Annotated in this window: 48 protein-coding genes and 3 pseudogenes (1 of these 51 cut by a window edge); 23 read left to right on the forward strand and 28 right to left on the reverse strand. The window is 73.5% G+C overall.

What is annotated here, in order from left to right:
• Positions 1–73: 73 nt before the first annotated feature.
• The 7 genes and pseudogenes from ABZ449_RS21260 to ABZ449_RS21290 all read right to left on the reverse strand — a co-directional run bounded on the left by ABZ449_RS21260 (position 74) and on the right by ABZ449_RS21290 (position 3,689).
• On the reverse strand, positions 74–448 hold the full coding sequence (locus tag ABZ449_RS21260; protein ID WP_360347904.1) for an ASCH domain-containing protein: 375 nt from the start codon (positions 446–448) through the stop codon (positions 74–76).
• A gap of 117 nt (positions 449–565) precedes the next feature.
• A pseudogene (locus tag ABZ449_RS21265) lies at positions 566–979 on the reverse strand (methyltransferase); the annotation flags it as partial.
• Positions 980–1,162: 183 nt separating this feature from the next.
• Positions 1,163–2,011 carry a helix-turn-helix transcriptional regulator gene (locus ABZ449_RS21270; protein ID WP_360347907.1) on the reverse strand — a complete coding sequence of 283 codons (849 nt, stop codon included), beginning with the start codon at positions 2,009–2,011 and terminating at the stop codon, positions 1,163–1,165.
• An 8-nt stretch (positions 2,012–2,019) separates the two neighbouring features.
• Entirely contained in the window at positions 2,020–2,541 is a 522-nt protein-coding gene (locus ABZ449_RS21275; RefSeq protein WP_360347910.1) for a DUF6879 family protein, read from the reverse strand.
• Position 2,542: 1 nt separating this feature from the next.
• The gene (locus ABZ449_RS21280) at positions 2,543–2,797 is read right to left on the reverse strand and encodes a hypothetical protein (protein WP_360347913.1); all 255 of its coding nucleotides are present in this window, start codon (positions 2,795–2,797) and stop codon (positions 2,543–2,545) included.
• A gap of 287 nt (positions 2,798–3,084) precedes the next feature.
• Entirely contained in the window at positions 3,085–3,327 is a 243-nt protein-coding gene (locus ABZ449_RS21285) for a hypothetical protein (protein ID WP_360347916.1), read from the reverse strand.
• Positions 3,327–3,689, reverse strand: a complete 363-nt coding sequence (locus ABZ449_RS21290; RefSeq protein WP_360347919.1) for an ATP-binding protein — start codon at positions 3,687–3,689, stop codon at positions 3,327–3,329. The genes ABZ449_RS21285 and ABZ449_RS21290 overlap by 1 nt, the downstream gene beginning before the upstream one ends.
• A gap of 261 nt (positions 3,690–3,950) precedes the next feature.
• Here ABZ449_RS21290 and ABZ449_RS21295 point away from each other — a divergent pair, with 261 nt between their 5' ends.
• On the forward strand, positions 3,951–4,817 hold the full coding sequence (locus tag ABZ449_RS21295; RefSeq protein ID WP_360347922.1) for a helix-turn-helix transcriptional regulator: 867 nt from the start codon (positions 3,951–3,953) through the stop codon (positions 4,815–4,817).
• Positions 4,810–5,001 carry a DUF397 domain-containing protein gene (locus ABZ449_RS21300; RefSeq protein ID WP_360347925.1) on the forward strand — a complete coding sequence of 64 codons (192 nt, stop codon included), beginning with the start codon at positions 4,810–4,812 and terminating at the stop codon, positions 4,999–5,001. Before ABZ449_RS21295 ends, ABZ449_RS21300 begins: the two co-directional genes overlap by 8 nt.
• Here the strand turns inward: ABZ449_RS21300 and ABZ449_RS21305 are convergent.
• From ABZ449_RS21305 to ABZ449_RS21315, 3 genes are all read right to left on the reverse strand, one after another.
• Complete coding sequence (locus ABZ449_RS21305; RefSeq protein ID WP_360348119.1) at positions 4,970–5,527, reverse strand: DUF6879 family protein; 558 nt, start codon at positions 5,525–5,527, stop codon at positions 4,970–4,972. The two genes, ABZ449_RS21300 and ABZ449_RS21305, sit on opposite strands and share 32 nt — an antisense overlap.
• Positions 5,508–6,014, reverse strand: a complete 507-nt coding sequence (locus tag ABZ449_RS21310) for a hypothetical protein (protein WP_360347928.1) — start codon at positions 6,012–6,014, stop codon at positions 5,508–5,510. Before ABZ449_RS21310 ends, ABZ449_RS21305 begins: the two co-directional genes overlap by 20 nt.
• 314 nt (positions 6,015–6,328) lie before the next feature.
• Positions 6,329–7,762, reverse strand: a complete 1,434-nt coding sequence (locus ABZ449_RS21315) for a hypothetical protein (RefSeq protein ID WP_360347931.1) — start codon at positions 7,760–7,762, stop codon at positions 6,329–6,331.
• 400 nt (positions 7,763–8,162) lie between these two features.
• Between ABZ449_RS21315 and ABZ449_RS21320 the strand changes: the two genes are divergently transcribed.
• Both ABZ449_RS21320 and ABZ449_RS21325 read left to right on the forward strand, forming a co-directional pair.
• The gene (locus ABZ449_RS21320; protein ID WP_360347934.1) at positions 8,163–9,539 is read left to right on the forward strand and encodes a histidine kinase; all 1,377 of its coding nucleotides are present in this window, start codon (positions 8,163–8,165) and stop codon (positions 9,537–9,539) included.
• A complete protein-coding gene (locus tag ABZ449_RS21325) occupies positions 9,536–10,207 on the forward strand; it encodes a response regulator transcription factor (RefSeq protein ID WP_360347937.1) in 672 nt (223 codons plus the stop codon). Before ABZ449_RS21320 ends, ABZ449_RS21325 begins: the two co-directional genes overlap by 4 nt.
• Before the next feature lie 69 nt (positions 10,208–10,276).
• On the opposite strand, the gene ABZ449_RS21330 is transcribed toward ABZ449_RS21325, so the two are convergent.
• The gene (locus ABZ449_RS21330; RefSeq protein WP_360347940.1) at positions 10,277–10,924 is read right to left on the reverse strand and encodes an NAD(P)-binding domain-containing protein; all 648 of its coding nucleotides are present in this window, start codon (positions 10,922–10,924) and stop codon (positions 10,277–10,279) included.
• 75 nt (positions 10,925–10,999) lie between these two features.
• Between ABZ449_RS21330 and ABZ449_RS21335 the strand changes: the two genes are divergently transcribed.
• A complete protein-coding gene (locus ABZ449_RS21335) occupies positions 11,000–11,392 on the forward strand; it encodes a helix-turn-helix domain-containing protein (protein ID WP_360347943.1) in 393 nt (130 codons plus the stop codon).
• 61 nt (positions 11,393–11,453) lie between these two features.
• On the opposite strand, the gene ABZ449_RS21340 is transcribed toward ABZ449_RS21335, so the two are convergent.
• Positions 11,454–12,458 carry a YhjD/YihY/BrkB family envelope integrity protein gene (locus ABZ449_RS21340; RefSeq protein WP_360347946.1) on the reverse strand — a complete coding sequence of 335 codons (1,005 nt, stop codon included), beginning with the start codon at positions 12,456–12,458 and terminating at the stop codon, positions 11,454–11,456.
• 98 nt (positions 12,459–12,556) lie between these two features.
• Positions 12,557–13,294, reverse strand: coding sequence for an SDR family oxidoreductase (locus ABZ449_RS21345; RefSeq protein ID WP_360347949.1), 738 nt, complete (start codon positions 13,292–13,294; stop codon positions 12,557–12,559).
• Between the two features lie 92 nt (positions 13,295–13,386).
• Between ABZ449_RS21345 and ABZ449_RS21350 the strand changes: the two genes are divergently transcribed.
• A complete protein-coding gene (locus ABZ449_RS21350) occupies positions 13,387–14,274 on the forward strand; it encodes a LysR family transcriptional regulator (RefSeq protein ID WP_360347952.1) in 888 nt (295 codons plus the stop codon).
• A 159-nt stretch (positions 14,275–14,433) separates the two neighbouring features.
• On the opposite strand, the gene menC is transcribed toward ABZ449_RS21350, so the two are convergent.
• The 5 genes and pseudogenes from menC to ABZ449_RS21375 all read right to left on the reverse strand — a co-directional run bounded on the left by menC (position 14,434) and on the right by ABZ449_RS21375 (position 19,870).
• Positions 14,434–15,543 carry an o-succinylbenzoate synthase gene (gene menC / locus ABZ449_RS21355; protein WP_360347955.1) on the reverse strand — a complete coding sequence of 370 codons (1,110 nt, stop codon included), beginning with the start codon at positions 15,541–15,543 and terminating at the stop codon, positions 14,434–14,436.
• Positions 15,540–16,349, reverse strand: coding sequence for a GNAT family N-acetyltransferase (locus tag ABZ449_RS21360; RefSeq protein ID WP_360347958.1), 810 nt, complete (start codon positions 16,347–16,349; stop codon positions 15,540–15,542). Before ABZ449_RS21360 ends, menC begins: the two co-directional genes overlap by 4 nt.
• A 146-nt stretch (positions 16,350–16,495) precedes the next feature.
• Positions 16,496–16,912: pseudogene (locus tag ABZ449_RS21365) on the reverse strand (helix-turn-helix domain-containing protein); the annotation flags it as partial.
• A 220-nt stretch (positions 16,913–17,132) separates the two neighbouring features.
• Entirely contained in the window at positions 17,133–18,713 is a 1,581-nt protein-coding gene (locus ABZ449_RS21370) for a serine hydrolase domain-containing protein (RefSeq protein WP_360347960.1), read from the reverse strand.
• Positions 18,714–18,880: 167 nt separating this feature from the next.
• Entirely contained in the window at positions 18,881–19,870 is a 990-nt protein-coding gene (locus ABZ449_RS21375; protein WP_360347963.1) for a helix-turn-helix domain-containing protein, read from the reverse strand.
• Between the two features lie 158 nt (positions 19,871–20,028).
• Between ABZ449_RS21375 and ABZ449_RS21380 the strand changes: the two genes are divergently transcribed.
• Positions 20,029–20,625 carry an RICIN domain-containing protein gene (locus tag ABZ449_RS21380; RefSeq protein ID WP_360347966.1) on the forward strand — a complete coding sequence of 199 codons (597 nt, stop codon included), beginning with the start codon at positions 20,029–20,031 and terminating at the stop codon, positions 20,623–20,625.
• A gap of 210 nt (positions 20,626–20,835) precedes the next feature.
• Here ABZ449_RS21380 and ABZ449_RS21385 read toward each other — a convergent pair whose 3' ends face one another.
• Complete coding sequence (locus tag ABZ449_RS21385) at positions 20,836–22,677, reverse strand: endonuclease/exonuclease/phosphatase family protein (protein WP_360347969.1); 1,842 nt, start codon at positions 22,675–22,677, stop codon at positions 20,836–20,838.
• 367 nt (positions 22,678–23,044) lie between these two features.
• Here ABZ449_RS21385 and ABZ449_RS21390 point away from each other — a divergent pair, with 367 nt between their 5' ends.
• The 6 genes from ABZ449_RS21390 (at position 23,045) to ABZ449_RS21415 (ending at position 32,380) form a co-directional block, all read left to right on the forward strand.
• Positions 23,045–24,361, forward strand: a complete 1,317-nt coding sequence (locus tag ABZ449_RS21390) for a helix-turn-helix domain-containing protein (RefSeq protein ID WP_360347972.1) — start codon at positions 23,045–23,047, stop codon at positions 24,359–24,361.
• Positions 24,362–24,613: 252 nt separating this feature from the next.
• Positions 24,614–25,354, forward strand: coding sequence for a hypothetical protein (locus ABZ449_RS21395; RefSeq protein ID WP_360347975.1), 741 nt, complete (start codon positions 24,614–24,616; stop codon positions 25,352–25,354).
• Positions 25,355–25,356: 2 nt separating this feature from the next.
• Positions 25,357–26,664, forward strand: a complete 1,308-nt coding sequence (locus ABZ449_RS21400; protein WP_360347978.1) for a UDP-N-acetylglucosamine 1-carboxyvinyltransferase — start codon at positions 25,357–25,359, stop codon at positions 26,662–26,664.
• Positions 26,661–27,704, forward strand: coding sequence for a serine hydrolase domain-containing protein (locus tag ABZ449_RS21405; protein ID WP_360347981.1), 1,044 nt, complete (start codon positions 26,661–26,663; stop codon positions 27,702–27,704). The genes ABZ449_RS21400 and ABZ449_RS21405 overlap by 4 nt, the downstream gene beginning before the upstream one ends.
• Positions 27,705–27,714: 10 nt before the next feature.
• Complete coding sequence (locus ABZ449_RS21410) at positions 27,715–29,295, forward strand: UDP-N-acetylmuramate dehydrogenase (RefSeq protein ID WP_360347984.1); 1,581 nt, start codon at positions 27,715–27,717, stop codon at positions 29,293–29,295.
• A gap of 241 nt (positions 29,296–29,536) precedes the next feature.
• A complete protein-coding gene (locus ABZ449_RS21415; protein WP_360347987.1) occupies positions 29,537–32,380 on the forward strand; it encodes an AAA family ATPase in 2,844 nt (947 codons plus the stop codon).
• A gap of 56 nt (positions 32,381–32,436) precedes the next feature.
• Here the strand turns inward: ABZ449_RS21415 and ABZ449_RS21420 are convergent, their stop codons facing one another.
• A complete protein-coding gene (locus ABZ449_RS21420) occupies positions 32,437–32,610 on the reverse strand; it encodes a hypothetical protein (RefSeq protein ID WP_360347990.1) in 174 nt (57 codons plus the stop codon).
• Positions 32,611–32,890: 280 nt separating this feature from the next.
• Between ABZ449_RS21420 and ABZ449_RS21425 the strand changes: the two genes are divergently transcribed.
• Positions 32,891–35,206, forward strand: a complete 2,316-nt coding sequence (locus tag ABZ449_RS21425; RefSeq protein WP_360347992.1) for an LPXTG cell wall anchor domain-containing protein — start codon at positions 32,891–32,893, stop codon at positions 35,204–35,206.
• A gap of 168 nt (positions 35,207–35,374) precedes the next feature.
• On the opposite strand, the gene ABZ449_RS21430 is transcribed toward ABZ449_RS21425, so the two are convergent.
• Both ABZ449_RS21430 and ABZ449_RS21435 read right to left on the reverse strand, forming a co-directional pair.
• Positions 35,375–36,472 (reverse strand): chemotaxis protein, encoded by a 1,098-nt coding sequence (locus tag ABZ449_RS21430; RefSeq protein WP_360347995.1) that lies wholly within the window; start codon positions 36,470–36,472, stop codon positions 35,375–35,377.
• Between the two features lie 242 nt (positions 36,473–36,714).
• Complete coding sequence (locus ABZ449_RS21435) at positions 36,715–37,305, reverse strand: lytic polysaccharide monooxygenase (RefSeq protein ID WP_360347998.1); 591 nt, start codon at positions 37,303–37,305, stop codon at positions 36,715–36,717.
• 332 nt (positions 37,306–37,637) lie between these two features.
• Between ABZ449_RS21435 and ABZ449_RS21440 the strand changes: the two genes are divergently transcribed.
• From ABZ449_RS21440 to ABZ449_RS21460, 5 genes are all read left to right on the forward strand, one after another.
• Complete coding sequence (locus ABZ449_RS21440) at positions 37,638–38,105, forward strand: MarR family transcriptional regulator (RefSeq protein WP_360348001.1); 468 nt, start codon at positions 37,638–37,640, stop codon at positions 38,103–38,105.
• 240 nt (positions 38,106–38,345) lie between these two features.
• Positions 38,346–39,548 carry an MFS transporter gene (locus ABZ449_RS21445; RefSeq protein ID WP_360348004.1) on the forward strand — a complete coding sequence of 401 codons (1,203 nt, stop codon included), beginning with the start codon at positions 38,346–38,348 and terminating at the stop codon, positions 39,546–39,548.
• A 47-nt stretch (positions 39,549–39,595) separates the two neighbouring features.
• Positions 39,596–40,021, forward strand: a complete 426-nt coding sequence (locus ABZ449_RS21450; protein WP_360348007.1) for a heme-binding protein — start codon at positions 39,596–39,598, stop codon at positions 40,019–40,021.
• A gap of 172 nt (positions 40,022–40,193) precedes the next feature.
• Positions 40,194–42,236 carry a hypothetical protein gene (locus tag ABZ449_RS21455; RefSeq protein ID WP_360348010.1) on the forward strand — a complete coding sequence of 681 codons (2,043 nt, stop codon included), beginning with the start codon at positions 40,194–40,196 and terminating at the stop codon, positions 42,234–42,236.
• 157 nt (positions 42,237–42,393) lie between these two features.
• Positions 42,394–44,622: an MMPL family transporter gene (locus ABZ449_RS21460; protein WP_360348012.1), complete on the forward strand. Its 2,229-nt coding sequence runs from the start codon at positions 42,394–42,396 to the stop codon at positions 44,620–44,622.
• Here the strand turns inward: ABZ449_RS21460 and ABZ449_RS21465 are convergent.
• A complete protein-coding gene (locus ABZ449_RS21465; protein ID WP_360348015.1) occupies positions 44,619–45,935 on the reverse strand; it encodes a M14 family zinc carboxypeptidase in 1,317 nt (438 codons plus the stop codon). The two genes, ABZ449_RS21460 and ABZ449_RS21465, sit on opposite strands and share 4 nt — an antisense overlap.
• A gap of 120 nt (positions 45,936–46,055) precedes the next feature.
• A complete protein-coding gene (locus tag ABZ449_RS21470; RefSeq protein ID WP_360348018.1) occupies positions 46,056–49,175 on the reverse strand; it encodes a phosphocholine-specific phospholipase C in 3,120 nt (1,039 codons plus the stop codon).
• A gap of 273 nt (positions 49,176–49,448) precedes the next feature.
• Here ABZ449_RS21470 and ABZ449_RS21475 point away from each other — a divergent pair, with 273 nt between their 5' ends.
• Positions 49,449–50,480 carry a YihY/virulence factor BrkB family protein gene (locus tag ABZ449_RS21475; RefSeq protein ID WP_360348021.1) on the forward strand — a complete coding sequence of 344 codons (1,032 nt, stop codon included), beginning with the start codon at positions 49,449–49,451 and terminating at the stop codon, positions 50,478–50,480.
• Positions 50,481–50,741: 261 nt separating this feature from the next.
• Positions 50,742–51,386 carry a CatB-related O-acetyltransferase gene (locus tag ABZ449_RS21480; RefSeq protein WP_360348122.1) on the forward strand — a complete coding sequence of 215 codons (645 nt, stop codon included), beginning with the start codon at positions 50,742–50,744 and terminating at the stop codon, positions 51,384–51,386.
• A gap of 122 nt (positions 51,387–51,508) precedes the next feature.
• On the opposite strand, the gene ABZ449_RS21485 is transcribed toward ABZ449_RS21480, so the two are convergent.
• The 3 genes from ABZ449_RS21485 to ABZ449_RS21495 form a co-directional block, all read right to left on the reverse strand.
• The gene (locus tag ABZ449_RS21485) at positions 51,509–51,811 is read right to left on the reverse strand and encodes a hypothetical protein (protein ID WP_360348024.1); all 303 of its coding nucleotides are present in this window, start codon (positions 51,809–51,811) and stop codon (positions 51,509–51,511) included.
• Positions 51,808–52,290, reverse strand: a complete 483-nt coding sequence (locus ABZ449_RS21490; RefSeq protein WP_360348027.1) for a hypothetical protein — start codon at positions 52,288–52,290, stop codon at positions 51,808–51,810. The genes ABZ449_RS21485 and ABZ449_RS21490 overlap by 4 nt, the downstream gene beginning before the upstream one ends.
• A 110-nt stretch (positions 52,291–52,400) precedes the next feature.
• On the reverse strand, positions 52,401–55,496 hold the full coding sequence (locus tag ABZ449_RS21495; protein WP_360348030.1) for a BTAD domain-containing putative transcriptional regulator: 3,096 nt from the start codon (positions 55,494–55,496) through the stop codon (positions 52,401–52,403).
• A 380-nt stretch (positions 55,497–55,876) separates the two neighbouring features.
• Here ABZ449_RS21495 and ABZ449_RS21500 point away from each other — a divergent pair.
• Positions 55,877–56,125 (forward strand): annotated as a pseudogene (locus ABZ449_RS21500) (transcriptional regulator); the annotation flags it as partial.
• A 76-nt stretch (positions 56,126–56,201) separates the two neighbouring features.
• On the opposite strand, the gene ABZ449_RS21505 reads toward ABZ449_RS21500, so the two are convergent.
• Entirely contained in the window at positions 56,202–56,726 is a 525-nt protein-coding gene (locus tag ABZ449_RS21505; RefSeq protein WP_360348033.1) for a peptidylprolyl isomerase, read from the reverse strand.
• Positions 56,727–57,021: 295 nt separating this feature from the next.
• Here ABZ449_RS21505 and ABZ449_RS21510 point away from each other — a divergent pair, with 295 nt between their 5' ends.
• Positions 57,022–57,274, forward strand: partial view of a solute carrier family 23 protein gene (locus ABZ449_RS21510; RefSeq protein ID WP_360348036.1) — the 5' end (the start) only. The gene runs 1,148 nt beyond the window's last position; 253 of the gene's 1,401 nt are visible here — the first part of the coding sequence; it begins with the start codon at positions 57,022–57,024; its stop codon lies beyond the right edge, outside the window.

Below are 57,274 nucleotides of genomic sequence, written 5' to 3' on the forward strand. Positions count from 1 at the left end.
AACCGCGCGGCCCCATCGAGACCGAAGCAGCCCGCCGCCTCGCCGACGACCTCAAGAACGAGTGATCACCCGATTACCCAACACTTTCTGAGCCGGCGCCGAACACGATCGCGGTGCCGGTCCGGGCGACCGGACCGGCACCACGGTCATACTGCCGACGGCCGGAGGCTGCACGGTGACCGACGGGCCGCGTAGGTGGCCGTGTGCCGAACATCTCCTCGAACGTGCGGTACGTCCCGATCCTCGTGACCCGGGTCAGGCAGCTCGACTCGCGGCAGGTGAAGTTGATCAGGTCCCCGACCTTGACCCGCTTCATCGACTCGTAGGCGACGCGGACTTCGACGGTCTTCTCACCGGAGGCGATCAGGTCGAAGTACTGCCGGTGGATCGGCATGTCGCGGGGGCGCTTCGCCGCGAAGTCATGGGTGGCGGGCTGGCGGTTGCTCATCGGGGCTTCCCTTGCGCTTGTGGTGGAGGACCGAAAGAAGTGCCTGGGGTCACTCAGGACGAGTTCGCCAAGGCCCGTCAGCGCTTCGACGTGCTCCTCCTGAGTGCCGGGCCCGGCTCAGACGGGCAGGTCCCAGCCCGGGCCATCCTGGGTGCCGAGCCAGACGCGCTGTCCGGTCGCCGACACGGTGATCCCGAAAGCGTCCTGGTGCGGCTCGCCGGCTGCCTGCCAGCACTGGACCGCGCGCTCGACCCGGTCCCACAGGCGGACGGGCCCCCGCTGCGTCACGGCCCACCCGCCGCCGGGCGCGGGTGCCGTCCGTGCCTGCGACCCGGTGGACAGGTCCCAGAGGATCTGCTGAGCCCCCACACCCATGCGGATGGCTGCGGGCGCGGCGAGTTGGGCCACCCAACCGCCCGTCCAGGTGTCGAGCGTCGCCGGGTCGACGAGGGTCGGGGACTCGTCGCCGGGCAGCAGGTCCAGCGTCGGGCGGGGCGGCCGGTCGTGCGGGCGGGCGATCATGAAGCTGGTCAAGTTCGGCCAGTTGGCCGAGTTGTGTGATCCCGCCCTCGCCAGCTCGACCTGTCCAGGTTTGGGGACGGCCGGGGCGGGGTTGTGCAACCCGATGGCGCGCAGGCACCAATGGGGTCGTGGTGAGACCGTAGGAGTTGCGCACAACCGCCCTCCAGCGAGTTGCACGCAGTTGCACACCGTTCACCCGAGCGTGTCCATGGCCCTTCTGATCAGATCCCGGGCGGCCGGCCCGTACACGGCAGAGGCGGACAGTTCCTGGTACCGGCCGACATACAAGGCGATTTCAGACGGCTGGGTGATCGTGAGGTACCCGGAGACGAGCTCGACGTTCACCTGGGCGCTGTCGAAGACCCAGAAGCCCTCCACCTGCATGGATACGCGGTCCCGGCGATGAGGAATGATTCCGAGACTCAGGTTCGGGAGGGTCGAGCGGGCCAGCAGGTGCCCGAGTTGTTCCGCAGCGACCGCCTTGCCCGCCAGACCCGACAGCACCGCTGATTCTTCGACCAGGAAGGCGAAGGTTCGCTGCGGGTCGTTGAGGATCTGCTGCCGTTCCATGCGGACCTCGACGGCGGCCTCCACATCGTCCACTGCGACCCGGCGCTTCTGGGTCGCCCGAAGCATCGCCGTTGTGTAGGCGCGAGTCTGCAACAGGCCCGGGATGGTGCCGGGTTGGTAGCAACGAAACCGGCTGGTCCGTTCGAACAGCGGAAGGACGGCCTCCTGGGCCCTCCTGAGCCCCGTGCGCTCCATCCGCTTCCACTCGACGAACATGCCCTCGACGGACTTGAGGCTCGCAGCCAGGTTGTCCGCCTGGTCGTCGGCGGCGCAGGCTCGGCACCAGTCCCGGATGTCCTGCTCGGAAGGCGCGGTGATCGCGTTCTCGATGCGGGACACCTTGGACTTGTGCCAACCGCAGAGCGCGGCCAGTGCAGGCCCGGTCAGCTCGGCTTGCCGGCGGAGTTCGCGCAGCCGGTCGGCCAACACTTTCCGGGCCTGCTGGACGCTCGATGAGCGGGAGGTTCGCATGGACTCGACTACTCGGGCGTGTACTCCTGGTGCGGGATGGCGAGTTCCCAGAGTGAGTCGAAGGCCGCACCGAAGAACCGCAGCAGTCCCGGTTCCGTGGCTTCGGAAACGACCTCGCGGTAGCTGATCTCACCGTCGCCGCTGAAGTGGTTGACGACAGCGCGCGCGTCATCGAACAGCCAGAAGTCGTTGGCGGGCAGTGCGGTGTCCCGGATGTCGGCCCGTCGCAGCCAGCGGACCTGCTCGCCGGCCGCGATGTTGAGGTAGGTCACGTGGTGCTCGTACTTGATGTAGTCGGTGACCGGCTCCGAGACGATCCGGAGCCGCCGAACGACCACGCCACGAGACACCGCTTCTTGGACCGTGTCGCCCCAGCCCTGGAACCACTCGGGGCGGTCGTCGGGCGCGTAGCGGTGGCCTCGCCTCCAACGCTGGAACTCGGGATCGCTCGCACCGTAGGCGTCACGGAGTTCCAGGTGAACGGCCGTGCGCGTTGCCTTGGCCAGCCCATCACGGGTAGGCGATGTCACGTCACTCCTTCGCGTCCGCGCCGAGGGCAAGGATGTACTTGATCATGACTTCGGGAAGCCTGATCACGGTCTCGTGCTCGGGGACCTCGGTGGAGTGGCCGGGGATCGATCCGACCTCCTCACAGCGCCGCAGATCCTCCTCGCTGGCCTTGTAGGACTGGATGATCAAGTCCCCGTTCTCAGGGTCTCGCCAGATGGTCGGCGAGTCGTCGGTCGGGGTGTTCGGGATGATCCCCAGAAACCTTAGAGGCTGCACGATGCTCCCTGGGAACTTGGTTCCGCGTAGTTGCACAACCGGATGAACCCATCCTGGCGCGTGCACGACGAGCTGTCAGGCACTTCACCGTCTACCGGGTCGCCGCCTGGCCTCTCGGGGAACCTGGAGCAGCGCCGCAGCCCCCGGCGCGTTGAGCGGCGGGGGCTGGCGGGTGGGTCAGGCGTCCTCGTCGGGCGGGGTCGCGCGCAGGGCGGTGACGACGCCCAGGGCGACGGTCGCGAAGGCGAGGACGAGGAGGACGGCGAAGGCCGTCCCGATCAGGAACCTCACGAGCAGTCCCGCTCCGCGTCGAGGAGCAGGACGAGGAGGTTCAGGAGAGTCGAGGCCGGCGCCGTGTTGAAGCGGACGAGGACGCGGCCGTCGATGGTCTGGTCGGTGGAGGCGGAGGGGAAGATCAGGCCGAACTTGCGCCCCCGCTCCTGGACTTCGCTGAGGAGGGTACGGATGTGGTCGTCGGTGTAGTGCCGGATCCGGGGGTCGGTCGGCAGCATCGGGTGACGCCGGGCCATCACGCGACCCCGTCCAGCTCGAACCAGACCGATTTGGCCCGCTCGTGGGGGTCGACGCCCCAGCGGTGGGTGAGGGCGGCGACGAGCTGGAGGCCCCGGCCGGACTCCGCGAGCAGGGAGAGCGGTGGGGTGGTAGGGAGGATCGGGCTCTGGTCCGTGACCGAGACGCGGAGGTTGCCGTTGGTGGAGATGACCTGGACGAGCGGGGCGGGGGTGTCCCCGTGCCGCCAGGCGTTGACGAGGAGCTCGCACAGGGCGAGCTGCGCGTCGAAGATCACGGACGAGGACCAGCCGACGCGGGTCATGGAGTCGTGGAGGGTCTGACGGGCGATGGCGATGGTGGGGGTGTTGATGTGACGCATGGGGAGTTCTCCCGAGGCGTGAGTGAGGGGGGAACCGGCGGAACATGTGTCGCCGTGAGCCAGGCCGGTGGAGATGGACGTGGCTGCTCTGCGGGGCCTGCTGACAGGCGTTACTGACGATCCGTCGGATCGATGTGAGATCGACCATAGCGCAGGCGGTCAGAAATTTATGACGCCTGCCGTGAAGTTCCCCCGTACGTGGCTCCAGCCACACGGGGTCCCTGCGGCACACTGATCTCATAGCCCCGCAGAGAGGACGCCATGGCCCTTCGATTGAACCCGACCCTTCGCCAGCGGCGGTTGGGCGCCGAGCTGCGAAGGATGCGGGAGCAGGCAGGTCTCGGAGGCAGTCAGCTCGCCCGCGAACTCGGCATCTATCCCGCCCAGGTGACGCAGATGGAGAACGCGAAGTCCGGGATCAGCGTCGAACGGCTGCACACAATCGCTGCAGTCTGCATGTGCGCCAACCAGCAGCTGATCGACGCCCTCGCCGACATCATCATGGACCGCGAGAAGGGCGGCTGGTGGGAGGAGTACCGAGGCGAAGTAACCATAGACTTCGCGGAGGTCGCTGAGCTTGAAGCCGGGGCACGACGGCTATCCACCTACACGACCGCATTCGCTCCTGGCCTGCTCCAGACCAACGCCTACGCTCGTGCCTTGTTCTCGCAGACGTTTCCGCCCCTGCCACCTCACGAGATCGACCTGAGAACAGCGTTTCGCATGCGGCGGCAGGACGTCGTTCGCTCCGGAAAAACGCCATACACTGCGTACATCCACGAGGCCGCCCTGCGAATGCAGTTCTGCGGGCCGGATGCCCACTCCGAACAGCTCGGCTCCCTGATCACGGACTCGCAGCGCCCTGACATCTCAGTCCGCATAGTGCCGTTCAGTGCCAGCTTCGCTCCAAGTCCCAGTGAGAACTTCACCTACGCGCAGGGCCCGATCGCTGAGCTCGACACGGCGCAGATGGACACGGGTCACGGCATCCGGATGTTCGACGCGCCTGCCCATCTGGCAAGGTTTCGCGCACTCCTCGACCAGATGGACCGCTCGGCCCTCTCCGAAGAGATGTCACGGAATCTGATTCGATCAATCATGGAAGAAGTAGGAAGTAAGGATGCATAGCTCCACCTGGCAGAAGTCCAGCTACTCCGGCGCAAGCGACAACTGCGTCGAACTGCGGGCCACAAATGAGATGGTCGAACTCCGCGAGTCCGACGAGGGCCACCTCATCCTCCGCACCTCCCCCACCACCCTCGCCAACCTCCTCCACGGCATCAAGGCCGGCGAGTTCGACCACCACGCCTGATCCCCGACGACCCCTCGTCTGCGCAGGAAGTCGGCCCGCCCGACTTCCTGCGCAGCCACCTCACCAAGCCGCTCCAACACCGTCGTTCCCGGCGCCGGCGACCATGGTTCGTCGCCCGGCGGGCCCTTGCGCTCCGCAAGGGCCCGCCGACAGGGAGACCCGCCTTCTCAGCGATCACCACGGGGCGCCCGACAGACCGGATGTCCTCGCCGGCCACCACGTTGGTCCGGGCGCACGCCAACAGGTACCGCTGCCCTTCGGTGGGCGGGTTGTCCACCAGCCGTACCCGCTCGAACCGCTTGCCCTTGTCGACCACGCGGCGCACGTTCTCGAACCAGGGGTGCCCGACCTCACCGGCGGTGTCTCCGGTGCGGAGGAACTCGGAGCACGAGGGCATCCGCTTGTCGGACGGATAGCCGGCCCTGGTCTCCCATGAGTGACTGTCAAGAGTGGTGGACGATGAGAGCCGCTGAGGCGGCGGCCGCAGTTGACGGGGACGTCTTCGGTCAGTCGGAAAACCCGAGATGCAGGATGGTGGCCCAGTTGTCGGTGACCAACAGCAGGTTGCGGCACCATATGTCGTCGACCAGGTACGGGCCGCTGACGTCGCCGGCGCTTCGGACGGGCCCCAGATGTGCTTCGATGAGGTCGGCGACGCTATCGGCGAGTTCGCCTGCCCCCCGGATTTCAGCGGGCGTGCGCACGTCGGGGTCCGAGGACCTCGGGGCGGAGTGCATGAACCCGTCGATCACCTGTCGGCGGAATATGTCCCGCCAGGCCCCTGGTGACTCGAACGGGACGACCGACGGTCCTACCTGGTGTCCACTGGCCCCCGGGTGGCACACAGCTTGAGCGAGATCCTTCATCCGGTCATGGCCGGGTGTCACCCCAGCCACGGGGACAACACGGAACAGGTCTATGGACGACACCCCCCAGTTGCAGTCGTCGAGCAGTTCCTCGAGTGGCTCAGCTGCGCCTGACACCGCGTCTGGAGCGTCGAGTGGGTTCAGCATGGGGTCTGGGTCCTCCGTGCGGTTCTGTGCTTCGGCCCCAGTGTGTCAGCTGAGCACGTTCATGCTGCGAGGTTTTTGGGGCGTTCGACGAGCTGACCGCGTTCGAAGCGGGCCCCGGCGCGGACCAGCGGGACGAGGTGGGCACCGCACTGATCGGAGTGGGAAGTCGGCCGAGCCGACTTCCCACTCCGCGAGGACCGCTCCACCGCGCTGTCCGCGACCTCTGCACTCGGCCGGACCGGGGCCGGGTCCTCGCAGTCGGCGAACCCGGCCACCGTGCCTGACAGTTGCGCACCGCGCCCCGGGACAGCCGGTCAGCGGCTGTCGCCCGGGTGGTGGACGGTGAGGTCGCCGTAGGCCGACAGGGCCCCGGCCGGGTCGCCGGATCCGTCCCGCAGGACGGCGTCCAGGAACGCGAGGGTGGCCGCGGCCACCACGCGCGGGCTCTCGGTGCGCCCCAGGGAGCCGACGATCGAGGGCACCGGCGGCAGGTACAGGGGCCCGTCCATGAACGTGAGGTGCGCGGCGCCGGGGATGGTGAGCCGGTAGTTCGTCGCGCTACTGGCCCTGAGCGCCTCGGTGAGGCGGGGCAGGTAGCGCGGGTCGGTCGCCGGGGTGATGGCCTGGGTGAGCGCGAGCGTCGGCTGCCCGAGGGCGGGCGAGGCGGGCCCGTGGGGGTAGCCGTCCAGATCGACGACCGCGCCGAACCGGCGGTCCTGCCGGGCCGCCTGCAGCGCTGCCGCACCGCCCATGGAGTGGCCGCTCGCCGCGACCCGGCCGGTGTCCAGGCGTCCGGTGAGCGGGCCGGGGTTCTCCCCCCGGTCCTCGCTGTCCAGTCGGGTGAGGACGAAGCCGAGGTCGGCGGCCCGCACCGCCGTCCAGCCGGCCGCCAGTTCCTCGTCCTTGTCCGGGTCCCCGCTGGAGGAGGTCTCGCTGGTGACCGTCCGGCCGTCGGCGAGGACGACGGCCGCGGAGTCGTACGGGTGGTCGAGGGCGGCCACCACGTAGCCGTGACTGGCCAGTTCCTCCGCCCAGGCGGTGTTCTGGGTGCGCACGCCGCCCGACCCGGGCGAGAACAGCACGACCGGGAACCGCCCGCCACCGGCGGCCACCGGGGCGTCGAAGACCGACCGGCTGCGGGCCCTCGGAACACCGTCGACCAGGAACCCCGGCAGGCCCACTCCACGCGCGAGGGCCTCGGAGACGGTACGCGCCTCCTGCTCCGTGCGTCCGAGGTACTGGGCCCGCCGCGCACCCTCGGGGCTCTTCTGCGCGGGGTACCAGAGCTGGACGACGACCGTGCGCTGGTCGTTCGGATCGGCGGTGAAGGTCTCGGGGCGGCGCGGGTCGGTCCACTGCGCCACCCGCGTGCCGACCGCGAACTCGCCCGACGGTTCGGGGAACACCGGCACGGGGAAGGCCCAGGCCGCCACCGGACCGGCGGCGATCAGCCCGGCGCACGCCACCGATCCCGGCAGCGCCAGCCACCAGCGCGCTCGCCACGCCGGCCGTCCGGTGCGGCGGCGGCCTCGCAGCAGGGGCGCGAGGGCGAACGGCAGGGCGAAGGCGGCGCCCGCCAGTACCGGCAGCAGCTGCCAGCGCACCCCCACCACACCCAGCACGATCGCGGACGGCACGAGGACCGCCGCCGCCGCGACCGTGACGCGCGGGCGAGCGGCTGCGGGAAGCCAGCGCGCCACCACCAGCGCGACGGCACCCAGCAGGGCAAGGATTTCCAAGGGGGACATGTGCGGTCCCGTCATGATCTCGGTCACCCGGTCATGCTCGGCGCCGGGTGGGCGCCGCCGCATCGCTCACAGGTCGCCGTCGTCTGCGCCCGGGGTGCAGTTCGCGGCGGCTCCCGGTACGACCGGAGCAGCAGTCGAGCACACCGGATCGGCGGCCGCCCTGCGACCACGGGAGGTAACGGGACTCCTCCTGCGGTCGTATCCCGGCACAGTGCCGTCAGACGGTGGGCGCATGTGCCGCGTGGGGCGCGCGGCCTACGGTGGCAGGGCCGCGGTACGTGCCGCGCGGCGCGAGGCCCCCGTACTCGTCGGGCTCGACGTCCTCGCCTGCGATCCGGCCGTACGCGGTGGCGGCCCCGGCGCCGGGGCCGCCACAAGACGCCGAACGACAGGGACGTGAATGACCGAGGCCGCCACGGAACCCGGCCCTGCCCACCGGGTACTCCACCGGGAGCAGGCGCAGGCGCGGTGGGCGAGGACGGCCTCACGGCTGACGGGCTACGCCGACCTGGCCCGTGCCCGAACGGCGCGGGCGGCACGAGCGGCGCGGCCGCTGAGGGCCGCCGCGCGCCGCGCCTCCCGGCTGCCGCCCCTGGTGTGGGACTCACTGCTGCCGGCGCTGCTCCTCCTCAACGTCGTGACCACGCGCGCGCCGCACGAGCTGCCGGTGGCCGTGGCCCTCACCGCAGCCCTCGCGCTGCCCCTGCTGTGGCGGCGCCGGGCCCCGGTCGCGGTGTTCGGCGCCGTGGCGGCCGCGGCCTTCGCCCAGTGGCTGGTGGGCGTCCAACTCCCGGCGGACGTCGCCCTGTTGGTGGCCCTCTACACCGTGGCCGCGCACTCGGGCCGGCGCGGCGCGCTCGTGGCCGGCGCCGTCTTGGAGGCGGGGGTCCTGCTGGCCTGCCTGCGCTGGACGACGGAAGGTGCCTTCCTGACGCCCTTCGTCGCGGCCACCGCGATGACCGTCGCCGCCGCCGTCCTCGGGGTGAACGTGCGCACCGGCCGCGCCTACCTCGCGGCCCTGGAGGAACGGGCCGCGCGCCGGGAGCAGGAGCAGGAACGGCAGGCGCGGCTGGCCGTCGCCGAGGAGCGGGCCCGCATCACCCGGGAGATGCACGACATCGTCACCCACAACCTGTCCGTCATGGTCGCGCTCACCGACGCCGCCCTCTTCGCGCAGCACCGCTCCCCCGACCGGGCCACCACCGCGATGGTCCAGGTCGCCGAGACGGGCCGGCAGGCCCTGACCGACATGCGGCGCTCACTGGGCGTCCTGCGGACCGACGAACCGGACGCGCAGCGCCACCCGTTGCCCGGCATCGCCCAACTGGAGGCCCTCGCCGAGCAGATGGGTGCCGCCGGGCTGCCGACCCGCCTGGAGGTCCACGGCGGCCGCGGCCACGTACCGGCCACCGCCCAACTCACCGTCTACCGCCTGGTGCAGGAAGCCTTGACCAACACCCTCAAGCACACACCCGCCGGCACCCGCGCGACGGTCCGGATCCAGTGCTCGGCCGGGACCGTCACCGTGGACGTCATCGACGACGGCCCCCGCCCGCCAGCTACCGCCGCCGCACCTCCCCTTCCCGCTCCCCCGCCGCCGCGTGCCGCCGCGCCGCCGCTTGCCGCCGCCGTCGCACCGTCCGGCCACGGCATCCCCGGCATGCGCGAACGCTCGGCCGCCTACGGCGGGACGCTGCGGGCCGGGCCGCTTCCGGGCGGCGGCTGGGAAGTGCACACCCGCCTGTTCCTCGACAGCGGTGGAGCGGCGTCCGCATGACGATCCGCATCCTCATCGCCGACGACGAAGCACTGCTCCGCATGGCCTTCGCCACCGTCCTGGAGGCCCAGCCCGACATGGCACCGGTCGGCGAAGCCGCCGACGGCGCCCAGGCCGTACGCCTCGCCCGGGAGCTGCGCCCCGACGTCGTCCTCATGGACGTCCGGATGCCCGGGACCGACGGGATCGAGGCCACCCGGCAGGTCGTCGCGGCCTCCCCGCGGAGCAGGGTGCTGATCCTCACCACCTTCGACCTGGACGAGTACGCCTTCGCCGGCCTCCACGCCGGGGCCTCGGGCTTCCTGCTGAAGAACACCCGGCCCGAGGAACTGCTCACCGCGATCCGCAACGTGGCCGCGGGCGACGCAGTGCTCTCCCCGCGGATCACCCGTCGCCTGCTGGAGGACGTCCGCCCGCACATCCCCGGCACCGGCGGCGCCGGCCACGACGAGCGGCTGAGCCGGCTCGACCGCCTCAGCGCCCGCGAACGCGAGGTGCTCGTCCAGGTGGGCCGCGGCCTGTCCAACGCCGAGATCGCGGCCACCCTGTACCTCGCGGAGGCGACCGTGAAGTCCCACCTGGGACGCATCCTGCACAAACTCGAACTCCGCGACCGCATCCAGGCCGTGGTCTTCGCCCACGCAACCCGCCTCGTCCACCCGTCCTGACGCGCCGCCTCCGCCCGCGCGGCCGGCGCTCGGTCCCTCCCCTGGCCCGTCACGCCCTCCCCGAGCCGGTCAGGAGGCGCCGACCCCCGCGTACTCCAGCGGCGGCGCGATCGCCTGGGCGTCCGCGCCTTCGCCCACCCACAGGCCGATCAGGAACGCGGCCGTCGCCTCCAGCAGGCCCGCGCGGTGGAGTCCTCCTCCATTGACCGGCTCGCAGCCGAGATCCCGCACCAGGCCCCGTACCGTTGCGAGCGCCGCCGCGTCGTCACCGCAGAGCGGCACCGCGAGCGGGCGGCCGCCGAAGACCGGCGGGGTCAGACTCCACACGCTCTCGTGGCAGAGGTTGAACCCCTTGACCACGGACGCAGCGGGCACGGCGGCCGCGATGCGCTCGGCCGCCGAGGGCCCGCCGCCGGTCTCCAGGAGGAAACCGGGCGCCACCGGGTTGGTGCAGTCGATCAGCGTCCGGCCCCGTACGGTGTCGCCCAACCCCGCCGCCACGCCGACCGCCGCCGCGTACGGCACGGCCAGCAGCACGGCGTCCCGGCCGTGCCGGGCCGCGTCCCGCAGGGTCCCCGCCCGTGCGCCGATCCGCTCCGCCAGCGCGGCGGCGCGGTCGGTGTCGCGCCCGCCCACCAGGACGTCGTGCCCGGCCCGCGCCCACCGTGCGCCCAGCGCCCGCGCCATGCTGCCCGTCCCGGCGATTCCGATCCTCATCACGTCCAGCCTCCCGTGGTTCCGTCCGTCGCATCCGGGACGACACTAGGAGAGCGCTCGGGCACCATCTGGTACGTGACCACTGATCAGGACTTCCTCGCCGACTGCCGTGCCCGGCTCGCCTTCGACCTGCTCGCCAACACCTGGAACGCGGTGGTGGTGTGGGCGCTGCGCGAGGCACCCGCGCGGCCCGGCGACCTGCGCGGGCGGATCGGCGGGATCAGCCCCAAGGTGCTGACGGAGACGCTGCGCCGGCTCCAGTTCAACGGCTTGGTGGAGCGCCGCGCGTACGCCGGATCGCCGCCGCGCGTGGAGTACTCCCTCACCGGGCTGGGGCGGACGCTGCTGGAGCCGATCGAGGCGTTCGGCGCCTGGGCCTTCGAACACGGCGAGGACGTGATGGCGGCCCGGGAGCGGGCCGAGGACGTCGACCGGGCACCGGGGAGCGCTCCCCCGGGCCGCCGGTAGCGGACCTGCCGGGACCGCCGGGGGCGGGTGCACGATGCGGCCCCCGACGGCCGCCGGGGGCTCAGCGCCTCCTGGTCAGCCGGCCCAGGAGGTTCTGGCCGCGGGTCGTCTGCCAGCGCGAGCGCGCCAGTCGCAGCACCGTGTCCCACTGCTGGCGCACCTCGTTGTCCGGAGGGCGCTCGCCGCGCCCGATCCGGTCGAGTTCGTCCTGCACCTCCCTTCCGGTCGCTGCCGAGGCCACGGTCGCGAGCATGGCCCCGAACAGGGCCGAGAGCATGGCGAAGACCGCCCCGATCGCGCCGTAGCGGTCCGTGGAGGAGTTGAAGAGGTGGGGCAGGTAGACGCCCACGGCCACCGAGTAGCCGCTCAGCAGGGTCGCCGCGATGCACCCGAACGGTACGAGGGCGGACCTGGGGATCCGGCCCGCGGACAGGAGCCGGCCGCTCCAGACGAGGAAGGCCGCCGTCAGCGGCGCTTCCACCACGGCCGCCGCCAGTTCCAGCGGTCTGCGGCCGAGAGCGGTGTGGACCCAGCCGCTCAGTGTGGCGTACGCGGCCAGCAGCGCGATCCACTTGAGGCCGTTGACCGTGTTGCGGACGCTCAACGGCTCCAGCTCCCAGCCCTGCTCGAACAGCCGCTGGGCGGCCCGCGCGAAACTCAGCACCGAGACGAGGAGGAAGGCGACCCCGAAGATCCCCGCGGTGCTGCTCCACTCGCTCGACGGGGAGAGCATGTCGCGCACGGCTTCGGCACCGTCTCCGGTGAGGCCGTAGCGGTCGATGACGCGTTCGGCGACGTCCTTGCCGCCCAGGCGGACGACGAGCGCGCTGCACAGGACGGCCAGGGGCACCAGGGCCGTCAGCGCGGCGGAGGCCAGGGCCATCGAGCGGTCGAAGCCCACGAGCCGCTGGAACCGGCTGACCACGCGCAGCGCGAACGCCGGGCGGAGCCAGAAGGTCGCCGTCCTCAGGATGGTCTCGCGGCTGATCCGTCTCGTCTGGCCCTCCGCGGTGGCAGTGGTGGGGTGGCGGCGGTGAGGTGGCGGCGCGAGGAGCCGGGCAAGCACGCCGCCGGTGTGATCCTCGCGCGGCGGGCCCGGCCCGCCCCGGCAACCCGCCGGGGCGATTGCCTCCGTCTTCCGCCGGATCCACCGCGGGCTCGTGGTCACCAGGGGACGACGCCGTCGTCCTCGAAGAAGGAACCGGTCGGGCCGCCGTCGGGGAGGGTGGCGAGCCGGATCGGGGTGGCTGCGCCCTGTGCGGGGGTGCGGGGTCCGTGGAAGCCCGTGAAGTCGGTGGCGACCAGGCCCGGGCAGGCGGCGTTGATGAGGATGCCGGTGCCGGCGAACTGTCGGGCGTACTGCAGGGTGAGGGCGTTGAGGAAGGATTTCGACGGTGCGTAGGCCGCCATGACGGGGCCGATCTCGGTGTCCGGGTCCGCCTGTCGGGTCAGGGAGCCGACGCTGCTGGAGACATTGACGATGCGGGGGGAGGCGGAGCGCCGCAGCAGTGGCAGCATCGCGTTGGTGACCCGGACGACGCCCATGACGTTGGTGTCCACGACGGTGCGGAGCACGTCCAGGTCGAGCGTGGTCGGATCCTGGAGCCATCCCGGGCCCATGTCGCCCGGGATGCCGGCGTTGTTGACCAGGGCGTCCAGGCGTCCGGCCACGCGTTCGATCAGTTCCGCGGCGGCGGTGACGCTGCGGTCGTCGGTCACGTCCAGCGGGACCCCGAACGCGTCCACGCCGGCGGCGCGCAGTGTGCCGACGGCGGCTTCGCGTCGGGTCGCGTCGCGGGCTCCCACACCGACGCGGTAGCCGAGGCTGCCCAGTCCGGCCGCGATCTCGTAGCCGATGCCCTTGTTCGCGCCGGTCACCAGCGCGGTGGTCGTTTCGCTCATGCCGATGATGTTGGTCCGTGGGCGGGTGGTGCGGCCAACACCGGTACGGTGCCCTGTCATACCCGGCGGGTATCACCGCGTATGCTGCGGCCGTGGACACCCTGGAGACCCGCGAGTTGAGGTACTTCGTGGCTGTGGCCGAGGAGTTGCACTTCGGGCGCGCCGCCGGGCGTCTCGGCATGGCCCAGCCGCCGCTGTCGCGGGCGATCCAGCAGCTCGAACGGCGCCTGGGGGTCCGTCTGCTGGAGCGCAACCGCCGTGGTGTGCGCCTGACGGGTGCCGGGGAGGTGCTGTTGCGGGAGGGCCGGGCGGCTCTCGACGCGGCCGCCGCCGCCGTGCGCCGCACCCGGCGCGCCGGGGGTGCCGACAGCCCTGGCGGCCCCCGCGCCCGGCTGGTCCTCGCGGTGAAGGCCGCCGCCTCCCACGAGCTGCTGCGGAAGCTCCTCGACGCCTACGCGGCCGAGCCCGACAGTGCCGAGATCGAGGTGCTGCCGTGCGGCATCCGCGAGCAGGAGGAGCTGCTGCGCGACGGACGCGCCGACGTCGCGCTCATGTACACGCCGTGGAACTCCCTCACCGGGTTCGACAGCGAGGCGCTGGAGGCCGAGGGGCAGGTCGCCGTCCTGCCGGCCGGGCACCCCCTCGCCGCCCGCGAGTCCCTGTCCCTGGCCGACGTCAGGGACGTCCCCGGTCTGCCGCTCGCCCGCTGGCCCACCCGCGGCACCTACGCACCCGGTCCTGGCCCCGAGATCCACAACCAGACACAACTGGCCCAGCTGATCGCCCTCGGACGCACCGTGGCGGTCGTCCCCGACTCCGCCCGATCCTGGCTGTGGGCCGAGCACGCGGCCGTTCCCCTGACCGACGCACCGTCCGTCGTGACCCACATCGTCTGGCCCGCGCACAGCCGCTCCCTCGCCCTGGCCGGCCTGGTCCGCACGGCCGCGCGGCTGTGGCCGGGTCAGAACGCGGGGCAGTGACACCGGCCCGCCGGCGAGTCGGGGGGCGGCGGAGCGCGGGGCGGCGGAGCGCGGGGCGGCGGCTCGGAGCCGGGGTGGGACGGGTGGGACCACCTGTCGGGGCCGCACGACACCACGTCGAGCGGGCTCGGCGTGCGGCCCCCGGGGCCCTACGACCGGTCAGACGGTGAGGAGTTCCGTGGAGGTGGTGGCGGCTTGCAGGGCGTCGGGGTCGGGGACGATGCCGATGCCCGGGCCGGTGGGGACGGTCAGACGGCCGTCGTGGAGGACGAAGGGGTCGGTGATGTCGCGGGTGTAGTAGCGGGCCGAGGCCGAGATGTCGCCGGGCAGGGTGAAGCCCGGGAGAGCGGCCAGCGCCAGGTTGGCCGCCCGTCCCAGCCCGGTCTCCAGCATGCCGCCGCACCACACCGGTACGCCGTTCGCCAGGCACAGGTCGTGGATCCGGCGGGCTTCCAGGTACCCGCCGACCCGGCCGGGCTTGATGTTCACGATCGAGCACGCCTCCTGCCGGATGGCGGTGGCCGCGTCCCGGGCCGAGGTGATCGACTCGTCCAGGCAGATCGGGGTGTCCATGCGGGCCGCCAGCCGGGTGTGCGAGAGCAGGTCGTCCGCGGCGAACGGCTGCTCGATCAGTGTCAGCCCGTAGGCGTCGAGCCGGCGCAGGTGGGGCTGGTCCGCCGGACTGTAGGCGGTGTTGGCGTCCACCTGCAGGGCGATGTCCGGGCCGAACGTCTCCCGGACCGCGCGAAGCGGCTCGATGTCCCAGCCCGGTTCGATCTTCAGCTTGATCCGGGCGTAGCCCGCGCGCAGATAGCCGTCGACGGCGCTGATGAGCTCGTCGACGGTGTCCGTGATGCCGACCGACACGCCGACCGCGAGCTCGGTGCGCGTGGCCCCGAAGTACTGGGCGAGGCTGATGCCGGCGGTCCGCAGTTCGGCGTCCAGTACCGCCATCTCGACGGCCGTCTTGGCCATCGGGTTGCCTCTGACCGGCCGGAGCAGCTCGGGCACCAGCGCCGCGGTCAGCCCGGGGGCCCGGGACAACCGGGGCAGCAGGAACTCACGGACGACTTCCCGGGCCCCGGCCAGGTACTCGGCGCTGTACGTCGGATCGTCGTCGGCCACGCACTCGCCCCAGCCGACGGCTCCGTCGGCCGTGGTCACCTTGACCAGCAGCGAGTTCCGGTGTTCCTGGGTGCCCAGTGAGGTCCGGAAGGGCGCGACCAGGGGCAGGGCCACCTCGCGCAACTCCACCTGCCGCAGCTTCATTCCGATGTCTCCTTCCGTCGCAGGACGTACCAGCCGGAGCGGTCGAACCCGTCGATCCGGTAACCGTTCTCCAGGGCGCCGCCGAGCGCCTGGCGCATCGCGGAGCGCCAGCGCCGGGCGGCGGCCGGGTCCCTTCGCCGCAGGGACTCGGCGTCCGCCGGGGTGACACAGCGCAGGACGTCGCCGGTCGCGGCGCGCGGTACGGGCTCGCCGTCGCCGTCCGCTTCGAGCACGGGTTGCGCCGCGGCCAGGTCCGGCAGCGGTGCCGGTGCGTGCGGCGTCCCGTGCACCGGCCAGCTGACGAACAGCCGGTCGGAGTCGTCGCCGTCGTTGATGCCGTCGTCCAACGGCCCGTAGAAGTCGGGCAGGTACGCCTCCGCGACCGCCCCGAGCCGTTGCAGGTTGAAGTAGGCGTTGCGGCGGATCAGCGGGTCGTACGTCCACGAGATCGAGGTCAGGCCCGCCTGGGCGGCCCATTCCCGCTGGTGCGACTTCATCGCCGCGCCGATCCCGCGCCCGTGCATTTCCGGCAGTACGCCGGCCACGTGCGAGTGGAGACTGTCCCCGATGGTGCGGAACCCGGCGGTCACGCCGACCATCGCCGTCCCGAGGTACGCCGCCGCGACGTAGCCGCCGGTGTGGGCGAGCGCGCACATCACGTCCAGGGCCAACGGTGGCTCGGCGGTGTCCGGGGTGTTCCACACGGTGCGCAGCACCGCGTCGGCCTGCTGGAGTTCGGGTACGGTCCGAAGCAACCGGATTCGGACGTCCGCCCGTTCCGCGTCGGCGGAAGGAGAATCGACCATGTGACGAGTCTGCTCGGCGGACCGCGCCGGGCCGTTGGCGTCCGGGCCCACGTTCACCTGGCCTCCTTTGTGTCGATGTCCGGCAGCCGTAGCCGCAGCGCCAGCGCCAACCGCAGGTCCGGATCGTCGATGTCGATCAGCTCGGCCAATCGGACGCGGGTGACCGGGTCGTGCGGGGTGGAGTTCCACCGGCAGCCGTCGCCGTCCTTCGGGAAGTCGACCGTGTCGAACCAGTTGACGCCCCGGAACCGGGGGTAGCCGGGTGTGTCACCGGACTTGACCCGGTGGAAGAACGCGGCGAACGCCTTGTCGAGACGACGCAAAGTGGCCTGCTGTGAGCTGAACGACCAGCGGCCCTGACGCTCGGGGTCGAATGCCCGGATCTCCTTGAGCTGCGCCGACTGCTCGCCGTACCGGACGGTCGTCTTCGAGACATGCCGGTAGGCCTCTCGGCGCTCCTGCAACGCCCCGTTGTACAGCGAACAGTGATCCCGCAGCATCTCCGCGAGCGCCTGCGCCTGGCCGACGGTGGGCCGCATGAGGAACTTGTACGCACGGATCACCCGGCCCACCCCCTTTCGGTCTCCGTCATCAACATGCCACAGGCCACTGACAATGTGCACGGTCACTCCGGCGCTCCGCGCCTCCGGGCCGAGGATGCGTTTCCCTCCCCGGCTGAAGCCGGGGACACCCACGCAAGATCAGGGATGGACCGGGTGGAGTGGACGCCGATGAGGGACACCTCGGGGCGGGCGGCGGAGAGCGGGCAGCGGGTGGGGGCCGTCAGGTGGCGCGGTTGAGGCCGGGAGGAAGTCCCAGGGGGGCGGTGTCGTCGGGCTGTCTGACGAAGCGCATCCGGTGGACACCGTGCGTGCTGATCAGGAGGTCGTCGCCGCTGGGGCGCAGGCTGATCAGGCCGCCCGCACGGAACGCGCCGTCCGGTGCCGGTTCGATCGTCCCGGCGAACTCCAGGCCGAGTTCGAGCGTGCCGTCCCGGGTGACCGTCGCCAGGATGCCGAGCTCCGGACTGCGGTAGACGGCCGGTGGCAGCGTGGCCCCGGCAGCCGCGGGGGGACAGCGCCGGTACTCCGTGGCGCGGCCGGGGCGGTACACCGATCCGATCCTGATCGTGCCGGACGACATCCGCAGCCAGAAGCCGGCGCTGTCCTCCAGGCCCTGCCAGCTGCCGTCGACGGCCGGTGCGAACTCGCCGGCGGACGGCGCGTCGTGGATGCGGATCCGGCCGTTGCCCACGGCGTCGATCCGCAGGGTGAGGCCGGATCGCGGATCCAGCCAGTCCCCCGTCAGCCGGGCGGCGGGCTCGGCGGCCGCCGGGTGCGCCATCGGCTCGACGGGATCGTCCTCGGGCAGCCCGGCGGCCAGCCGGAGCACCCGGGTGGCCAGCTTCGCGGCGTCGATCGAGGAGTTGTTGCTCAGCAGCGCCACGCCGAGGTCGGCGTCCGGCATGAACAGCAGCTGGGAGCGGTATCCGGGGACACCGCCGGCGTGGCCGAACGCCGGGTGGCCCGCGATCGTCGTGTGGTAGAGACCCAGCGCGTACGGCCACTCCTCCCCGTCGCCGGAGTCGACCCGCCGCACCAGCCCGTCGCGGATGTCGGCGCCCAGGACCCGGCCGTCCTGCAGGAATCCGAACCACGGCGCCAGGTCGGCGACGCTGGTGGCCAGGCCGCCGTCGCCGACCGCGGACTCCTCGGTGTCGGCGCGCCGGACGGCACCGCGGGTGACGTCGTACCCGTAGGCGAATCGCGGCAACGGCTCCTGGCTGTCCTCGCGGAACACGGTCTCGTTCATGCCCAGCGGTGTGAACATCCGGTCCGTGGTGAACTCCCCCAGGGTGCGGCCGGTGAGCCGCCGCACGAGCGAGGCGACCAGGACGTACCCCGTGTTGGAGTACGAGAACGCGGTCCCCGGGTCGAAGTCGACCTCGGTCAGTCCTGCCACGAAGGCCAGCGTCTGATCCTGGGTGATCCTCGTCAGCGGGCGGCCGGCGATCGTCATCAGGGCCAGCCAGTCCCGCAGACCGCCCGTGTGCCGCAGGCATTGACCGACGGTCACCGGCACCGCCAGCTTCAGCTCGGGCAGGTGCGTCCGGATGTCGTCGTCCAGCGACAGCCGCCCGTCCCGGCACAGCAGCAACGCCGCCGCGGCGGTGAACTGCTTGCTCATGGAAGCGATGTCGAACCGCGTCCTGGTGTCGACCGGCGCCTCGAACTCCACGCTCGCCAGCCCCGCCGACGCCTGGTGGATCAGCTTCCCGTCGGTGTAGATCCCGACGGACAGTCCCGGGTCTCCCGGGCGTACCGCCGAGCCCACGAGCTCGGACAGTGTTGTTGAGATGGCCATGCGTCACAGACTCTCAGCCGCGGCTGCCCGGAGGGTTTGTCCTGACCGGCAAAATCCGCTCGCCCAACGTTGGCCGAAAGGACATGCCCCTGTGCCGCCTGCGCCCCGGAGGCGTGTGCGCCGCCGCTCGCCCTGTCCCGGCTGGGGGGCGCAACCGTACGCGGCGTTCAACGGGGACCTGGCGCCGCTCCGCCGAGCCGCTGGTAGAGGACCTGCCGGGACCGCCGGGTGCGGGTCACGAGCCCGGCGCGGTGAAGGAGTTGCAGGTGGTAGGAGACGGTGGCCGGGCTCAGGTAGAGCCGCCGGGCGAGCTCCGTCGTGGAGCGTGGCTGGCTCAGCTCGGCCAGGAGCTTCAGCCGCGTCGCACCGATCAGCGGATGGTCCTGCTCCGGTGGGAGGCAGTCGACCTGCGCGGCGGGGTAGACGATCAGCGGGATGCGTGGGCTGGGCGCACCGGGCGGCTCCCCGGCGCAGAAGAGCGCCCAGTCGACGAAGACGCTCGGCGTCAGGATGACCGCGTCCGCGTCCAGTGTCAGCTGGTGGATGCCCTCGGTGCGGAGGTGGACGATCAGTTCGCCGTCGCGCCACTCCAGGTTCGGCGCCAGAGCGTTGAGGACCTCGGCGAGCCCGCGCCGGGCGATCTCGGCGGCCCGGGCGGCGACGTCGGCCTCCAGCCGGGCCCGGATGGCCGGCCACGAGGGCTCCAGCGCCTCGTGCCAGAACCGCGCCATCTCGTCGGCGAGACGGCGCGCGAAGTGGTCCTCCCCGCGGTCGAGGGCCCGCAGGAGTTGGGGCGGCGGCGGGTGGCCGCCGGGATCCCAGGAGTGGCCGTTGACGGCGGCGGCCAGCTCGTAGCGGATCCGCTCCTGCGGGGTCGTCGCGATCTGGTGCAGCGCCGTGTCGATGTCGGTCAGGAAGGCCGGGGGCTCCGGCCGCAGGAAGTCCGGGGCGTAGCCGAGGGGGCCGCCTCCGCCGACCACGGCCAGCAACCCGAGCCGGTGCCGGGACAGCGCGTCCGTGGCCCTGGTCCGCCACGACGGGGTCAGGGTGCCCGGGCTGTAGCCGACGAGGCGGAGCAGGTCCTTGGCGGAGCCCACGGGCGAGACCGCGAACCTGACGCCTCCCAGCCCCCGGGCGCCCAGGCGGATCCGGATCACGAGCGCTCCTCCTTCGCCGGCCCATTCGAAAGAAATCGAATCACTCGACCGGTCAATCGGCGTGGCGTTTCCTGGATTCACCGCACCGCCCCACCCTTGAAGGGACTCCAGGACCCTTGATCATCCACCACATGACATCCGGACGAAGGGGACACCAGATGAGACTCGCCGGCCACAACGCGGCGACACGCACCCTGACGAAGCTCGGCGCGGGGGCCATGGGGCTCGCCGCGGTCGCGTTCGTGGCGGGGGTGGCGCCGGCCTCGGCGTCGGCACCGACCGCGACGGAGCACCGCGGCGCCGTCTCGTCCCCCTCGGTCAGGGACGGGGAGATCGTGGAGCTCTGGAACCTCAACAGCCAGCACTGCCTGTCGGTCGGGGGCGGGAGCACGGCGGGCGGGGCCGGGGTCATCCAGTGGTCCTGTTACGGCGGCGCCGAGCAGTACTGGGGCCTCTACCCCCTGCCCAACACCGGCGGCGGCTACGAGATCAGGAACAAGAACAGCGGCAAGTGCCTGGCCGATCCGGCGAGTTCGCAGAACGCCGGCGTCCAGCTGATCCAGTACGGCTGCGACAGCGGGCCGGAGCAGACCTGGTACTTCGGCTCGAACCCGGACACGGGCTTCGCGCAGATCAGGAACCGGGTGAGCAACATGTGCGCCGCGGTCGGCGGTTCGAGCACGACACCGGGTGCCCCGGTCGTCCAGTGGCCCTGCACCGGCGGTTCCGAGCAGCGGTGGACCGCCTCCGCGTGACGGCCGACCGCCCGGCCACCGTCGCCCGGTGACCGACGTCTCGCGGCTTCGCCCCACCGGAGCCGCGAGACCCGCCCCCGCTCCCCCGCCTCACTCCTGCCGCGCTGCGAAGCACCGGCCGTCCGACCCGCCGCCAGTTCCGGGCCGGAAATACCTCGATGCTGCTCCCGGACGCCCGGGAACAGCATCGAAGGGGGTGTCTGTCCGGTGTCAGAAGAGGACTTCTCCGTCGGGATAGCCGTTGCCGATCCTCACACCCGGGGCGTATCCGCCGGTGCCGTCGCCCTTGTGGAACCAGAGGTAGCCGTAGGTCTTGCCGCTCTCGTGGTCGCGGGCTACGAGGTCCGGGTTGCCGTCGCCGTCGAGATCGCCGGGTGCGGCCAGAGCGGTGTAGACCTGCCAGCCGTTGTCGATCGGGACGGGTGCCTGGTAGCCGCCGGTGGCGGTGCCCTTGAGGAGCCAGAGGCCTCCGGCCGCGTCCCGGGCGACGAGGTCGGGGGCGGCTGCCCCGTCGCGTGCGAAGTCGCCGGCCGCGATCAGTGTGTCGTAGTCGCCCCAGGCCTGGCCGGGTGCGGGCGGGTCGAGCTTCACGGCGGCCTGCTGGGCGTATCCGCCGTCGGCCGTGCCCGGGTACCGCCACAGGTCGCCGAGTCCGTCGCGCACGAGCAGGTCGGGATATCCGTCGTGGTCGGTGTCACCGGGGGCGAGCAGGGCTCCCTTGGTGTCGCTCAGGCTCTGCAGTCCGCTGCCCACCTGGACACGGGTGCTGCCGGAGTAGGAGCCGGTGGCGGGGTCGACCGGGTACCGCCACAGCAGCCCGTTCCCGTCCACCGCGACCACGGTGTCGCCCTGGCGGGCGATGCGCTTCATGCCGCCCCAGCCGAACCCGACCTTGCAGGCTCCGGCGAGGGTGCCCCCGCTCTTCCCGGCGTACCGGTACAGTCCGCCGCCCGCGTCCACCCGGAAGACCGCTCCCGCCGCCGGAGTCGCGGATGCGCAGTCCTGCCACCGGGCCGCGCCGTGCAGGATCGCGTGGTCGGAGACGTCACGGTTCACCGGCAGCGCGTCGCCCCGCTCATCGGTGAAGAAGCTCGAGGTGAAGAAGATGTAGTCGATCTTCCGGTCGGCGGTGTCGTCGCCGTTCGGGTCGCGCAGCACGGTGTCGTCCTTGGTCCGCTCACCGGAGCGACAACGGGGTTTCCCGGTGCACACGCTCTGGAAGAAGCCGGGGCCGACGTCCGTCTCGTCGACCTCGGTCATCGCTCCGGTGCCCCGGGTGTTGCTGTAGGCCTCCGGCGAGTAGAACGGCTTCGTGCCGTCGTTCCACGGCTGGGTGTTGAAGTCACCGCCCAGAACGACTGGGACATTCTCGCCCTGCCATCGCTTCACCGTGTCGGAGAGCCGCACGGCCTCGGCGTCACGAAGGGCCTTCTTCGCCGGAATGCTCTCGTCCCCCCAGTACAGGTGGACGGAGCACACCCAGGTGGAACGGTTCTGCAGGTAGACCCTCATACAGGGGCTCGTGATGTTCTCGGGCTCCTGGCGCACACCGTTCGAGGTGTAGCCGTTCAGATCCAGGTTCACGATGCCATCGCGCTCGTCCTCGACGGGCCGGTCGGCGTCGGCATGGCGCGCCCCCTTGGAGAACACGGCCATCCCGTAGGAGGACCAGCCCCGGCAGATCGTGTGCCCGTCGATCACCGCGTCCTTCTCCACGGTCTTGGCGTAGTGCCCGGTGTATCCGGGAAGCCGTGTGGCGATGTCGTCGTACTGGTACTCGCAGACCTCCTGAAGGAAGATCACGTCCGCGTTCCACGCGCCCGTGCCTTCGGCGGCCACCGTGGCCTCACGCAGGCCGATCTCGGGTGGCGTGCCCTCCGCCACCACGCAGGCGTGACCGCACAGGTTGTAGGTGGAAACCCTGATCGGCGGCGCGCTGCCCGGATCCACGACATCGCCGGCTGCCACGGCCGCCGACGCCCCGACGACACCCACCGTCAGCAGGAAAGCCAGGCTTCCCAGTAGCGCCACTACGGACTTGAACGTTCTCACGTAACTCCTCACCAGAACCCGGCCTTGACCCCGGATTCGATCAAGGTAACGGATCGCATGTCCACGTGAGACCGCTGACGTCCTGGCCGACGTCTCGCGGCTTCGCCCCACCGAAGCCGCGAAACCCGCCCCCACACCACCACCTCACTCCTGCCGCGCTGCGAAGCACCGGCCGTCCGCTCCGACGCCCGCGCTTGCCCACCCGGAGACGGCCGCCCCCGCCAGGTCTGCACGGACGACCCGCGCACGCTCCCGTCGACGTGTTCGATCTCGGGGCTTCGACATGCGGCTTTCCTGCCACCGGGACGCCGATACTCGATACGGTAGCGGTCCGTAGTGATGTCAACACGGCGTTCAGGGAGCCAGCGTGGGGGGCATCGGCGTCACGTTCGGCAGGTTCATCGCGCTTCGCCGTACCGGTCTGGGCTGGACCCAGGTCCGGATCGCCGCAGAGCTCGATCGCAGCGAGGACTGGGTGTCCCAGGTCGAGCGGGACATGCAGCAGGTCAAGGACCTGACGCTGCTTCAACGGCTGGCCGATGTACTGGGGGTGCAGTTGGCCGAGCTGATCGCCCTGCCGCAACCGGCCGCCGGGCGGCCGAGAACGCGTCCTCGCAGGGCCGTCTCCGCTACGCTGACGAGCACTTCCGCTGCCGAGGAGGACGATGTGCGACGCCGCCCGTTCCTGACCCTGGCGGCTGCCGCCCTCTTCTCCCCTGCCGTCGGCCGGCAGGCCGCCCATGCCGAGGGAAAGACCCCGTTGAGCGGCCTCGAAGACCTCCTGCTGTACGGGGCGGACCGGGTCCCGGCTCCCCGCAGCGAACCGACCCAGGAGAGCGTCGCCACTTCCCTGGTGATGTCGCGCCAGGAGTTCAAGGCGGCCCGGTACGACGCCCTCGCCAAGGCCCTGCCGGGCCGGATCGCCGCCGCCGAACTGGTCGGCACGCCCGAGGAGCGGGCCCGCAACGTCGCCCAGCTCTACAACGTCGCGGTGCGGCTGTGCATCAAGGTCGGCACCAACAACCTCGTGGCCATCACCGCCGACCGCGCGTTGACCGCCGCCCGGCTGGGCGGCGACCCCCTGGTCACCGCCGAGGCCCAGCGGATGGTCTCCAGTTCCTGGCGCCGCCAGGGCAGCCTGGCCCGTGCGACGGACATCGCGGTGGTCGCCGCCGAGGAACTGCTCACCGACGGAACGGTGCCGGAAGCCGCCCGGCTGGCCGTCCGCGGCGACCTGTACGCCACCGCGGCCTACACCGCCGCGAAGTCCGGCGACCGGTCCTACGCTCACGCCCTGATCCGGGAGGCCGCGGACAGCGCCGCGGCCGCCGGCCGCACCTCAGGCCAGGTGGACGGCATCCGGGGTGTCGCCCTGCACGAGCTGTCCGTGCACTACGAGCTCGGCGACGCCGGGAAGGCGATCGAGCTGGCCTCCACGATCGACCCGGCCGCTCTGCCGACCGCCGAGCGGCAGGCCCGGTTCTTCATCGACGTGGCCCGCGCGTTCGACCAGTGGGGCAGGCCCGCGCAGTGCTACCGGGCCCTGCTGGCCGCCGAGGAGGCCGCCCCGCAGGAAGTCCGGCGCGGCGCGGTCCGTGACCTCGCCACCGGCCTGGTGCGGCACGACCGCAAGCTGCCCGGTATCCGGGACTTCGCCGAGCGCGCGGGCGTGCAGATCATCTGATCCGTAGCCGGACCACGGCCCGTAGTGCGGCTACGGATCCGGCCTTCGTCGCGGTAGTTCACTGGAGAACGTCCGCACCCCCTGTTGCCGAAGGCCCTGACACACCCACGCACGGCGCCCCTCACGTCGGCATCGCGGTCCGCCAGCGGGCCGACACTCGGCCACCTCGCCGGACCTGCCCGTCTCCCGGGCGCCGCGGGGCCGCCACGACCGCCGCCTCTTCCACTCGCTCGCCCGAGAGGAGACCCAGCCATGCCCCGGCTGACCGACACGCCCACGATCGACACCGCCCCGGAGCACGTCGACCACCGCACCACCCCCGCCTACTACATCGACACCGCGGCCATCACCGACCCGGTTGTGCGGCACCTGCTGAACCGCTGCCACACCGTCTTCGGCATCAAGAAGGCCGTCACCGACCTGCTGGCCGGACGCCTGGACATCCCACTGCCGCAGACCACCGGGGTGATCGAGCCTGGCGCGATCGTGCGGGGCCGTGTGATCGTGGCGGCCGGTGCCGTCATCGCGGAGGGCGCCCACGTCACCGGCCCGGTGCTGGTCTGCCCCGGCGCGGTGATCGAGGCCGGGGCCCGGGTGCGCGACACCACCGTCATCGGCCCCGGCTGCCGGATCGGCTTCGGCGCCGAGGTCACCCGCTCCCTGCTGACCGGCGGGGTCTTCATGAAGCACACCAGCTTCGTCGGCGACTCCGTACTCGGCCTCGGCGTCAACATCGGGGCGTTCGTCTCCACCACCGGCCTGCGCGTCACCTCCGGCCCGGTCACCGAACCGGCCACCGAGGAGATGTGCGCCCACCTCGACGGCCGCCGGGTACCCACCGGCCAGACCAAGTTCGGCGCGGTGATCGGCGACGGCGTGATCGTCCCCGCCGGCACCGTCCTCCAGCCCGCCACTCTCATCGGCGCGCACACCCTGCTCTACCCCAAGACCCAGGTCGGGGGCTTCTTCCCCTCCGGAAGCCAGGGGAGGTGACCATGCCCACCACCGGCACCACCACGACCGACGACCGCGCCATACACATCACCGGCGGCCACCGCCTGGCCGGCGCCACCACCGTCCAGGGCAGCAAGAACATCGCCCTGCACCTGTACGCCGCCGCGATCCTCGCCGACGAGCCTCTGACCCTCCTCGGCGCCCCCGGGATCCTGGACACCGGCGTGGTCGCCGACATCCTGCAGCGCACCGGCACCCGTGCCACCGTCAACGGCGACGAGTTCGCCACCCGCCCGGCCGACTCCTACCTCCCCGTCATCCCGGACGACCTGGGACGGCGCATCCGCACCACCGCAGTGATGGGCGGCGCTCTGCTGGCCCGCGCCGGCAAGGCCACCTTCCCCACCCCTGGTGGCGACGCCTTCTGCGTGCGGTACATCGACCGGCACCTGGCGGCGATGGAGGCCGCCGGAGCCGAAGTGGAAACCGGCCGGGGCAGGGTTCGGGCCCGCTTCACCGGCAAGCGGCTGCCGTTCACAACGGACGCGGAAACCCGCTCGTGGGGGCCGAGTCTGGGGGCGACGGTCACCGCCATGCTGCTGGCCGCCCGCACCACGGGCACCTCCACAATCCTGAACCCGAGCATGGAGCCCGAGGTCACCCACACCGCCGCCCTGCTCTCGCAGGCCGGGGTCGGCGTCGAGTGGCAGGGCAGGAAGGCCCTGCACGTCACCGGCACCGACCGTGTCCGGGGCGGGGTGTGCACCGTGCCGCCGGACCGACTGGAGGCCGCCACCCTCGCGCTGGCCGCCGCCGTCACCGGCGGCACCGTGCACCTGGACGGTTTCCCCGTCGCCGCGTTCCCCGACGGCCTGGTGGCGGTGTTCGCCGACGCCGGCCTCCGGCTCGACCCGCTGGACGGCGGAACCACCCTCAGTGCCCCGGCCGGGCCGCGGGCGGTACAGGTGACCACCGGGCCGCACCCCGGCTTCCCGACCGACGTGCAGCCGCAGCTGACCGCCTTCCTGACCCAAGCCGAGGGCACCTCCCGCCTCGAGGAGCGGATCTACACCCGACGCGGCACCCACCTGCCCGCCCTCGCCGCCCTCGGTGCGAGCGTCAACGCAACGGGCTCGGTAATCACCGTCCGGGGCCGGTCCGTGCTCAGGGCCGCCGACGTGGCCGGGGAGGACATCCGGGCCGCGACCGCTCTCGTGATCGCCGCCCTGGCCGCCGAGGGCACCTCTACGATCCGAGGGATGTACCACCTTCGGCGCGGATACGGCAGCCTGCTGCCGAAGTTGGCCGCGCTCGGTGCCCACCTGACGATCGACCAGGAGAAGCCGTGACCACCACCGTGCCGTGGAAGCCGAATGCGCTCGCCGACCTGCGCGAGTGCCTGGACCTGATGACCGCTGACGGCACCGTGCCCGGCGGAGTCATCGCCCACGGCACCTTCGACACAGAGCCCGGCTACCTGGCCTCCGGCATCGTCGCCCCCGAGTGCGGCGACGCCCGGCCGGGACCGGACACGGTGTACGACGTGGCCTCGCTGACCAAGGTCCTGGCCACCTGGCCGCTGGTCGCCACCTCCCTCATGGATGGCTTCACCCCGCACACTCCGATCCGCGAACTGCTGACCGGCATCCCGGCCGAGGCGCCCGGCGGCCAGGTGACGGTCAGTCAGATTCTGGCCCACACCTCCGGCCTGCGGGCTGACACCCGACTCGACCAGTACCGGCACCGCCCCGAACCACTCGCCGAACTGATCTGCGGAGAGCCGCTGATCGCCGACCCCGGAACCGGCCACCGCTACATCAACCGCGGGTTCATCCTCCTCGGCCTGGCCCTGGCCCAGTACCGCTGCCGGCGCCTGGACGAACTCGCGACCGAGCTCTGGCAGCACCTCGGCATGACAGGCACGACCTACGGGCCGGTGCCCCGCTCCGCTCGGATCGCCCCGACCGAGCAGCGCCTGCAGGGCGGCCCCCGGCTGTGGGGCATGCCGCACGACGACAACGCCGCCCTGCTCGGTGGAGTCGCCGGCCACGCCGGGGTGTTCACCACCCCGGCCGACCTCGCCACCTTCGCCACCCACCTGCTGACCTCGCACGCCACCGACGGGCCCCTGGGCCGCTGGCTCGCCTACAGCATGCAGCCGCAGGCCGAGATCGAGCCTGGCCTTCAGCGGGGCCTGGCCTGGATCCTCGCCGACGAAGGACGAGTGGCCTACCACCACGGCTTCACCGGCACCAGCCTCTACCTCGCCCCCGCGACCGGCCGTTACGTGGCCATCTGCACCAACGCCGTCTACCACCACCAGGACAACCGCGCCCGGCTCGCGCCGCTGCGGGCACTCGCGCTCAAGGCGATCGCCGACGAACCCTAGGAGAGCCGCCGTGCCCGGACCCACCCTCGCGTCCCTCACCACGCTGCGGCTCGGCGGCCCGATCACGGAGCCGCTGCGGCTCTCGGACCTCGACGACTGGCAGGAACTGGTCCGTACCGTCGGCCACCGCGAGGAGCACCGCCCCCTCACGCTCGGCCACGGCAGCAACGTCATCGCCTCCGACACCGGACACTCCGGCACCGTCGCCGTGATGAACACCCGGGGCATCACCGCGAAGAAGCAGGAGGGCGGCGCCGTCCTGGTCACGGTGCAAGCCGGCCACCCGCTCACCGACCTGGTCGCCTGGGCCGCGTCCGAGAAGCTGGCCGGGACCGAGTGCCTGGCCGGGATACCCGGCACCGTCGGCGCCGCCCCCGTCCAGAACGCCGGAGCCTACGGCCGGCAGATCGGCGACGTCCTCGAGCACGTGACCGCCTGGGACTGGGACGCCGGCCTCCTGCGGACCCTGCCCGCGCGGGCATGCCTCCTGCGGCATCGCGGCAGCCGCTTCAAGAGCGACCCCGGCCGCTGGACCATCCTCACCGTCGCCATCCGCCTCACCCGCACCCCGGCCGCCCCCGTCTCCTACCAGCCGCTCGCCGACGAACTCGCGGTCGAGCCCGGAAGCAGACCGCCCGTCACCGAGGTCACCACCGCGGTCCTCGCCAACCGACACCGCCGCGGACTCCTGCTCGACCCTCACGGCCCCGACGCCCGACAGGTCGGTTCCGTCTTCCTCAACCCACCTGTCACCGCTGCCCAAGCCGACCGCTGGTCAGCCGCCGGCTGCCCCGTCCACACCGACAGCGACGGTCAACTGCGGGCCGGCGCAGGCTGGCTCCTCGAACTCACCGGCTGCCACCCCGGACAGAGGATCACCGAGAGCATCCGGTGTTCGGAAGCTCGCACCCTCACCCTCACCGCCCACGACGGCGCCACCGCAACCGGCTTCACACGAGCCCTGGCCGACCTCTCCGGACGCGTCGAGGCTGTCACCGGGATCGCACTGCGGCCCGAGCCTCTCGCGATCGGAACGTGGCCGCAGGCGCACGCCTTCATCGATACCGGCACGAGCCGCACGCGCCGCGCGCCGCCGCCTGACCGGTGTCCGCGCGATTGGGTGGCGACCGCTATTGATCCCCCACTGTTCACCGGGGCCTGCTGGAGTGGACGGGTTCTCCCCCGCGCCCGTCGCACTCCTCACCGAACAGGTCAGGTGAACGACATGCTCGACCACCCCACCCGCCCGGCCCGGGCCGCGCTGTACCTGCGCTGCTACCCCACCGACGCGGCGGGCCTGGACTACCAGCGCGCGGTGCTGGAGCGCCTGGCCCGGCAGCGCGGACTGCCGCTGCCCACCGCGTTCCTGGACGACGGGGTGCGCTCCGGCGATCAGCGCCCCGCCCTGGAGCGGCTGCTGGAGCGGGCCGGGCAGGGCTGGGTGAACGTGGTGCTGGTGCCCGGGCCGTTCGTCTTCTCCCTCGACGACCGCAGCGCCCGGGCCACCGTACGCCGGCTGGAGGCGCTGGACTGCACGGTCCTCGAACTGACCGGCCGGGACGCCCTGCCGCTCCACGCCCTCACCGCCTGAACGCACCGCCTGAACAGACCACCGGGGCACACGGCCCGAGCACAGCCCCTGAACACCGCCTGCACACCCCCGCACCACCCGTACCGCGACGGCGACCCGGCGGCCACGGCCGGGGGCCGTCACGGCATGATGGGGCCATGGCCTTCGCATCCCTCCTCGGCGAGCCCCCCGCACGTGACCTTGCCGGACGGCCGTGAGCCGGCCGGTCGAGCCGGGAGTGCCCGGCGACGGATTCGCGTTCGTGGGGCGCCGGCCCGAACTGGACCGCCTGACCCAGGCGATGCTCCACCCACCCGCCGTCGTGCTGGTCGAGGGCGAGGCCGGCCTGGGCAAGTCCCGCCTGGTGGCCGAGGCCTCGGCCCGCGCCGCCGACGAGGGCCGCCTGGTGCTGACCGGCTTCTGCCACCCCCTGCGCGAGCCGCTGGCCTTCGGCCCGGTGGTGGACGCGCTGCGCGGCGTCGGCCCGTTCCTGCCGCCCGCCGACCGCATCCCCGCCAGCGCCGGGGCGCTGCGCCCGCTGCTGCCCGACCTCGCCGACCGGCTGCCGCCGCTGCCCGCGGCCGCCGGCGAGGGGACGCCCGGGCTGCGGCTGCTCGTCCAGGCGGTGCGCGCCCTGCTCGGCGCGCTCGGCGAGACGGTGCTGGTCGTCGAGGACCTGCACTGGGTGGACGACGCGACCCGCGAGCTGCTCCTGCTGCTGGCCCGGGACGTGCCGCAGGGCCTGGCCCTGGTGCTCACCTACCGGGCCGAGGACCTGCCGCCCGACACCCCCGCCCTGGGCGCCGCCTACCGGCGCCCGGCCGGGGTGGGCGGCGCGCTGGTGCGGCTGGCCCCGCTCGCCGAGGCCGAGGTCCACGAGCTGGCCCGGGCCGCGCTCGGCCCGCGCGCCACCGCCGCCCTCACCCGGGTGCTGTTCGACCGCAGCGAGGGCCTGCCGCTGGTCGCCGAGGAGGACCTGATCACCCTGGGCGAGCGGCGCGGCGCCGACGCGCTGACCAACGCCGCGGACCTGGCCGCCGACCTGGAGCAGTCCGAGGTGCCGCGCGGCCTGCGCGACGCCGTCACCGAGCGGCTCGCCACGCTGTCCCCGGACGCCGCCGCGATCGCCTCCGCGGCCGCGGTGCTCGGCGTGCCCGCCGGGGAGGACCTGCTCGCCGCCGTGGCCGGCCTCGGCCCGCAGGCCGCCGAGGACGGCCTCACCGAGGCGCTGCGGGCGGCGGTGCTCAACGAGAAGCCGCTGGCCCGCTACGGGTTCCGGCACGTCCTGGCGCAGCAGGTGGCCTACCGGCGGCTGCCCGGGCCGCGGCGCGGCGCCCTGCACCGGCGTGCGGTGGCGGCGCTGGGCGCGCGGGAGCCGCGGCCGCTGGTGCAGATCGCCCATCACACCCTGGCGGCGGGCGACCGGGCGGCGTGGCAGGAGGTGGCCGAGGCGGCGGCCGGGCAGGCGGTCGCGCTCGGGGACAGCGGCAGTGCGGGCGCGCTGCTGCGCCGGCTGCTGGACGAGCCCGACCTCGATCCGCGCCGGCGCGGGCGGGCCGCGCTCGCGCTGGCGCGGATCGCCGCCGACGGCGTGGACTCGGTGGCCAGTGCGGCGACGCTGACCGCGATCATCGCCGATCCGCGGCTGCCGGTGCCCGACCGCGGCGAGATCCGTCTGTCGCTGGGCTTCCTGATGGCCGTTCACGGCGGGGACCGGGCCGGTTTCGACCGGATGGAGGAGTCCCTGGAGGAGCTGGAGCAGCGTCCGTCCCGGGCGGCCCGGGCGATGGTGGCGCTGGCGATGAACGAGCGCGACGGCGCCGGCGAGCGGGCCTGGCAGTGGCTGGAGCGGGCCGAGCGGACGCTGGCCGCGAGCCCGGACGAGGAGGTGGCCGCCGCGGTGCGGGCCACCCGGCTGACCTTCCTGGCGCGTGAGGGCGACCCTTCGGTGTGGGAGCGGCTGGAGGAGCTGCCGCGCAGCTCGCCGTGGCCGGAGATCGTCCGGCAGACCACCCGCGCGCTGTACAACGCGGGTGAGATCGCCGTCGAGCTGGGCCACGACCGGCGGGCGGCGCGGCTGTTGGAGGAGAGCCGGCGTCTGGCCCGGCAGGCGGCGATCCCCTATCTGGAGTGCTACAGCCGGATCGCGCTGGTGCGGTTGGACGGGCTGGCCGGGCAGTGGGAGGGACTGGAGGAGCGGCTGGCGGCGCTGGGCGCGGAGTTCCCGGACCTCGCGATGGCCGGGGTCGAGCAGGCCCTGCTGCTGGGCCGGCTGGCTGCCGCGCGCGGCCGGCTCGCGGTGGCGCACGCCCATTTCGCGGAGGCTGGCCCGTACGGGGAGCGGGAGTCGCAGGTGACCGGGGCGCTGCGGGCGGCGGCGGGGCTGGCGGCGCTGCAGCTGGCGGAGGGGGACGTCGCGCAGGCGGCGGCCACGCTCGAACCGGCGCTGGAGGCGCTGCGCCTGGCGGGGGCCTGGCCGCGGGCGGCGGAGCTGCTGCCGGTGGCGGTGGAGGTGCTGCTGGCCCAGGGCGAGCGGGCGGGTGCGGCGGAGCTGGTCGAGCAGGCCCGGGCGCGGCTGGAGGGACGGGACGCACCGGCGGCCTCGGCGGCGCTGGCCTTCGCCCGCGGTCTGCTGCTGGCGGACGGGGATCCGGCGGGGGCGTGCGGGCAGTTCGTGCGCTGCGGTGAGCTGTGGCAGGAGATCGGCCGCCCGTACGAGGCGGCGCGGGCCGAGGAGCGGGCCGCCGTCGTGTCGGCGGGGGTCGATCGGGCGGCGGCCGGGGAGCGGATCGCGGCTGCCGAGCGGGCCTATCTGGCGCTGGGCGCTGCCTCGGACGCGGCCCGTTGCCAGCGGCTGCGCCGCGAGCTGGGCCTGGGCCGGGCGGCCTCGGTGGGGCGGCGCGGCTACGGGGAGCGGTTGTCCCCGCGGGAGCGTCAGGTCGCGGCGCTGGCCGCGCAGGGTGCGGCGAACCAGGACATCGCGCGGGCGCTGTTCCTGTCGACCCGTACGGTCGAGCACCATGTGGCGAGTGCGCTGCGCAAGCTCGGGGTGGGCCGGGCGGGGCTGGGCGAGGCGCTGGCCGCAGCGGACGACGACGGCTCCTGAGGGAGGGAGAAAAGGGGTCCCGCCCGCTCCCTCAAGGGGCGGGACCCGGTCCGGGGTCAGCCGTGCTGGTGGTGGCCGGCGCGTTCGACGAGCCGGGAGAGGCGGGCCAGCCGGGCCAGGCCGGGCTGGCGCAGGCCGCTGCCGCTGCGGCGGGCGGGCAGGACCAGCCCGGGGTCGGGGGCGGTGAAGTGCGCGTCGGCGTAGAGCCGGAGACGTTCGCGGCGGGTCATGGGCGACCTCCGAGGGGGGTGAGGGTCGTCGGGGTGGGGCGGGCTCCAGGAAACCGGGCACAGGGGGGCGGGAACAATGCGTACCGCTACCCAATCGCGTGCCGAATGCTGGGTACCCGCCGTACCCGGGCTCCGGGGCGGGCCGTCCTGGGGTCCGCCGGGCGGTCCGTCAACCGGTGCTGGTCCTGGTGGGTGAAGATCCCGCCTGTCAGGCTTGGGCGCCCGTCCGCGCAGGTACGAGGTTCTGCTGTTCGTGTCGCCTCCCGACAGCGAGGTTCCCGTGTCACCTGTCCGACGAACGCGTCCGCGCCCACCGCACGTCCTGTCCGCACTGCTCGCGGTGGTGCTCGGCGCGGGCGCCGCCGCCCTGGCCCCACCGCTGGCGGCGGGGGCACCGCACGCCGGGCACGCCGAGGCGGCGCAGCCGAAGCCGCGCGGTGCCGGGACGCAGCGCCCGATCGGTCCGGATCCGGTGGTGGACCTGCTGGCGCACGGCAACCTCACGATGGCCTCCAACTCGGTGCTGACCTGCGACGACAGCGACGGCACGGTCTGTTCGGACACCGAGGGTTCGAACAACGGCCGCACCAAGTTCGTCAAGGTCGACCCGAACGCGCCGGGCCCCAACGCCTCCTCCGCCCAGCTGGTGCTGCCGGCCGGGGCGAGCGTCCTGTCCGCCCGGCTGTACTGGCAGTTCAACCCGACCAACACCAGTACCGCGGGCGGTACTTCCGGTGACATCAACCTGGGCAACCGGGTCTCCTGGAAGGTCCCGGGCGCGAGCGGCTACCAGCAGGTGACCGCGGACACCTACGACTGGTTCGACCAGATGGTCGGCGGGAACCCGCCCGAGCCGCTGCTGGCCGGCGGCGCGGTCAAGGACGTCACCGCGGAGGTCCGGGCGGCCGGCCCCGGCAGCTACACCGTGGCCGACATCCAGGCGTGCGCCGGCCGTTCCTCGGCGCAGAACTTCGGCGGCAACAACGTGGGCTGCTGGGGCGGCTGGTCGCTGGTGGTCGCGTACGAGGATCGGGCCGAGCCGCTGCGCTACCTCCAGGTCTGGGACGGTTTCCAGCTGCTGCGCGACCCCAACAACTCGACGACGCTCACCCTGGGCGGCATCCGCACGCCCGCCAGCACGGCCCCGCGGGCCACCATGGGCATCACCGTGGGCGACGGCGACGCGCCGATCGCCGGGGATTCGCTGGCCGTCGGCTCCGCGGCGGACAACCTGGTCCTGCTGCCGATGCCCGGCCCCACCGGGGTCGGCACGGACAACGCGTTCACCAGCCGCATCGACCACGTCGCGGCGGACGGCACCGGCACCAACATCACCACCCGCGACCCCGACCCGGTCAACAACTACGGCTACGACGCCCGGATGATCGACGTGACCGGCAAGATCCCGGCCGGCAGCCACCAGGCGCTGGTGCGGATCAGCGGCGCGGGCGACGCCCTGGAGCCGCAGGCCGCCTGGCTGGCCGTCGACGCCCTCGAACCCGACCTGCGGATCGCCAAGGCCAACAACCCGCCCGGCAGCCCCGACGACAACCCGCCCGGGCTGGTCGGCCCCGGCGAGACCATCACCTACACCTTCTCGGTGGCCAACCGCCGTCAGGACGGCAGTTCCACCGACCTCGACACCGCGACCGGCGTCACGGTGAGCGACGAGATCCCGGCCGGCACCACCTTCGTGCCGGCCTCCAACCCGGCCTGCCAGGCCAGTGGACAGACCGTCACCTGCACCGTCCCCGACCTGGCGCCGGGCGCCGAGGCCACCGTCGCCTTCCAGGTCACCGTCGACGCCTCGGCCGCCGTCGGCACCCACCTCGACGACACCGCCGCCCTCCACTTCCGGGGCAGCCAGACCGAGCGCGCCCAGGAGCGCACCAGCAACACCGTGCGCAACACCGTCGCCGCCGTGCCCGGCTACACCGTGGTCAAGACGGCCGACCCCACCACCGCCAAGCCCGGCGACACCGTCCGCTACCGGATCCAGGCCACCAACACCAGCCGGACCGACGCCGCCGGGGTGAGCCTCACCGACGACCTGTCGGGCGTGCTGAACTCCGCCGCGTACAACAACGACGCCGCCGCGGACCGCGGTCAGGTCCAGTTCGCGGGCACCGCGCTGACCTGGACCGGGGACCTGCCCGTCGGGGCCACCGCGACCATCTCCTACTCCGTCACCGTGCGCTCCCCGCTGGCCGCCGACGCGGTCCTGCGCAACACCGTCTCCTCCTCCACCTACCCGAACAACTGCCCGCCGGACTCGCCCGACGCGCGCTGCCGCGCCGAGGTCCCGGTCACGGTTCCGAGCCCGAGCCCGAGCCCGACGTCCTCGCCCAGCCCCGGTCCGACGTCCTCGCCGAGCCCGACCGCCTCCCCGACCACGAGTCCCTCGCCGCATCCGACCCACAGCCCGACCCACAGCCCGACCCACAGCCCGACCCACGAGCCTCCGCCCGGCCACGGCGGCCACCTGCCCGAGACCGGCAGCAACGCGGCCCGGCTGCTGCCCGTCGTCGGCCTCGCCGCGCTCGGTGCCGTCGCCGCCGGCGCGCTCCTGCTGATCCGCTCGCGCCGCAGCCGCTGACCCCCGCACCGACCGCGTTCCCCGGCCGCGCCCACGCCCCGCGTGGGCGCGGCCCCGCGTTCGCGGGCCGGGCGGTCGCCCGGTGCGACGGGTACGGGCCCTGCGCACGCGCCGCGGCCGCCCCCGGGGAGGGGGGCGGCCGCGGGTGTGCCGAGGGTCGAGGGCGGGTCAGTAGCGCAGGACGGCGGCGATGCGGTCGCTGTCGGCGAGGGTGTCGTCGGGGACGAAGCCGACCTGGCCGCCGGTGTCCAGGGTGCGCTCGATCACCTCGTCGACGATGTCCTCGCGGGCGCCGTCCTGGCCGGCCTCGGCCGGTACGAGGTGCTCGCCCTCGTCGCGCACGGTGGCGCGGTAGTTCTCCTCGACCACCAGGCGGGCGATCCGGCCCTCGCCGACGCTCTGCCAGACCTCGTCCAGGCCGGCCGCGAACTGCTGGGCGCCGCGGGCCTTGTCGAGCTGGCCGAGGTGCTCGGTGACCTCCTGCTCGGCGTTGGCGCGTACGGCGCGTTCGACCACCTTGCGGACGGTCTCGGCGTCGGCCTGGGCGAGGCCGCCGTGCGGGAGCTGGGCGGTGGCCGCCTTGGCGATCGGGCCGGCGGCGTCCATCAGGGCGAGCGCGGCGGCCTCGCCGACCACGTACAGCGGTCGGGGGGCGGTGGCCAACAGCTTGCCGACCTCGGTGTCGGCCTGGCGCAGGAAGGTCTTGGTGGCCTCGTCGCGGAAGGTGCTGGGCGTGTCGCCGATCTGCTCCTGCCGTTCGGGGTCGGGGTTGTCGAAGACGCGCGCCAGCGGGAAGCCGCGGCCCTTCTCCTCGGTGACCTTCTCCTCGGTGCCGCCCCAGAGCACCACCTTGTCGGCGGCGACGGCGAGGACCCAGAACGGGCGCTCGGCGGCGCGCGCGGCGACCAGGTTGCGGGTCAGGTAGGTGTCGGAGAGGACCACCCGGGCGGGGGCGGTGCGCCCGAGTGACCAGACCTGGTGCTCGCCGGGTGCGGCGAAGATCGCCAGGCCGTCCTCGGCGTGCACCAGGTCGACCTCGGCGAGGGCCCGGTCGAGCTGTTCCAGCACGTCGATGCGATCGGCGCGGGAGACCTGGGGGTCGGCCTGGACGCGTTCCTTGGCCTCGGCCAGCAGGTTGCGCAGCCGGACCGGGTCCTGGGCGTTGTCCGGCTCCCGGCGGTGGGTGGGCATCAGGATCGACACCGCCGGATAGGGCCGCGGCCGGCGCAGCTCGGCGAGGACGGCGGGGCTGAGGTCGGGGCGCATGGTGACCCTTTCCGAAGGCGGTCGGCCTTCTCGTGGACGCACGGAGCCTGGCACTGCTGCCAAATGCCGTCAATGTACCTATGTGCGGCTTCTGCGGCGCGCGAGCACGACCCGGACGGGGTCGGGTCCGGGATCTGCGGACGGGTCTGCGGGACGGGTCTGCGACCCGGGGCCCGCGGTACGGGCGGACGCCCCGCAGGCGCCGCCCGGAGTCAGGCGGCGGTGCCTGCGGGGCGCGGCGGTCAGAACTGCACGTCGGTGCAGGAGTAGAAGGCGTTGGCGGTGTCGGCGATCTCCCAGACGGCGACGATCACCTGGTGGCCGGTGCGGCCGGTGGGCAGGGTCCCGGTGTGGGTGGTGGTGGCGGCGGGCTGGCGGCCGTTGTAGGGGACGGTCAGGAACGGGGTCAGGTCCAGGGCGGCCCGGGTGATCGGCTGGCTCGCGTTGTAGCCGGGCTTGGTCAGGTAGTACTTGAAGTTCGTGGTGGCGTGCCGGGCCTCGATCTCCCAGGTGAAGGTGAGCTGCTGGCCCGCCGTCACCTTGGTGGTCGGCCAGGCGCCGTTGCGGGGGTTGTCCAGCGGGGCCCAGCGGGCGTCCCCGCCGGCGCAGATGGTGCCGTCCGCCGGGCCGCGGCTCGGGAAGCCCTTGGGGCCCTCGACGCTCTGCGGCTCCCACTGGATGTCGCCACAGTCCCACGGGACGGCGTTGGCGCCGCAGAGCGCGGAACGGCTCGGCGGCAGGTTGATGAAGCCGTGCGACTGGGCCGGCAGGGCCGCCGCGATCGGCAGGGCGATCGCGGCCGCGGCCGCGGCGATCAGATGGCGCTTGCGCATGGTGCTCCTCCGTGGGGGTGGATGGAGTGTGCGCCCGGCGCGGGGCGTGCGCGTGCGCGTGGGGGTGCGCACGGCGGCCTGCCCGAGAGATGGCATGCCCGCGCCAGACCGGTTGCCCGACACCGTAGGATCTGCCTTCCCCCCGCGTCAATGGTCTGAACCATTTGCATCAAAGCCCCGCGAATACTGGGCACCGCCCGACACTTCGCGCCCCGCACCCGCGCCGTCCCACGCGCGAGCATTATTTGCACAAGCGCTATACAAGCTCTAGCTGATATTTCAGTTCATGGCTTATCCTGTACTCAGCCGCATCTGGAAGGAGGCCGGGCCCCATGACCGCCACGGACCCCGCGCTCACCGCCCTCGCCAACGGTTGGGGCGCCCTGTCCCTCCTGCACGGCAGGATCGAGTCCCACATCGAACGCGCCCTGCAGGCCGAGCACGACCTGAGCGTGCGCGAGTACTCGCTGCTCGACGTGCTCAGCCGCCAGCACGACGGCGTGGGCGGACACCTGCAGATGAAGCAGGTCGCCGACGCGGTCGTGCTCAGCCAGAGCGCCACCACCCGCCTGGTCACCCGACTGGAGGACCGCGGACTGCTGTCGCGCTACCTGTGCCCGACCGACCGCCGCGGCATCTACACCAACGTGAGCGAGGACGGCCTGAAGCTCCTGGAGCAGGCCCGGCCGACCAATGACGCCGCGCTGCGCGAGGCGCTCGACGAGGCCGCCCGCACCCCCGAGCTGACCTCGCTGGTCGAGGCGGTCAAGGCCGTGGACGCCGCCTCGCCCGCCCGCTGACCCCGGTCGGCCCAGCGGCCGCCACTCCCCCGGGCCCGGCCCGTCCGTACCGCACACGCGGTTCGGACGGGCCGGGCCCGGTCGCGTTTGTGGCACCCCACCCCCCCGGCACCGACACCCCGCGGCACCCCGACCCCGCAGCGCATGCCCCCTATCCGCGCTTGCGTATATCGCGCGTCTGCAACTATTGTCTAAGCACGCAAGGCGCTAGCTCAAGCAATCACAGAAGGGTTCGGGCCCATGCCTCTCGCTCTCATCGCCCTGGCCATCGGCGCATTCGGGATCGGGACCACCGAGTTCGTGATCATGGGACTCCTGCCCCAGATCGCCGGCGACTACGGCGTCTCCATCCCCAACGCGGGCCTGCTGGTCACCGGCTACGCCCTCGGCGTGGTCATCGGCGCCCCGCTGATGACCGCCCTCGGCACCAGGATCAGCCGCAAGACCATGCTCATGATGCTGATGGGCCTGTTCGTGGCGGGGAACCTGCTCTCCGCGTCCGCCCCGTCCTTCCCCGTGATGCTGGCCGGGCGCATCGTGACCTCGCTCGCCCACGGCGCCTTCTTCGGCATCGGCTCCGTCGTCGCCGCCGACCTCGTCGCCCCGCAGAAGAAGGCCGGCGCCATCGCCACCATGTTCACCGGGCTGACCGTCGCCAACATCGTCGGCGTGCCGCTGGGCACCTTCATCGGCCAGGCCGTCGGCTGGCGCGCCACCTTCGCCGGCGTCGCCGCGCTCGGTGTGATCGGCCTGCTCGGCATCGCCAAGCTCGTACCCGCCCTGCCCCGCCCCGAGGGCGCCCACCTGCGCCGGGAGCTGACCGCCTTCCGCAACCCCCAGGTGCTGCTCGCGATGGCGATGACCGTGCTCGGCTTCGGCGGCGTCTTCGCCGCGATCACCTACATCGCCCCGATGATGACCAACGTCGCCGGCTACGCCGAGGGCTCCGTCACCTGGCTGCTGGTGCTGTTCGGCGTCGGCATGTTCCTCGGCAACCTGCTGGGCGGGCGCTACGCCGACCGCAAGCTGATGCCGATGCTCTACACCACCCTCGGCGGCCTCGCCGTGGTGCTGGCGCTGTTCACCTTCACCGCCCACGACAAGGTCCTCGCCGCCGTCACCATCCTGCTGGTCGGAGCCCTCGGCTTCGCCACCGTCCCCCCGCTGCAGAAGCGGGTGCTGGACCAGGCCCACGGCGCCCCCACCCTGGCCTCCGCCGTCAACATCGGCGCCTTCAACCTCGGCAACGCGCTGGCCGCCTGGCTCGGCGGGACGGTGATCTCCGCCGGTCTCGGCTACACCGCCCCGAACTGGGTCGGCGCCGCCCTCGCCGCGGCCGCCCTGCTGCTGGCCTTCTGGTCCGCCGCCCTGGAGCGCCGCGACCGCACCCGTGAGGCCGTCACCACGGGCGCGGCTCCCCGCCGCGCCGCCCTGCACCACTGACCACCGACCCGAGCCACCCCCACCGCACCACCGGGAGAACCACCGTCATGAGCACCACCACCACCGCCGTCGCCCCGCTCACCACCGCCGACGCCGAGACCCTCGTCGACGCGGCCCGCACCGCCGCCGAGGCCGCGGGCGTGACGGTCAGCGTCACCGTCCTGGACGCGGGCGGCCACCTGCTCGCCTTCCGCCGCGACGACCGCGCCGTGCTGATCTCCGGCGAGACCAGCACCCGCAAGGCCTACACCGCCCTGCAGCTGAACGCCCCGACCGCCGACCTGGTCGACCTGGTCAAGCCCGACGGGCCGTTCCACTCCCTGCCCACCGCCCTGGACCGCCCGCTGCTGTTCATCGCCGGCGGCATCCCCGTCCACCGCGACGGCCGGCTGATCGGCGCCATCGGCGTCGGCGGCGGCGCCCCCGAGCAGGACCACGCCTTCGCCACCGCCGCGCTGCGGCACCTCGGCTGACACCCCGCCGGGCCCCACCGGTACGGGCGACGCGCCACCGCGCATCGCCCGTACCGGGCAATTTCCGCCGCGTCCCGCACCCGGATCCGCCCGGGCGGGGCACCGGTGTGGCAGGTAGGGGGACGACGGCCGACGAAGGGCCGTCGTCCCCCTACGGCCGAACGGAGCCCCCATGCGCCGACGCCGCGGCGTCCTGCTGACCGCCGCCCTCCTGGCCCAGCTCGCCGCCGGACCCTCCCACGCCGCGGCCCACGCCGCACACGGCCGGCCACCCGCCGGCCAGCACGGGGTGGTGCGCAGCGGGGACGTCCCGCTGGGCGGCGCCGAGGTGACGCTCTACCAGGCCGGGGACGGCGCGGGCGGCGGGCCGCGGGTGCTGGCCCGCGCCCGCAGCGCGCCGGACGGGCGCTTCGTCCTGGGCTACCGGCGCCCCGAGGACCCGGGCGCCGTGCTGTACGTGCTCGCGGATCTGCCCGGGCCCGCGGGCCCCCGGGGCTCAGGGGGTTCAGGGGGTTCCTGGGGCGGCGGGGGCGGCGGGCCGGCGCGGCTGGCCGCCGTGCTGAGCGGGGCCGAGGCCCCGCCGGAGCTCGTCGTCAACGAGCGCACCACCGTGGCCGTCGCCTACGCCCTGTCCCGCTTCACCGGCCCGGACGGCGTGGCCGGCCCCCGTCCGGGGCTGCCGAACGCCGCCGGCATCGCCCACAACCTGGCCGACACCGGCACCGGCGGCATCGCCGCGACGCTCGCCGCCCCGCCCAACGGCGCCCTCACCTCGACCCTGGCCGAGTTCAACAGCCTGGCCAACCTGCTCGCGTCCTGCGTCGGCGGCGGCACCGGCGTCGCGGGTGAGGCCTGCGACCGGCTGCTCGACCTGGCCCGCCGGCCCGGCGGCGAACGGCCCCGCGACACCCTGCAGGCCACCGTGGACATCGCCCACGACCCCGGCCACAACGCGGCCGCGCTCTTCGACCTCGCCGCCACCACCCCCCGCTACCTGCCGGCCCTGCCCGAGGCCCCCGCCGCCTGGACGGTGGCCCTGCGCTACGGCGGCAACGGCCACGAACTCGACGGGCCCGGCAACATCGCCTTCGACGCCGGGGGCAACGCCTGGGTCAGCAACAACTACCGCTACGACCCCGACCCCGCCGTCCCGGTCTGCGGCGGCGAGAGTGTCCTGAAGTTCACCCCCGCCGGCCGGGACGCGCCCGGTGCGCCCTTCCACGGCGGCGGGCTGTACGGCGCCGGGTTCGGCGTCACCGTGGACGCCCGGGGCTCCGCGTGGGTCGCCAACTTCGGCTTCCAGGGGCAGGGTTGCCCGATCGACCCGGCCCCGCTGGAGCGCAGCGTCTCGCAGTTCGCCCCGGACGGCACCCCGCTGTCCCCGCCCGAGGGCTGGCGCGTCGGGGGCATCGCCCAGCCCCAGGGCCTGGCCGCCGACCGCTCCGGCACCGTGTGGGTGGCCAACTGCGGCGCGGACAGCGTGACCCGTGTCCCCGAGGGGGATGCGACCCGCGCCCGGGAGGTGCCCGTCCCGGCCCTGCACAAGCCCTTCGGCGCCGCCGTCGACCCCGCCGGGCGGCTGTGGGTCAGCGGCAACGGCAGCGACAGCGTCCAGGTCCTGGCCGCCGACGGCAGCGTGGAGCGGGCCGTCACCGGCGGCGGCCTGCGCCGTCCGCTGGGCGTGGCCACCGACAGCCGGGGCAACGCCTGGGTCTCCAACAGCGGGATCCTGCCGGTGCCGTGCGGCGACAGCACCGCGGGCGACCTCGCGGACGCCGCCGTCGCCGGTGACGGCGGTGCGCGCCCGGGTGCCTCCGTCACCCTGATCCGTTCCGACGGGACGCCGGTGCCCGAACCGTTCACCGGTGGCGGCCTGTTCCTGCCCTGGGGGGTGGCCGTCGACGGCGACGACACCGTGTGGGTGGCCAACTTCGGCGGCCACCGCGTCGCGCGGCTGTGCGGCGTCGACCTCGCCGCCTGCCCGCCGGGATTCACCACCGGGCAGCCCATCTCCCCGCCCGACACCGGCTACCCGAGCGACGGGCTGGAGCGCAACACCGGCCTGCAGATCGACCCGTCGGGCAACGTCTGGCTGGCCAACAACTGGCGCACCGTGCCCGTGCAGACCAACCCCGGCGGCCACGAGCTGGTCGTCCTGGTCGGCGCCGCGGCCCCCGTCCCGGCCCCGAGGCTCGGCGGCCCGGCCTCGCCCTGACCGGACCCGGCCGGTCCTGCGGCCCCCGCGCGGCACCCGGTGCGCCTGCCGGGGGCCGTAGGGGCGACTACCCACCGGTACCGGTGGGCGGGGCGGGGCGGGTGGGAAGACTGCGCCGGATCGGCGCACCGCCGTGCAGGAGACCCGGGAGCCTTCCATGCCGCCGTCCGCCCGTCCCGCCCCCTCGGCCCCGCGGCGGCCCGCCAGGCGTGCGGCGCTGCGCCGCCTGGGCGAGTGGTGCGCGCGCCACTCGCTGATCGTCGTCGTGCTGTGGATCGTCGCCCTGGCCGGCATCCAGGCCGCCAACAAGTCGGTCGGCGGCGCCTACTCGGACGACTTCTCGCTGCCGGGCACCCAGGCGCAGCAGGGCCGGGACGTGCTGCAGGCGCACGAGCCGGCCGCGGCGGGCACCAGTTCGCAGGTGGTGCTGCACGACGCGGCGCCGCTGACGGGGTTCCAGCCGCAGATCGCCCAGGCCACCGCCTCGCTCCAGCAGTTGCCGCACGTGCTGTCGGTGCAGGGCCCGCTGCCGCCGCCGGGGCAGGCCCCCCAGCCGGGCGGGCCGCTGTCCGCCGACGGGCTGACCGGGTACTTCACCGTACGGTTCGACACCAACCCGACCCTGCTGGGCGACGGGTACCTGCCGGGGGTGGACGCGGCGGTGGAGCCGCTGCGGGCGGCCGGGGTGCAGGTGGAGTACGGCGGGCCGCTGGGCGAGCTGGCCCGGCCGGCGGCGGACGACCGTTCCAGCGAGGCGATCGGCTTCGCGGTGGCGGTGGTGGTGCTGCTGGTGGGGTTCGGCAGTGTGATCGCGGCCGGGCTGCCGTTGCTGACGGCGTTGTTCGCGGCGGTGGTGGGGCTGGGGGTGCTGGGGCTGATCGCGGCGCTGTCCACGTTCGCGACGGTCGCGCCGACGCTGGCGACGATGATCGGCATCGGGGTGGGGATCGACTACGCGCTGTTCCTGTTGACCCGTCACCGGCAGAACCTGATGGACGGGGTGGATCCGGTGGCCTCGGCCGGGCAGGCGGTGGCCACCAGCGGGCGGGCGGTGCTGGTCTCGGGCTGCACCGTGATCATCGCGCTGTCCGGGCTGTCGGTGTCGGGGATCTCCTTCATCGCCAAGCTGGGGGCGGCGGCGGGCATCACGGTGGTGTCGGCGGTGCTGGGGGCGCTGACGCTGCTGCCGGCGCTGATGGGGCTGATCGGGCGCCGGATGGACCGGTTCGCGGTGCGCCGTCCGATCGCGGAGGCCGGCGGGGAGGGCGGGGAGGTGGAGGGCGGGGCGTGGCACCGCTACGCCCGGCGGGTGGAGGCGCGGCCCTGGCGGTACCTGGTGGCGGGGGTGGTGGTGCTCGCGGTGCTGTCGATCCCGCTGTTCTCCATCCAGCTGGGCCACATCGGTGACGGCGCGGATTCCACGGAGTTCACCGACCGGCGTGCCTACGACCTGATGGCGCAGGCGTTCGGGCCGGGGTCGAACGGGCCGCTGACGGTGGTGGTCGACCAGAGCGCGGTGCCCGCCGAGGCGCGGGCGGGGGTGCTGGCCTCGGTGCAGCGGGCGCTCACGGGGTTGCCCGGCGCGGCGAGCAGTACCCCGCTGCAGACCAGTCCGGATGGCGTGGTGCTGTTCGACACGGTGATCCCGGCGAGCGCCCCGCAGGACCGCGCCACCACCGACCTGGTGAACCGGCTGGCGGACACCGTGCTGCCCGGTGCGGTGGCCGGCACGGGGGCGAAGACGTACGTGACCGGCAACACGGCGGCGCAGGTCGACTTCCTGGACATCGTGTCGAGCCGGCTGGTGCTGATCATCGTGGTGGTGGTCGGGCTGGCGTTCCTGGTCATCCTGCTGGTCTTCCGCGGCCTGCTGGTGGCGGTCAAGGCCGCGGTGCTCAACCTGCTGTCGATCGCGGCCTCGTACGGGGTGGTGGTGGCGGTCTTCCAGTGGGGCTGGGGCGGGCCGGCGCTGGGGGTGGAGGGGAAGGTGCCGATCGAGAGCTACGTGCCGATGATGATGTTCGCGATCGTCTTCGGGCTGAGCATGGACTACGAGATCTTCCTGCTCTCGCGGGTGCACGAGGCGTGGCTGCGCACCGGGCGCAGCCAGGACGCGGTGGCGCACGCGCTGGAGATCACCGCGCGGGTGATCAGCTGTGCGGCGCTGATCATGGTGAGCGTGTTCGCGGCGTTCATCGTCAGCGACAACGTGGTGATCAAGATGATGGGGCTGGGTCTGGCGGTGAGCGTGCTGGTGGACGCGACGGTGGTGCGGCTGCTGCTGGTTCCGGCGGTGATGACGCTGCTGGGGGCGGCGGCCTGGTGGACGCCGCGGTTCCTGGACCGGGTGCTGCCGCACATCGACACCGAGGGCGCGAACGCCTAGCACCCGGGGTGGCGCAGGGCGGCGGCGGCGCGCACGGTGGCGGCCTGGTGGGCGGCCTGGTGGGCGACGGGCAGCCAGACGGGGTCGAAGCGCTGCCGGTACTGGGCGCACCAGTCGCGCAGGAGGTGGTCGAGGCGGGCGGCCTGGGGGGCGGCGGGGGCGCCGCCCGCCCGGACGGCGCGGCGCAGCAGGGCGGCGGCGCGCACCGGGATGCGGTGGGCCCACAGGTCGATGCCGGCGAGGCGGGCGCTGGTCATGGGGGTGTGCGGGAGGTCGTGTCCGTGGACGTCGGGGTCGAAGGCGTCGGCGAGTTGGTGCAGGGCGGTCAGCGGGGTGCGGGCGGCGCGCAGCAGCGGGGCGTCGGGGTGTCGCAGGTAGGGCAGGGCGGCGTCGAGGAGGGCGGTGAGGAGCGTGCCGCGGTGGCGCAGGCGGTCGGCGCTGGTGCGCAGGTGCCGGCGGGTGGCGTCGGCGGGGCGCATGTCGCCGAGGTGGGCGCTGGTGAAGGCGGGGACTTCGACGAGGACGGTCTGGCCGCCGTGGCGCTGGGGGGCGAACCAGGTGCCGGCCCGGCCGCCGTCGGTGTCCTGGTGGGGGGTGAGCATGCCGGTGGTGTTCTCCTGGTGGTCGATGTGGTGGGGGGCCATGAGGTAGAGGCCGGGGCCTGATTCGTGGAGGCGGAAGGTGTCGAAGGCGCCGGTTTCGACGGGGATGCCGTGGGCGGCGGCGGAGCGGGTGAAGGCGTGGGCGAGGGCGGCGGGGTCGCTGGTGGCCTGGACGAAGGTGCCGCCGACGTCGGTGCTGTGCAGGGAGAACTGGAGGGTGGGGCGCAGTTCGTCGATGAGGTCGAGGAGGGTGCGGCTCTCGGGGAGGTGGGAGCCGATGGCGGGGGCCCATTCGGGCTGGTCCTCGGCGGCGGGGCGGTAGTAGTGGGCGAAGTAGTCGGGCAGGGTGCGGGCGGTGCGGCTGCCGTCGGCGAGGTGGGCGCCGTCGGGGTCGAGGCAGAGCAGGAAGTGCCAGGCGACGTCGGGGTTCGGGGCGGTGAGGGCGTGGTGGGCGAGGTCGATGGTGGCGGCGCGGCCGGCGAACTCGTCGGCGTGGGCGCCGGCGACGACGAGGAGGTCGTGCGGGGCGTCGCGGCCGACGGTCAGCAGGGTCAGGGGGCGTCCGGCGCGGGAGGTGCCGACGGTGCGCACCCGGCACAGGTCGGGCCGCTGGGTGGCCAACCGGTGGGCGGTGTCGGTGAGTTCGGCGATGCTGGGGTAGTGGTCACGGAGCCGGGCGGCCGCGGCCGCGGGGGTCGTCGTGTGGGTCACGTGCGGTGTCCTCCCCTGGTGGTGGTGGCAGTAGTTCTACCTGCCGCGGGGGGCCGCCGGTACGGGCCGGGCCCGTCCGGGCGCGGGGCTCGGACGGGCCCGGTGGGGCCGGCGGGGGTGTCAGCCGGTGATGGGGCGGGTGTCGAGGCGGATGTGGTCGAGGGCCCAGTACCAGTTGTTGCCGGCGTCGTACATGCGGAACTTGAGGGTGACGGTGCGGGCTTGGGCCGGGACGGCGAAGCTGCGGGTGATCCGGGTGTTCTGGGCGTCCTTGCCGGCGTTGTCGTTGCCGGTGGTGTCGGCGCTGTAGGCGAGCAGGCGGGTCTCGGTGCCGTCGTCGAAGACGGCGGTGACGGTGGCCTTCTGGGGGGCCTCCGGGCGGTAGTGGGAGTCGAAGGCGAGGTGGAGGGTGCCGGTGCCGGGCGGGAGGGTGACGGCGGGCGAGACCAGGGTGGAGTCGAAGACGCCCTTGCGGGAGGGCGAGCCGGTGTCGTCCCAGTCGTCGGGGTCGGCGACGGCGACGACGCCCAGGGCGCGGGTGAAGTTGCCGCGGTCCTGTCCGGCGGGGACGGACCATTCGCGCTTGGTGTGGAAGGTCCAGCCCTGGAGGCGGGTGGTGCCCTGGGGCATGGCGGGGGCGTTGACGACCGTCCAGCCCTTGGGGGCCCGGGCGGTCCAGCCGAGGACGCCGGCCTGTGGCTGGAGGGTGTCGGCGAGGGATTCGAAGTCCTCGTCGAGGAGGTGGCCGGTCATCAGCGGGGCGGGGCGGGCGGCGAGTTCGGCGTCGGCGAGGGCGAAGCGCGTGTCGGCCTGGGCGCGGGCGGTGACCAGCAGGCGGTGGGTGGCGGTGGCGGGCAGCTGGGCGGGCGGGGTGACCTGCCAGACGGCGGTGGCGGTGGCGCCGGCGGCGAGCTTGTCGGGTGCGGTGGTGACGGTGGTGGCGCTCCAGCCGGGCGGGAGCAGGGGCTGGGCCTCCAGTCGGGTGAGGGCGGCGGTGGCGGTGAGGGTGGCGGTGATCGTGGCGGGGCGGCCGGGCAGCAGGACGGGTTCGTCGATGGTGGCGGAGGCGGCGCCGAGGACGAGGTCGACGGTGAGGGGGTCGGCCAGGCCGAGGGCGGGGTCGGTGACGGTGCGTTCGTCCCGGGGGAAGCGGCCGGCGATGCGGCGGCGGAAGGTGAGGTCGCCCTGGACGGCGACGGCGACGTCGTACCAGCCTTCGGGGCCGACCTTGAGGTTGACGGTGCGGTCGTCGCCGGCCGCCACCCGTACCTCGCGCAGGCCGTCGCCGTAGGCGAGGTCGCCGACCAGGAAGGTCTGGGCGGTGCGCGAGCGGTTGATGACGTCGACTTCGAGGATCCTGCCGTCGCCCTCCTCGGAGAGCGAGACCTCGTAGGCGCAGGCGGTGTCGCCGCGCAGGTGCCACAGGGCGCCGTCGGGGCCGTGGACGCGCAGGTCGTAGCCGGCGGGGCCGACCTTCCAGACGTCCGAGAGGCGGCTCCTGGCGGCGACGGTGTAGTGCCTGGGGGCTTCGCCGGGGGCGGGGTAGACGGCGAACACGGCGCCCTGGCGGCCCTGGTTGACGAGGTCGAGGGTGAGTTCGTCGCCCTTGAGGCGGGGCTTGACGAGCAGGTCGTAGGGGACGGGGCGGGCGGTGCGGGTGCCGCGCTGCTGGCGGGGGAAGGTCTGGGGGCTGGGCACGGTGGGGGCGGGGAGCTTGCCGGTGTCGACGACCTTCTGGCGGTTGCCGCTGGTGTCGGGCAGCTGGGGCCAGGCGGGGTTGCGGCCGGAGAAGTCGAAGACGCCGGTGAGGTCGCCGCAGACGGCGCGCCGCCAGGGGCTGATGTTGGGCTCCTGGACGCCGAAGCGCTGTTCCAGGAAGCGCAGCACGGAGGTGTGGTCGTAGACGGTGGAGTCGACGACGCCGCCGCGGGTCCACGGGGAGACGACGATCATCGGCACCCGGACGCCCAGGCCCATCGGGTAGGGGCCGGAGACGAGGGTCTCGCCGGCCGGGAGGGTGTCGGACCAGGCGAGGGTGGAGTCGGCGGCCTTGACGCGGTACCTGCCGTCCTGGCCGACCACCCGGTGGTAGGTGGAGGAGCCCTTGGAGACGCGGACGACGACCTCGCCGTCGACCGGGACGTTGGACTTGCCGCGGCCCTCGGCCAGCGGCGGGACGGGGGGCAGCTGGTGGTCGAAGAAGCCGCCGTGCTCGTCGTAGTTGAGGATGAAGACGGTCTTCTGGAACACCTCGGGCTTGGCGGCGAGCGCGGACAGCAGTCGGGAGGTGAGGTGCTCGCCGTTCGGCGGGGCGTAGTTGGCGTGCTCGGACAGCGCGGCGGGGGCGACGATCCAGGAGACCTGCGGGAGGCGGTCGGCCTGGACGTCGGCGGTGAAGGCCTCGACCAGGGCGTCGCCCATGGCGAAGGGGTCGTTCTTCTTGGCCGGGTCGCCGACGGCGCGCATGCCGCGCTCGTACAGCGGCTCGCCGGGCTTGGCCTGGACGAAGGGGGCGAACCAGGCGAGGGCGTTGTCGTCGAAGTTGTCGAGGGCCTGGTAGGTCTTCCAGCTGACGCCGGCCTTCTCCAGGCGCTCGGCGTAGGTGGTCCACTCGTAGCCGCCGGGGATCTCGGTGTTGTCGGTCACCGGGGTGTCCCGCACGGTGCCGCCGCTGGTGCCGGTCATCAGGTGGTCGCGGTTGGTGTTGGTGTTGCACTGCACGGAGGCGTGGTAGGCGTCGCAGACCGTGAACACCGAGGCGAGGGCGTGGTAGAAGGGCATGTCGGCGCTCTCGTAGTAGCCCTGGCCGAGCCAGCCGGAGGAGCGGCGGGTGACGGAGCCGTCGGCGCGGCCGTCGTTCCAGGCGTTCATGGAGTCGCCGTAGCCGAAGGCGGGCGCGCCCTGCTGGTAGGCGTTGGTGTGGGCGGCGTTCATCGCGAAGGGCAGCAGGTAGCCCTCCTTGCGGCTGGGGTCGGGCTGGTGGAACACCGAGCGGCCGTCGACGCCGCGTACGGCGGTGCGGTCGCCGAAGCCCCGGACGCCGGCCAGGGTGCCGAAGTAGTGGTCGAAGGCCCGGTTCTCCTGCATGAACACCACGACGTGCTGGATGTCCGCCAGCCGTCCGGGCCGGGCCGGTGCGGCGAGCGCCTGCCGGACGCTGATCGGGAGGGCGGACAGCACCGCGGCCGCCGCCGCGCCGCCGAGGACGCTGCGGCGCGACAGTTCGGGCTTCGGACTCATGGGGGTGGGGCTCCTTGCTGACGGACCGCGGGTCTTCGCTACGGGGGCCGGCCGCGCGGTTCGGACCGGACCCGTTATGTGTACGAGACCGAGGTGGACGCAGCCGTGGCGTCCGATGACGGGCCGATGACCGACAAGAGACCCCGAGCTGTACAGACAACTTGACGCCCACTGATCAAACAGTTGACCGATCAACAGACCGGACCGGCCGTCAGGGCGGGCGCGGTCGGCACCTCGGGGTGTCGCGCCGCGCGGCGGGGGCAGACGCGCGGTGTGAACCCCATCGAGCGGGGCCTGCGGGCCGTGGACGGCTTCCAGCAGCGCCACCGGGTGCCCGGCCTGGTGATCGGCGTCGTACGCAAGTACGGGGACGACCGGGGCGGGCTGCTGTCCGCCCTGATCACCTACTACGGCTTCGTCGCCCTGATCCCGCTGCTGCTCCTGCTCAGCACCGTCCTCGGCTTCGTCCTGCACGGCCACCCCGGCGCGCAGCGCGCGGTCCTGGACTCCGCACTCGCCGACTTCCCGATCATCGGCGACCAGCTGCGCCAGAACGTCCACTCCCTCCAGGGCAGCGGCCTGGCGCTGGTGATCGGCGCGCTCGGGCTGCTGTACGGCGCGCTGGGCATCGCCCAGGTGTTGCAGCACGCCATGGCCGAGGTCTGGAACGTGCCGGGCGTCCAGCGGCCCGGCTACTGGCCGCGGCTGGCACGCAGCCTGCTGCTGTTCGCCGTCCTGGGCACCGGGCTGGTGCTGGGCACCGCCGCCGCCTCGCTGGTCGGCGGCACGCTGGCCGGGACGGCCGCCCGGATCGGAGGCCTGGTCGTCTCGGCGCTGGTGAACACCGCCCTGTGCCTGGCCTGCTTCCGGGTGCTCACCCCGCGCGAGATCCCGCTGCGGCGGCTGTGGCCGGGCTGCGCGCTCGCCGGGCCGCTGTTCACCGTCCTCCAGGCGGCGGGCTCGCTGCTGGTCGCCCACGAGCTGCGTCACGCCGGCCAGGTCTACGGGTTCTTCGCGACGGTGATCGGGCTGCTGTTCTGGCTCTACCTGGCCGCTCAGGTCACCGTGTACGCGGCCGAGACCAACGTCGTGCTCGCCCGGCGGCTGTGGCCGCGCAGCCTGCTGCAGCCGCCGCTGACGGACGCCGACCAGGAGGTGCTCTCCTCGGTCGCCCGGCAGGAGGAGCGCCGGCCCGAGCAGCGGGTCGACGTCTCCTTCCACGACGAGCCCGCCGCGGAGGCCACCGAGCCCGGGATCCCGGACGGGGAGGACGGGGACGGGAGGGGCGGCAGCGGCGAGCGGTGAGGGCCCGTGCCCGGGCCGGGGCGACTCCCCGGCCCGGGCACTGTGCCGCGTAGAGGTTTCGTGAACCCGGGTGGGCGTTCGGACAGGGTCCGGAGGATCCACCGGCCTGCGGCACCGCCCGGCGGATCATGGAAGGGTGCGCTCCGGCGCCCGGAGACCCCTGAAATCCGTCGACAGGAAAGCGGTACCGCTCTCGTGACCCCCGCCGTACCCGACACCCCCGCCGTACCCGACACCCCCGCCGTACCCGACACCCCCGCCGTGCCCGACCCGACCGTGCTGCACCCCTTCCCCGGGCAGCCCCGGGTGGTCCTTCTCAAGCCGCTGGTCACCTCGCCGCTGATCGAGGTGGGCGAGTACTCGTACTACGACGACCCGGACGACCCGACGGCCTTCGAGACCCGCAACGTGCTGTACCACTACGGGCCGGAGAGGCTCGTCATCGGGAAGTTCTGCGCCTTCGCCACCGGGGTGCGGTTCGTGATGAACGGCGCCAACCACCGGATGGACGGGCCCTCCGCCTTCCCCTTCCCGATCATGGGCGGCGCCTGGGCCGAGCACTTCGACCTGATCACCGGCCTGCCCGGGCGCGGCGACACCGTGATCGGCCACGACGTGTGGCTCGGCTACCGCACCACCGTCATGCCCGGGGTGCGCATCGGCCACGGCGCGATCGTCGCCGCCGGGTCCGTCGTCACCTCCGACATCCCCGACTACGCGGTCGCCGGCGGCAACCCGGCCAAGGTGATCCGGCTGCGCCACGACGAGGCCGACATCGCCCGCCTGCTCGACCTCGCCTGGTGGGACTGGCCGGCCGAGCACCTCACCCGCCACCTGCGCACCGTCATGTCCGGCACCGTCGACGACCTCGCGGCCGCCTCCCCCGGCTCCCCCGGCGGCGCCTGAGCCCACTCCTGTACCAACTGGTATGCCCAGTGCGCCCCGGAGCCATAGGGCGTGCAGGCGTCGGCGGCCCCGCGGTGACCTTCGGAAACGGCGGGGCCCCGAAACCCCGGCGGGCCGAACTCCTAACGGGCGGTGGGGTGGTGGAGTCGGCGGGCGGCGGTGCGGATGGCGAGGGTGTACGGGGCGTCGAGGGCGCGGGTGCGGGCGTCGAGGTCGGCGAAGGCCACCAGGGCCTTGTGGGTGTCGTCGGTGGTCTGGGTCCAGGCCGTCCAGGCGTTGTGGACGTCCTCGTCGGTGACCTGCTCGCCCTTGGCCTGCAGCAGCACGGCGTAGATGCGGAAGAGGTCGTCGGAGCCCGCGGGTGGTCTGGCCTCCGAGGGCAGGCAGGAGCGGATCAGGTCGGCGATGGGATCGAGGTGGCTCATACGGTCAGTGTGCCGGTGGCGAGCGTGCCGGTGAGCAGGATCAGGTGAGCCACCGCGAATATCATCGGCACGAGCCGTTCCGTGGTGCCGAGTTCGGTGTAGTGGCGGCGGCGGCCGGGCGCCGCGGCGTTCCTGAGGACGTCCCACTCGTCGGTGTAGATCCGCGCGGACAGCTTGTCCTCCAGGCTGTTGATGACCTGGAACTTGGCGCTGTTGAGGTCCCGGTAGCTGCGCAGTTGCATCCACCAGGCGCCGGAGAGGGTGATGCCGGCCAGCGCGACGGCCGTCGCCACCCACCACGGGGACTCCGACAGCTTGGGTATGCCGAAGCCGATCAGGGTGACCAGCGCGGTCTGCACGGACAGGAAGAAGGTGTTGGCGCTGCCCCGGCGGGCCGAGACCCGGTCGGCCATCTCCACGGCGAGCTTGTACAGCTCCAGCAGCTCGGACTGACGGTTCGGCTCGGGCGGCGTGGTCATCGCGAACCCCCCTCGGGCAGGTGGTGTGCCGGTTTCGCCCGCTGCCCGGGCTCCCCCCGATGTGTTCCGGGCTCCCCCGGTGTGTTCATCCTTCCCGGCGAGCCGGCCCGTCAGTGCTGCGCGTCCGCGGTGACCCTCGCCCCCGCGGTGGCCCTCGCGACGGCGCCCGCCACGGCGGGGGTGCCCGCCGACAGGGCGCGCAGGGCCGCGCCGGCCTCCGCCTCGCCCTCCCCGTACTGGTGGGCGCGGGCGGTGCGCAGCGCGGCGTCGAGGTGGAGCGCGGCCTCCTCCGGTTGGCCGGTGGCGGCCAGGGCGCGGCCGTAGAGGGTCTGCAGGGCCACCCGGCGGGTGACGGGGAAGGGCGGTTCGGCGACGGCCAGGCCGTGGGCGGCGTGGTGGGCGGCCTCCTCGAACATGGCGGCGGCCAGGCACTCGTGGGCCAGGTGCAGGCGGGCGAGGGCCACGAGGTCGGCGCGTCCGGCCCGTTCGGCCAGGGACAGGGCCCGCACCAGCAGGCTGCGGGTGCGGGCGCGGCCGGCGCGGTCGCCGTGGCGGGCGAGGGCGACGGCGAGGTTGACCAGGGCGACGGCCTGGGCGGTGCCGTCGCCGGCCCGGGCGGCGAGGTCGGGGGCGCGTTCCAGGTGGACCAGGGCCTCCTCGGGGCGGCCCTCCTCCAGCAGGACCCAGCCCAGCAGGGCCCGGGCGCGGGACTGGGCGGCGGGGTCGCGGTCGGCCTCGGCGGCGGCCAGGCCGTGTTCGAGCAGCGGCGCCCAGCCGTCCCGGACCTGCCAGACGATCAGCGGCCACTGGAGCAGCACCAGGCGCCAGGCGCGGTCGTGCAGTCCGGCGGCGACGGCCGCCTCGACCGCGCCGCGCAGGGTGTCGCGTTCGGCGGCGTACCAGGCGAGCGCGCTCGCCCGGTCGGGGAAGGGGCGGACCTCGGCGGGGCGGCGGGTGCCGGGCGGCAGGGTGCAGCACGGTTCGCTGCCCGGTTCGGCGGCGGCGCAGGCGGTGAGCAGGGTGTTGAGCAGGTGGTCGAGCAGGCGGGGCAGCACCTGGGTGTCGGTGTCGCCGGGCAGGCTGCGGGCGTAGAGGCGGACCAGGTCGTGCAGGGTGTAGGCGTCCCGTCCGATCTCCACGATCAGGTGGGCGGTGGCCAGTTGGGCCAGGGCGTCGGCGGCCTCGGCGGGGCGGCAGCCGGCCAGGGCGGCGGCGGTGCGGCTGTCGAGGGTGGCGCCGGTGTGGGCGCCGAGGCGGCGGAACGTGCGGCGGGCGGGTTCGCTCAGGTGCTGGACGGTCAGGGCGAGGGCGGCGGCGACGCCGGTGTCCTCGATGTGGAGGAGGTCCAGGCGGTCCTGTTCGTCGGCGAGTTCGTCGGCGAGGGCGGCCAGCGCGCGGGCGGGGCCGGTGGCGAGGCGGGCGGCGGCCAGCCGCAGGGCCAGCGGCAGGCCGTCGCACAGGCCGGCCAGGCGGGCGGCGGCCTCGGGTTCGGCGGCGACCAGGTCGGGGCCGAGGGTGGCGGCGAGCAGGGTGACGGCCTGCGGGGAGGAGAGTTCGGCGAGCGGCACCGGGCGGGCGGCGTCGGAGGCGACCAGGCCGCCGAGCCGGTCGCGGCTGGTGACCAGGGTGACGCAGTCGTCGCCGTCGGGCAGCAGCGGGCGGACCTGCTCGGAGCGGCGGGCGTTGTCCAGGACGATCAGCATCCGCCGGGTGGCGGTCAGTTCGCGGTAGCGGGCGGCCATCGCCTCGGGGGTGGCGGGCATCTGCTCGGCGGGCAGGCCCAGGGCGAGCAGCAGTTCGCGCAGGACGGCGGCGGTGTCGCGTTCCGGCAGGGGGCTGTGGCCGCACAGGTCGACGAAGAGCCGGCCGTCGGGGAAGTCCTGCTGACGGCGGTGCGCCCAGTACAGGGCGAGGGTGGTCTTGCCGATGCCGGCGCCGCCGGTGAGCACGGCGACGGCGCCGGGGGCGGCGGTGGCCCGGTCGAGCGCGGCCAGCTCGTCCTCCCGGCCGGCGAAGCCGCGCGGGCGGCGGGGGAAGGGCCAGGGGGTGGGCTGGTGCCAGGGCGTGGCGACGGGCGGCGCGGCCGGGGCCGGTACGGGGGTGGGCGGCGCGGCGGCCGGTACGGGGGTGGGCGGCGCGGCGGCCGGTACGGGGGCGGACGGCGCGGCGGCCGGTACGGGCTGCGTGGTGGCGGGCCGCTGCTCGGGGACGGAGGCCAGGCCGCCGACGGTGGCGACCCGCGCGGGCGGGACGCGGTCGGACGGCACGCGGTCGGACGGCACGCGGTCGGACGGCACGCGGTCCGGCAGCAGACGGTCCGGCAGCAGACGGTCCGGCGGCTCCTGGTCGCCGGGGCGCCGGGCGGGCGGCACCCGGTCGGAGCGGCCCGACGCTACGGCGGTGTGCTGCGGCGCGGCAGGGCGCTGCGGGGCAAGGCCCTGCGGGGCGTCGGTGCGCGGCGGGGCGTCGGTGCGCAGCAGGCGGTCGTAGGCGTCGGTGAGTTCCGGCCCGGGGCCCATGCCGAGTTCCTCGGCCAGGGCGCGGCGGGTGCGGTGGAACCAGTCCAGGGCTTCCGAGCGGCGTCCGGCGCGGCCGAGGGCGTGCATGAGGTCGGCGACCAGCGGTTCGCGCAGCGGGTTGGCGGTGGCCTCGGCGTGCAGCAGGTTCGCGGCGGCGCCGTGGTCGCCGAGGCGGCCGTGGGCGCGGGCCAGTTCCTCGGCGGCGGCCAGCCGCAGTTCCTCCAGGGCCTGGGCGGCGCACTGCAGCGGCAGGCCGGGGGTGGTGCCGGCGAGGGCGGGGCCCCGCCACAGGGCGAGTGCCTCGCGCAGGTCGGTGGCGGCCCGGGCGGCGTCGTCCTGGGCGCGGGCGCGGGCCACCAGCTGTTCGAACCGTACGGTGTCCACGGCGTGGTCGGGCGCGCGCAGCAGGTAGGCGCCGTTGTCGGTGACGAGTTCGATGCCGGCGGCGGGGGCGTCGTGGGCGTTGAGCAGGGCGCGCAGCCCGGAGACGTGGTTGTGGATGACGGTGCGCGAGTGCCGGGGCGGTTCCTCGTCCCAGAGGGTCTCGGTGAGCCGTTCGACGGTGACCGGTGCTCCGGGGTTCAGCAGCAGCATGGCGAGCAGGCTGCGGCGTTTGGCCGATCCGGCCGGAAGCTCCCGGCCGTCCGCGGCCACCACGGCCACCGAGCCCAGCAGTCGGAACTCCACGCACCCCCCCTTAGATGTATATGACAATCATATGACAGCAGGCGACACAACGATCGCGGAGCGTCGTCCCCGGCGCCCCGGCGGCGAGGCCGGGACCGGCCCCGCCGCGTCCGAGGACTACCAGGTGACAGCGTTGTCCATGTCCTGCTGCCAGTAGGTGACCTTGAGCGAGTCGTCGATGTACAAACCCCGCGGGGGCAGCGAAGGGTTGCTTCCCGCGCCGACACTCTCGTTGCCGGAGGGGCCCGCGAAGTAGACGGCCAGTGAAGTCTCGGTGTGGCCGTGGCCGTGGCCGCCGCTGCCTTCGCGGCGACGGGGGCCTTCGCGGCGGCGGGGGCCTTCGCGGCGGGCTTGGCGGAGGCGGAGTCGGGGGCGCCGCCCGGCGCGGGCAGCGCCCCTTCCCGCGCAAGGTCAGCGAGTCCGATCCCGAGGTCTTCTACGTCACCGCGCGCACCCGGGCCCACGACGTGCGCTGGGAACTGAGCCTGGACTGGTCCGGCGGCGGGCGCCGGGGCACGGTGCGCGTCGACGCCGGCGGCACGCCGTTCCGCACCAGTGCGGGCGCCGGGCGGCCGGGCTACGACTACCCGCTGGGCGGCGGCGAGTGGATCCGCCGCCAGGAGGGCTGAGCCGGGCCCGCGGGTGGGCGTCCGGGCCGAGGGGAGGCGGCCCCGGACGCCCTGGCCGGCCCGGTGTCCTGGCCGGTCAGCGGGTCTCGATGACGACCTTCTCGATGACCACGTCCTGGACCGGGCGGTCGTTGCGGCCGGTGTCCGTCTTGGCGATGGTGTCGACGACCTTCCGGCTGGCCTCGTCGGCGACCTCGCCGAAGATGGTGTGCCGGTTGTTGAGGTGGGGGGTCGGCCCGACGGTGATGAAGAACTGGGAGCCGTTGGTGCCCGGTCCGGCGTTGGCCATGGCCAGCAGGTAGGGCTTGGTGAACGCCAGGTCCGGGTGGAACTCGTCCGCGAACTTGTACCCGGGGCCGCCGGTCCCGTTGCCCAGGGGGTCGCCGCCCTGGATCATGAAGCCCTCGATGACCCGGTGGAAGACCGTACCGTCGTAGAGCGGCTCGTTGCTCGGCTGACCGGTGTTCGGGTCGATCCACTGCCGCTCGCCCGTGGCGAGCTCCACGAAGTTCTTGACGGTCTTCGGCGCGTGGTTCGGCAGCAGCCGGATCACGATGTCGCCCTTGTTGGTCTTCAGCGTCGCGTACAGCTCTTCCGCCATGGCACGTCCTTCGGTAGTCCTACGGGATACGGCCAGTCTTCAGGGCGGCGGGCCGCCCCGAGGGCCGGCGACGCGGCGATACGCCCACACGGGTGGCACCCCGCGAACGGGCGTCCGAACCACGGCCGGATCCGCGACGCGCGGGCGGTGCCCGTAAGATCCCGACAGCACCGGGCCCGTCCGGCCCCACCCCACGTCTTCGCAGCTCACACGGGCCCGCGTGATCGTCGGGACACCCGGCGGCCACGAGAATGGTGCGGACAGTCCCCCGGAAGTACAGAGAAAGCGAAACACCATGGATCTCGGCGTGCGCTGGAAGCTGCACGGTGACGGGCGCACGCCCGCGCCGGGGGCGGTCGTCCGCCCCGACGAACGGCTCTCCTGGCCCCGCACGGTAGGGCTCGGCGCCCAGCACGTGGTGGCGATGTTCGGGGCGAGCTTCGTGGCGCCCGTGCTGATGGGGCTCGACCCGAACCTAGCGATCATGATGTCCGGCGTGGCGACCGTGATCTTCCTGCTGGCCACCAAGGGCCGGGTGCCCAGCTACC

The organism is Kitasatospora sp. NPDC005856, assembly GCF_040629945.1.
In the GTDB taxonomy this organism is placed as follows: domain Bacteria; phylum Actinomycetota; class Actinomycetes; order Streptomycetales; family Streptomycetaceae; genus Kitasatospora.

Coding starts and splice junctions, on each gene's coding strand:
- ABZ449_RS21260 (WP_360347904.1), bottom strand. CDS start 448: ATGAGCAACCGCCAGCCCGCCACCCATGACTTCGCGGCGAAGCGCCCC.
- ABZ449_RS21270 (WP_360347907.1), bottom strand. CDS start 2,011: ATGCGAACCTCCCGCTCATCGAGCGTCCAGCAGGCCCGGAAAGTGTTG.
- ABZ449_RS21285 (WP_360347916.1), bottom strand. CDS start 3,327: ATGGCCCGGCGTCACCCGATGCTGCCGACCGACCCCCGGATCCGGCAC.
- ABZ449_RS21290 (WP_360347919.1), bottom strand. CDS start 3,689: ATGCGTCACATCAACACCCCCACCATCGCCATCGCCCGTCAGACCCTC.
- ABZ449_RS21295 (WP_360347922.1), top strand. CDS start 3,951: ATGGCCCTTCGATTGAACCCGACCCTTCGCCAGCGGCGGTTGGGCGCC.
- ABZ449_RS21300 (WP_360347925.1), top strand. CDS start 4,810: ATGCATAGCTCCACCTGGCAGAAGTCCAGCTACTCCGGCGCAAGCGAC.
- ABZ449_RS21310 (WP_360347928.1), bottom strand. CDS start 6,014: ATGCTGAACCCACTCGACGCTCCAGACGCGGTGTCAGGCGCAGCTGAG.
- ABZ449_RS21315 (WP_360347931.1), bottom strand. CDS start 7,762: ATGTCCCCCTTGGAAATCCTTGCCCTGCTGGGTGCCGTCGCGCTGGTG.
- ABZ449_RS21320 (WP_360347934.1), top strand. CDS start 8,163: ATGACCGAGGCCGCCACGGAACCCGGCCCTGCCCACCGGGTACTCCAC.
- ABZ449_RS21325 (WP_360347937.1), top strand. CDS start 9,536: ATGACGATCCGCATCCTCATCGCCGACGACGAAGCACTGCTCCGCATG.
- ABZ449_RS21330 (WP_360347940.1), bottom strand. CDS start 10,924: ATGAGGATCGGAATCGCCGGGACGGGCAGCATGGCGCGGGCGCTGGGC.
- ABZ449_RS21345 (WP_360347949.1), bottom strand. CDS start 13,294: ATGAGCGAAACGACCACCGCGCTGGTGACCGGCGCGAACAAGGGCATC.
- menC (WP_360347955.1), bottom strand. CDS start 15,543: ATGAAGCTGCGGCAGGTGGAGTTGCGCGAGGTGGCCCTGCCCCTGGTC.
- ABZ449_RS21360 (WP_360347958.1), bottom strand. CDS start 16,349: ATGGTCGATTCTCCTTCCGCCGACGCGGAACGGGCGGACGTCCGAATC.
- ABZ449_RS21370 (WP_360347960.1), bottom strand. CDS start 18,713: ATGGCCATCTCAACAACACTGTCCGAGCTCGTGGGCTCGGCGGTACGC.
- ABZ449_RS21380 (WP_360347966.1), top strand. CDS start 20,029: ATGAGACTCGCCGGCCACAACGCGGCGACACGCACCCTGACGAAGCTC.
- ABZ449_RS21395 (WP_360347975.1), top strand. CDS start 24,614: ATGCCCCGGCTGACCGACACGCCCACGATCGACACCGCCCCGGAGCAC.
- ABZ449_RS21400 (WP_360347978.1), top strand. CDS start 25,357: ATGCCCACCACCGGCACCACCACGACCGACGACCGCGCCATACACATC.
- ABZ449_RS21420 (WP_360347990.1), bottom strand. CDS start 32,610: ATGACCCGCCGCGAACGTCTCCGGCTCTACGCCGACGCGCACTTCACC.
- ABZ449_RS21430 (WP_360347995.1), bottom strand. CDS start 36,472: ATGCGCCCCGACCTCAGCCCCGCCGTCCTCGCCGAGCTGCGCCGGCCG.
- ABZ449_RS21435 (WP_360347998.1), bottom strand. CDS start 37,305: ATGCGCAAGCGCCATCTGATCGCCGCGGCCGCGGCCGCGATCGCCCTG.
- ABZ449_RS21440 (WP_360348001.1), top strand. CDS start 37,638: ATGACCGCCACGGACCCCGCGCTCACCGCCCTCGCCAACGGTTGGGGC.
- ABZ449_RS21445 (WP_360348004.1), top strand. CDS start 38,346: ATGCCTCTCGCTCTCATCGCCCTGGCCATCGGCGCATTCGGGATCGGG.
- ABZ449_RS21450 (WP_360348007.1), top strand. CDS start 39,596: ATGAGCACCACCACCACCGCCGTCGCCCCGCTCACCACCGCCGACGCC.
- ABZ449_RS21455 (WP_360348010.1), top strand. CDS start 40,194: ATGCGCCGACGCCGCGGCGTCCTGCTGACCGCCGCCCTCCTGGCCCAG.
- ABZ449_RS21460 (WP_360348012.1), top strand. CDS start 42,394: ATGCCGCCGTCCGCCCGTCCCGCCCCCTCGGCCCCGCGGCGGCCCGCC.
- ABZ449_RS21470 (WP_360348018.1), bottom strand. CDS start 49,175: ATGAGTCCGAAGCCCGAACTGTCGCGCCGCAGCGTCCTCGGCGGCGCG.
- ABZ449_RS21485 (WP_360348024.1), bottom strand. CDS start 51,811: ATGAGCCACCTCGATCCCATCGCCGACCTGATCCGCTCCTGCCTGCCC.
- ABZ449_RS21490 (WP_360348027.1), bottom strand. CDS start 52,290: ATGACCACGCCGCCCGAGCCGAACCGTCAGTCCGAGCTGCTGGAGCTG.
- ABZ449_RS21505 (WP_360348033.1), bottom strand. CDS start 56,726: ATGGCGGAAGAGCTGTACGCGACGCTGAAGACCAACAAGGGCGACATC.